Origin of the sequence: Bradyrhizobium sp. HKCCYLS3013 (genome assembly GCF_051167615.1) — a bacterium.
Taxonomy (GTDB): domain Bacteria; phylum Pseudomonadota; class Alphaproteobacteria; order Rhizobiales; family Xanthobacteraceae; genus Bradyrhizobium.
The window spans coordinates 52,229-109,899 of the sequence record NZ_JBNPTK010000004.1; the positions used below are offsets into that span (position 1 = coordinate 52,229).

At 62.9% G+C, this 57,671-nt stretch carries 34 protein-coding genes, 1 tRNA gene and 3 pseudogenes (2 of these 38 running past the window's edge); 8 read left to right on the forward strand and 30 right to left on the reverse strand.

Annotated elements, in window-relative coordinates; translation table 11 throughout:
• From rplC to rpsL, 6 genes are all read right to left on the reverse strand, one after another.
• On the reverse strand, nucleotides 1-81 hold the 5' end (the start) of the coding sequence (gene rplC, locus ACQR1F_RS09320) for a 50S ribosomal protein L3 (protein ID WP_006611838.1). It extends 639 nt beyond the left edge of the window; the window shows 81 of its 720 coding nt (coding positions 1-81); it begins with the start codon at nucleotides 79-81; the stop codon falls past the left edge of the window.
• Nucleotides 82-138: 57 nt separating this feature from the next.
• The gene (gene rpsJ, locus ACQR1F_RS09325; RefSeq protein ID WP_002712302.1) at nucleotides 139-447 is read right to left on the reverse strand and encodes a 30S ribosomal protein S10; all 309 of its coding nucleotides are present in this window, start codon (nucleotides 445-447) and stop codon (nucleotides 139-141) included.
• 90 nt (nucleotides 448-537) lie between these two features.
• Nucleotides 538-1,728, reverse strand: coding sequence for an elongation factor Tu (tuf, locus tag ACQR1F_RS09330; RefSeq protein WP_006611837.1), 1,191 nt, complete (start codon nucleotides 1,726-1,728; stop codon nucleotides 538-540).
• A 39-nt stretch (nucleotides 1,729-1,767) separates the two neighbouring features.
• Complete coding sequence (fusA, locus tag ACQR1F_RS09335) at nucleotides 1,768-3,840, reverse strand: elongation factor G (protein ID WP_316177107.1); 2,073 nt, start codon at nucleotides 3,838-3,840, stop codon at nucleotides 1,768-1,770.
• A 33-nt stretch (nucleotides 3,841-3,873) separates the two neighbouring features.
• Nucleotides 3,874-4,344 carry a 30S ribosomal protein S7 gene (gene rpsG / locus ACQR1F_RS09340; protein ID WP_006611835.1) on the reverse strand — a complete coding sequence of 157 codons (471 nt, stop codon included), beginning with the start codon at nucleotides 4,342-4,344 and terminating at the stop codon, nucleotides 3,874-3,876.
• A gap of 30 nt (nucleotides 4,345-4,374) precedes the next feature.
• Nucleotides 4,375-4,746: a 30S ribosomal protein S12 gene (rpsL, locus tag ACQR1F_RS09345; protein WP_006611834.1), complete on the reverse strand. Its 372-nt coding sequence runs from the start codon at nucleotides 4,744-4,746 to the stop codon at nucleotides 4,375-4,377.
• 649 nt (nucleotides 4,747-5,395) lie between these two features.
• Here rpsL and ACQR1F_RS09350 point away from each other — a divergent pair.
• Entirely contained in the window at nucleotides 5,396-6,628 is a 1,233-nt protein-coding gene (locus ACQR1F_RS09350) for an FAD-dependent oxidoreductase (RefSeq protein ID WP_434912899.1), read from the forward strand.
• Here ACQR1F_RS09350 and ACQR1F_RS09355 read toward each other — a convergent pair.
• From ACQR1F_RS09355 to ACQR1F_RS09425, 15 genes are all read right to left on the reverse strand, one after another.
• Nucleotides 6,556-8,880 carry an ABC transporter ATP-binding protein gene (locus ACQR1F_RS09355; RefSeq protein WP_434912900.1) on the reverse strand — a complete coding sequence of 775 codons (2,325 nt, stop codon included), beginning with the start codon at nucleotides 8,878-8,880 and terminating at the stop codon, nucleotides 6,556-6,558. The genes ACQR1F_RS09350 and ACQR1F_RS09355 overlap by 73 nt on opposite strands.
• Nucleotides 8,881-8,966: 86 nt before the next feature.
• A complete protein-coding gene (locus ACQR1F_RS09360) occupies nucleotides 8,967-11,030 on the reverse strand; it encodes an FAD-dependent oxidoreductase (protein WP_315800975.1) in 2,064 nt (687 codons plus the stop codon).
• A 338-nt stretch (nucleotides 11,031-11,368) separates the two neighbouring features.
• Nucleotides 11,369-15,568 (reverse strand): DNA-directed RNA polymerase subunit beta', encoded by a 4,200-nt coding sequence (gene rpoC, locus ACQR1F_RS09365; RefSeq protein WP_315800976.1) that lies wholly within the window; start codon nucleotides 15,566-15,568, stop codon nucleotides 11,369-11,371.
• 131 nt (nucleotides 15,569-15,699) lie between these two features.
• The gene (gene rpoB / locus ACQR1F_RS09370; protein WP_315800977.1) at nucleotides 15,700-19,818 is read right to left on the reverse strand and encodes a DNA-directed RNA polymerase subunit beta; all 4,119 of its coding nucleotides are present in this window, start codon (nucleotides 19,816-19,818) and stop codon (nucleotides 15,700-15,702) included.
• Between the two features lie 548 nt (nucleotides 19,819-20,366).
• Entirely contained in the window at nucleotides 20,367-20,744 is a 378-nt protein-coding gene (gene rplL, locus ACQR1F_RS09375; protein ID WP_172108050.1) for a 50S ribosomal protein L7/L12, read from the reverse strand.
• 60 nt (nucleotides 20,745-20,804) lie between these two features.
• A complete protein-coding gene (gene rplJ, locus ACQR1F_RS09380) occupies nucleotides 20,805-21,323 on the reverse strand; it encodes a 50S ribosomal protein L10 (protein WP_434880768.1) in 519 nt (172 codons plus the stop codon).
• A 723-nt stretch (nucleotides 21,324-22,046) separates the two neighbouring features.
• Entirely contained in the window at nucleotides 22,047-22,694 is a 648-nt protein-coding gene (locus tag ACQR1F_RS09385) for an Isoquinoline 1-oxidoreductase subunit (RefSeq protein ID WP_434912901.1), read from the reverse strand.
• Nucleotides 22,691-24,874, reverse strand: coding sequence for a molybdopterin cofactor-binding domain-containing protein (locus tag ACQR1F_RS09390; protein ID WP_434912902.1), 2,184 nt, complete (start codon nucleotides 24,872-24,874; stop codon nucleotides 22,691-22,693). The genes ACQR1F_RS09385 and ACQR1F_RS09390 overlap by 4 nt, the downstream gene beginning before the upstream one ends.
• 2 nt (nucleotides 24,875-24,876) lie before the next feature.
• On the reverse strand, nucleotides 24,877-25,341 hold the full coding sequence (locus ACQR1F_RS09395; RefSeq protein ID WP_172130827.1) for a (2Fe-2S)-binding protein: 465 nt from the start codon (nucleotides 25,339-25,341) through the stop codon (nucleotides 24,877-24,879).
• A 214-nt stretch (nucleotides 25,342-25,555) separates the two neighbouring features.
• Nucleotides 25,556-26,506 (reverse strand): NAD(P)-dependent oxidoreductase, encoded by a 951-nt coding sequence (locus ACQR1F_RS09400; protein ID WP_434912903.1) that lies wholly within the window; start codon nucleotides 26,504-26,506, stop codon nucleotides 25,556-25,558.
• A gap of 76 nt (nucleotides 26,507-26,582) precedes the next feature.
• Nucleotides 26,583-27,275: a 50S ribosomal protein L1 gene (gene rplA, locus ACQR1F_RS09405; protein ID WP_316216035.1), complete on the reverse strand. Its 693-nt coding sequence runs from the start codon at nucleotides 27,273-27,275 to the stop codon at nucleotides 26,583-26,585.
• A 6-nt stretch (nucleotides 27,276-27,281) separates the two neighbouring features.
• Nucleotides 27,282-27,710 carry a 50S ribosomal protein L11 gene (gene rplK / locus ACQR1F_RS09410; RefSeq protein ID WP_012045056.1) on the reverse strand — a complete coding sequence of 143 codons (429 nt, stop codon included), beginning with the start codon at nucleotides 27,708-27,710 and terminating at the stop codon, nucleotides 27,282-27,284.
• 383 nt (nucleotides 27,711-28,093) lie between these two features.
• Nucleotides 28,094-28,651 (reverse strand): transcription termination/antitermination protein NusG, encoded by a 558-nt coding sequence (gene nusG, locus ACQR1F_RS09415; protein ID WP_009031827.1) that lies wholly within the window; start codon nucleotides 28,649-28,651, stop codon nucleotides 28,094-28,096.
• Nucleotides 28,651-28,842: a preprotein translocase subunit SecE gene (gene secE, locus ACQR1F_RS09420; RefSeq protein ID WP_315800982.1), complete on the reverse strand. Its 192-nt coding sequence runs from the start codon at nucleotides 28,840-28,842 to the stop codon at nucleotides 28,651-28,653. The genes nusG and secE overlap by 1 nt, the downstream gene beginning before the upstream one ends.
• Nucleotides 28,843-29,130: 288 nt before the next feature.
• Nucleotides 29,131-31,059, reverse strand: coding sequence for an invasion associated locus B family protein (locus ACQR1F_RS09425; protein WP_434912904.1), 1,929 nt, complete (start codon nucleotides 31,057-31,059; stop codon nucleotides 29,131-29,133).
• A 296-nt stretch (nucleotides 31,060-31,355) separates the two neighbouring features.
• Here ACQR1F_RS09425 and ACQR1F_RS09430 point away from each other — a divergent pair.
• A pseudogene (locus tag ACQR1F_RS09430) lies at nucleotides 31,356-32,575 on the forward strand (ABC transporter substrate-binding protein).
• 1,167 nt (nucleotides 32,576-33,742) lie between these two features.
• Here the strand turns inward: ACQR1F_RS09430 and ACQR1F_RS09435 are convergent.
• Together ACQR1F_RS09435 and ACQR1F_RS09440 are read right to left on the reverse strand one after the other, a co-directional pair.
• Entirely contained in the window at nucleotides 33,743-41,575 is a 7,833-nt protein-coding gene (locus tag ACQR1F_RS09435; protein WP_434912905.1) for a beta strand repeat-containing protein, read from the reverse strand.
• Nucleotides 41,576-41,872: 297 nt separating this feature from the next.
• A complete protein-coding gene (locus ACQR1F_RS09440) occupies nucleotides 41,873-42,100 on the reverse strand; it encodes a hypothetical protein (protein ID WP_434912906.1) in 228 nt (75 codons plus the stop codon).
• 569 nt (nucleotides 42,101-42,669) lie between these two features.
• Between ACQR1F_RS09440 and ACQR1F_RS09445 the strand changes: the two genes are divergently transcribed.
• Complete coding sequence (locus tag ACQR1F_RS09445; RefSeq protein ID WP_434912907.1) at nucleotides 42,670-43,284, forward strand: aspartyl/asparaginyl beta-hydroxylase domain-containing protein; 615 nt, start codon at nucleotides 42,670-42,672, stop codon at nucleotides 43,282-43,284.
• Here the strand turns inward: ACQR1F_RS09445 and ACQR1F_RS09450 are convergent.
• The 3 genes from ACQR1F_RS09450 to ACQR1F_RS09460 are packed head-to-tail and all read right to left on the reverse strand — an operon-like array spanning nucleotide 43,220 to nucleotide 48,528.
• Nucleotides 43,220-44,959 carry a PQQ-binding-like beta-propeller repeat protein gene (locus tag ACQR1F_RS09450; protein ID WP_434912908.1) on the reverse strand — a complete coding sequence of 580 codons (1,740 nt, stop codon included), beginning with the start codon at nucleotides 44,957-44,959 and terminating at the stop codon, nucleotides 43,220-43,222. The two genes, ACQR1F_RS09445 and ACQR1F_RS09450, sit on opposite strands and share 65 nt — an antisense overlap.
• 1 nt (nucleotide 44,960) lies before the next feature.
• Nucleotides 44,961-46,415: an HlyD family type I secretion periplasmic adaptor subunit gene (locus tag ACQR1F_RS09455; protein WP_434912909.1), complete on the reverse strand. Its 1,455-nt coding sequence runs from the start codon at nucleotides 46,413-46,415 to the stop codon at nucleotides 44,961-44,963.
• On the reverse strand, nucleotides 46,402-48,528 hold the full coding sequence (locus ACQR1F_RS09460) for a type I secretion system permease/ATPase (protein ID WP_434912910.1): 2,127 nt from the start codon (nucleotides 48,526-48,528) through the stop codon (nucleotides 46,402-46,404). Before ACQR1F_RS09460 ends, ACQR1F_RS09455 begins: the two co-directional genes overlap by 14 nt.
• Before the next feature lie 1,202 nt (nucleotides 48,529-49,730).
• Here ACQR1F_RS09460 and ACQR1F_RS09465 point away from each other — a divergent pair.
• The 3 genes and pseudogenes from ACQR1F_RS09465 to ACQR1F_RS09475 all read left to right on the forward strand — a co-directional run.
• A pseudogene (locus ACQR1F_RS09465) lies at nucleotides 49,731-50,186 on the forward strand (transposase); the annotation flags it as partial.
• A 117-nt stretch (nucleotides 50,187-50,303) separates the two neighbouring features.
• Nucleotides 50,304-51,803: an IS21 family transposase gene (gene istA, locus ACQR1F_RS09470; protein WP_434912911.1), complete on the forward strand. Its 1,500-nt coding sequence runs from the start codon at nucleotides 50,304-50,306 to the stop codon at nucleotides 51,801-51,803.
• Nucleotides 51,803-52,351, forward strand: a pseudogene (locus ACQR1F_RS09475) (ATP-binding protein); the annotation flags it as partial. The gene istA and the pseudogene ACQR1F_RS09475, both read left to right, overlap by 1 nt.
• Before the next feature lie 18 nt (nucleotides 52,352-52,369).
• On the opposite strand, the gene ACQR1F_RS09480 reads toward ACQR1F_RS09475, so the two are convergent.
• Entirely contained in the window at nucleotides 52,370-53,476 is a 1,107-nt protein-coding gene (locus ACQR1F_RS09480) for a phage integrase N-terminal SAM-like domain-containing protein (protein ID WP_434912912.1), read from the reverse strand.
• Nucleotides 53,477-53,551: 75 nt separating this feature from the next.
• Nucleotides 53,552-53,627 (reverse strand) — tRNA-Trp (locus ACQR1F_RS09485).
• A 150-nt stretch (nucleotides 53,628-53,777) separates the two neighbouring features.
• Here ACQR1F_RS09485 and ACQR1F_RS09490 point away from each other — a divergent pair.
• The gene (locus ACQR1F_RS09490) at nucleotides 53,778-55,013 is read left to right on the forward strand and encodes a serine hydrolase domain-containing protein (protein ID WP_315800984.1); all 1,236 of its coding nucleotides are present in this window, start codon (nucleotides 53,778-53,780) and stop codon (nucleotides 55,011-55,013) included.
• A gap of 294 nt (nucleotides 55,014-55,307) precedes the next feature.
• Here ACQR1F_RS09490 and ACQR1F_RS09495 read toward each other — a convergent pair whose 3' ends face one another.
• Nucleotides 55,308-56,075: an SDR family NAD(P)-dependent oxidoreductase gene (locus tag ACQR1F_RS09495; RefSeq protein ID WP_315800985.1), complete on the reverse strand. Its 768-nt coding sequence runs from the start codon at nucleotides 56,073-56,075 to the stop codon at nucleotides 55,308-55,310.
• Nucleotides 56,076-56,227: 152 nt separating this feature from the next.
• The gene (locus ACQR1F_RS09500) at nucleotides 56,228-56,935 is read right to left on the reverse strand and encodes a histidine phosphatase family protein (protein ID WP_316177093.1); all 708 of its coding nucleotides are present in this window, start codon (nucleotides 56,933-56,935) and stop codon (nucleotides 56,228-56,230) included.
• A gap of 145 nt (nucleotides 56,936-57,080) precedes the next feature.
• On the opposite strand from ACQR1F_RS09500, the gene ACQR1F_RS09505 reads away from it, so the two are divergent.
• A protein-coding gene (locus tag ACQR1F_RS09505; protein ID WP_316237726.1) for an SDR family NAD(P)-dependent oxidoreductase crosses the window boundary here: on the forward strand, nucleotides 57,081-57,671 show its 5' portion. Its footprint extends 195 nt past the window's final position; 591 of the gene's 786 nt are visible here — the first part of the coding sequence; the start codon lies at nucleotides 57,081-57,083; the stop codon falls past the right edge of the window.

Consider the following 57,671-nt stretch of genomic DNA (forward strand, 5'->3'; position numbering starts at 1 on the left):
CACGGTCACGGGGATATGTTCGCCGGTCTCCGTGAAGACCCGCGTCATCCCGACCTTTTGTGCGATCACTCCGGAGCGCATCGGCGTGCTTCCTGTTCTTCTCTATGTCCGCGATGGGGCGAACGTGAATCCAAAAACTTAGAGCTTGATCTCGACGTCGACGCCGGCGGCCAGGTCGAGCTTCATGAGAGCATCGACGGTCTGCGGGGTCGGATCGACGATGTCGAGCAGGCGCTTGTGGGTACGCATCTCGAACTGCTCGCGGCTCTTCTTGTCGACGTGCGGCGAACGGTTCACGGTGAACTTCTCGATGCGGGTCGGCAGCGGAATGGGTCCGCGAACCTGCGCGCCGGTCCGTTTCGCCGTGTTGACGATCTCGCGCGTCGACGTATCGAGGATACGATGGTCAAACGCCTTGAGACGGATGCGGATATTTTGGCCGTTCATTGCCGTATCTTTCTTTGAGTAGTGAGTGGCGAGTAGCGAACGGCGAATGGATATCTCCATTCGCCACCCGCCATTCCCTATTCGCTGTTGTTACTCGATGATCGAGGCGACGACGCCGGCGCCGACGGTGCGGCCGCCCTCGCGGATGGCGAAGCGCAGCTTCTCCTCCATCGCGATCGGCACGATCAGGTGCACTTCCATCGCGATGTTGTCGCCCGGCATCACCATCTCGGTGCCTTCCGGCAGGTGAACGACGCCGGTCACGTCGGTCGTGCGGAAGTAGAACTGCGGACGATAGTTGGTGAAGAACGGCGTGTGACGGCCGCCCTCTTCCTTGGTGAGGATGTACGCCTCAGCCTTGAACTTGGTGTGCGGCTTGACCGAACCCGGCTTGCACAGCACCTGGCCGCGCTCGACGTCCTCGCGCTTGGTGCCGCGGAGCAGCGCACCGATGTTGTCGCCCGCCTGGCCCTGATCGAGCAGCTTGCGGAACATTTCAACGCCGGTGACGGTGGTCTTCTGGGTCGGACGGATGCCGACGATCTCGATTTCCTCACCGACCTTGATGATGCCGCGCTCGACACGGCCGGTCACGACGGTGCCGCGGCCCGAGATCGAGAACACGTCTTCGACCGGCATCAGGAAGGGCTGATCGATCGGACGCTCCGGCTGCGGAATGTACTCGTCGACATTGCGCATCAGCTCGAGGATGGCGTCGTGGCCGAGCTTCTTGTCCGAATCTTCCAGAGCGGCGAGCGCCGAGCCCTTGATGATCGGGATCTTGTCGCCCGGGAACTCGTACTTCGAGAGCAGCTCGCGGACCTCGAGCTCGACGAGCTCGAGCAGCTCCGGATCGTCAACCATGTCGCACTTGTTGAGGAACACGACCAGCGCCGGCACGCCGACCTGGCGGGCGAGCAGGATGTGCTCGCGGGTCTGCGGCATCGGGCCGTCAGCGGCCGACACGACCAGGATCGCGCCGTCCATCTGCGCGGCGCCGGTGATCATGTTCTTCACGTAGTCGGCGTGGCCGGGGCAGTCGACGTGCGCGTAGTGGCGGTTCTTGGTCTCGTACTCGACGTGAGCGGTCGAGATGGTGATGCCGCGAGCCTTCTCTTCCGGCGCCTTGTCGATCTGGTCGTAGGCAGTGAACGTCGCACCGCCCGTCTCGGCCAGGATCTTGGTGATTGCAGCCGTCAGCGAGGTCTTGCCGTGGTCGACGTGACCGATGGTGCCGATGTTGCAGTGGGGCTTGTTACGTTCAAACTTAGCTTTGGCCATTTGACTCTCCGTTCAGTCGCTAACTTGAGCTAACGACAATCAGGCAAACTTCTTCTGGACTTCGGCCGACACGTTGGCCGGCGCTTCAGCGTAGTGCGAGAACTGCATCGTGAAGGTCGCGCGGCCCTGGCTCATGGAGCGCAGGTTGTTCACGTAACCGAACATGTTCATGAGCGGCACCATCGCGTTGATGACGTTGGCATTGCCGCGCATGTCCTGGCCCTGGATCTGGCCACGACGCGAGTTCAGGTCGCCGATGACCGAGCCGGTGTAGTCTTCCGGGGTCACCACCTCGACCTTCATGATCGGCTCGAGCAGAACCGACTTGCCCTTCTGCAGCGCCTCGCGGAAAGCCGCGCGAGAGGCGATTTCGAAGGCCAGCGCCGACGAGTCGACGTCGTGATACTTGCCGTCGACCAGCGCCACCTTGACGTCGACCACCGGGAAGCCGGCGACCACGCCCGCGCCGAGCACGCTCTCGATGCCCTTCTCGACGCCCGGGATGTATTCCTTCGGAACCGCACCGCCGACGATCTTGGACTCGAACACGTAGCCGCCACCCGGCTCGTTCGGCTCGACCACGAGGCTCACGGCCGCGAACTGGCCGGTGCCGCCGGTCTGCTTCTTGTGGGTGTAGTCCACATTGGCCGGCTTGGTGATGCGCTCACGGAACGCCACCTGCGGCGCGCCGATGTTCGCATCGACCTTGTAGGTACGCTTCAGAATGTCGACCTTGATGTCGAGATGGAGCTCGCCCATGCCCTTGAGGATGGTCTGGCCCGACTCGTGATCGGTCGAGACGCGGAAGGACGGATCTTCCGCGGCCAGCTTCGCCAAGGCGACGCCGAGCTTCTCCTGGTCGGCCTTCGACTTCGGCTCGATCGCGATCTCGATGACCGGCTCCGGGAATTCCATCTTTTCCAGGATCACCTGGTTGGACGGATCGCACAGCGTGTCACCGGTGCGGGCTTCCTTGAGGCCTGCGAGGGCGACGATGTCGCCGGCATAGGCTTCCTTGATGTCCTCGCGATTGTTCGCATGCATCAGCAGCATGCGGCCGATGCGCTCCTTCTTCTCGCGGGTCGAGTTCACGACGCCGGTACCCGAGGTCAGGATGCCCGAATAGATGCGGCAGAAGGTGATGGTGCCGACGAACGGGTCGTCCATGATCTTGAACGCGAGCAGCGCCAGCGGCTCCTTGTCGTCCGCCTTGCGCACGACCTCGTTGCCCTTGTCGTCGGTGCCCTTGATCGCGGGCACGTCGAGCGGCGACGGCAGATAGTCGACGACGGCGTCGAGCAGGGGCTGCACGCCCTTGTTCTTGAAGGCCGAGCCACACAGCACCGGATAGAACGCACCGGTCAGCACGGCCTTGCGGATCAGGCGCTTCAGGGTCGCCTCGTCCGGCTCCTTGCCGTCCAGGAACGCGGTGAGCGCGTCGTCATCGAGCTCGACGGCGGCTTCCACCAGCTTCTCGCGATATTCCTTGGCCTGATCGGCCAGATCAGCCGGGATCTCGGCGTAGTCGAACTTCGCGCCGAGCGCCTCGTCGTTCCAGACGATCGCCTTCATGGTCACGAGGTCGATGCAGCCCTTGAAGTTGTTCTCGGCACCGATCGGCAGCTGGATCGCAACCGGCTTCGCGCCCAGGCGGTCGACGATGTCGGCCAGGCACTTGAAGAAGTCGGCGCCGGTCTTGTCCATCTTGTTGGCGAAGACGATGCGCGGCACCTTGTACTTGTCGCCCTGGCGCCAGACGGTCTCGGTCTGCGGCTCGACGCCCTGGTTGGAGTCGAGCACGCACACGGCGCCGTCGAGCACGCGAAGCGAACGCTCGACCTCGATGGTGAAGTCGACGTGGCCGGGGGTGTCGATGATGTTCAGGCGCTTGCCGTTCCAGAACGCGGTGGTGGCAGCCGAGGTGATCGTGATGCCACGCTCCTGCTCCTGCTCCATCCAGTCCATCGTCGCGGCACCTTCGTGCACTTCGCCGATCTTGTGGCTCTTGCCGGTGTAATAGAGGATGCGCTCGGTCGTCGTGGTCTTACCGGCGTCGATATGCGCCATGATACCGAAGTTACGGTAGTCCTCGATGGCATGTTGGCGGGGCATGAAGGTGTTCCCTGATTTCCGTTCGGGCCGCTGTTACCAGCGGTAGTGCGAGAAGGCGCGGTTGGCTTCCGCCATCCGGTGCACGTCTTCCCGCTTCTTCACGGCGTTACCCCGATTGTTCGAGGCGTCGAGCAGCTCCGCCGAAAGCCGCTCGGTCATCGTCTTCTCGTTGCGGTCGCGCGCGGCCGAGATCAGCCAGCGGATGCCCAGCGCCTGCCGGCGGGTCGAACGAACCTCGACCGGCACCTGGTAGGTCGCGCCGCCGACGCGGCGGGAGCGGACCTCGATGGTCGGCATGACGTTTTCGAGGGCCTGCTCGAACACCGTCAGCGGGCTCTGCTTGGTCTTGGCCTCGATGATGCCGAACGCGCCGTAGACGATACCTTCGGCGACCGACTTCTTGCCGGCGTACATCACCGAGTTCATGAACTTGGTGACGATGATGTTCCCGAACTTCGGATCCGGAAGCACTTCACGCTTTTCGGCTGAATGGCGACGCGACATGTGATCTTGTTCCCGCTTCTCTCGAACGTCTTACTTCGGACGCTTCGCGCCGTACTTCGAACGGCGCTGCTTACGGTTCTTGACGCCCTGGGTATCCAGCACGCCGCGGAGGATGTGGTAGCGCACGCCCGGCAAGTCCTTGACGCGGCCGCCACGGATCATGACCACCGAGTGCTCCTGCAGGTTATGACCTTCACCCGGGATGTAGCCGATCACCTCGAAGCCGTTGGTCAGGCGCACCTTGGCGACCTTACGAAGCGCCGAGTTCGGCTTCTTCGGGGTCGTGGTGTAGACGCGCGTGCAAACGCCACGCTTCTGCGGCGACTGCTGCAGCGCCGGCACCTTCTTGCGCGACTTCTGCACTTCGCGCGGATTTGCGATCAGCTGGTTGATCGTCGGCATCTTGGCCTTCACCCTTCTCAACGTTCGAACGGAGACCGTCACCGGCTTCCGCAAATTCTGTTCGAGGTTCCCCGCCTCACCGGGCCGCCTCGCGCGACAAAAACCCGCGCAAAACGAAATTGCGCCAACCGTTCATCGCTGAACGGAAAGCGCTTGACGCCACAGAGGACCGCGATCACCACCAAACAGCTTGCGCTGGCGGGCGGCCTACCGAGGTCATGCATCCGAAATTGGTCTCCAGAGAACGAGCTCGAGAGATCTAATATCGTTTTGGCATTGCCTAGCTATGATCGACAGCGTTTGAGCGGCATTCGTCGAGGTTGGTGCCCGTCTTGCCCTGTTAAAGGCGGTCCGGGTGATCCGTACCGACGCTGGCGAAGCTCACCGCCTGTCGTTGAGTGCCGGCCTTTTATAAGCGGTAAATATCCAAGTCAAGCAAAACGACGCCGCAGGACGCGCAAAGAAGCGCTTCTGGCCGCTGCAGTTTCCGCTCCGACCGCGCCCCTACATCCTAAGGTATCTGTAGACCGCAGAGCCCTGCCCGCGCCGGCCCAGCCCCTCTCCAACCCAGGGACATATCCAGAGACATTGAAGATAAGGCTTTTTTTGGCTTTGGCCGACAAGGATGGCGCCCACGACGAGGCGCCCCGTGCCAGACTATACCGATATTGCGATCATTGGCGGCGGCTTGGCCGGCTCGATCACGGCCGCCATGCTCGGGCGTGCCGGCATCCCGGCGATTCTGGTCGATCCCCACGCGATCTCCCCGCCCGACTTTCGAATCGAGAAGATCTCCGGTGCCGGGCAGATCGGCCGATTCCGTCGCACCGGGATCGCCGACAAGGCGTTAACCCAAGCCACCCTGACCCCGGAGAACTGGATCGCCCGATTCGGCTACGTGCTCGAACGGGCTCCGGTCCCGCAATACGGCATCCTTTACGACACGCTGGTGACGGCCGTGCGCGACGAGATCCGCGGCCGCGTGACGCGAATCGTCGCCAAGGCCGTGGCGATCACGCCAGGCGAGGATCGCCAGTCGGTCGTGCTGTCCAACGGGCAGACGATCTCCGCCCGTCTCGTCGTGCTCGCCAACGGGCTGAACGTTGGGCTGCGGCACATGCTGGGAATCACCCGCAAGATCACCAGCCCCGCCCATTCGATCTCGATCGGGTTCGACCTGACGCCGGCCGGCCGCGCCGCCTTCCCGTTCCCGGCCATGACCTACTTCCAGGAGCGGGCCGACGCGCGGGTGCCCTACATCACCCTGTTCCCGATCGGCGAGCGCATGCGGGCGAACCTGTTCGCCTATCGCGAGGTGGACGACCCCTGGCTGCGGGCGATCCGGCGCGCCCCGGTCGAAACGCTGATGGCCGCCCTGCCCGGCCTGCGGCGGATCACCGGCCCGTACGCCGTGAGGGGGGAAGTGAAGGTCCGCCCCGCCGACCTCACCATCAACACTGGATACCGCATGCCGGGCGTCGTGCTCGTCGGCGATGCCTTCTGCACCACCTGCCCCGTCACCGGCACCGGCTCCGACAAGGTGTTCACCGACGTCGAGCGCCTCTGCAACGTCCACATTCCGCGCTGGCTGGCGACTGACGGCATGGGCGAGGCCAAGATCGCGGCCTTCTATGCCGACCCGGTCAAGATCGCCTGCGATGCGTGGTCGCTCGACAAGGCCTGGAATTTCCGATCGGTCTCGATCGGGGCCAGCCCCTATTGGCAGGCACAACGCTGGGCGCGCTTTGCGGTCTCGCTCGGCCGCGGGATTCAGCAGCGGCTGACGAAGACCAATGCGCCGCTCAACGTCTATTCCTCGTCATCGTCATCATCCTCCTCGTCGTCGTCATCCTCCTCATCATCGCTGTCGTCGTCGGCCTGATCGAGCCGGCTCGGCTGATGGCCCTGGTCGTCCCAGAGCTTGCGATAGGTCCCGTTCTTCGCCAGGAGCTCGGCGTGGCTACCGCGCTCGATCGCCCGGCCGCCGGAGATGACGATGATCTCGTCCATTTCGACCACCGAGGTCAGCCGGTGGGTCGACCAGATCATGGTGCGGCCCTTGGCCACCTTGAGCAGGGTACGATTGATCGCGGCTTCCGTGGTCTGGTCCAGCGCCGAGGTGGCCTCGTCGAGCAGCAGCACGGACGGATTGCGGATGATGGCGCGGGCGATCGCGATGCGCTGACGCTGGCCACCGGACAGCGTGTCGCCGCGCTCGCCGACGATGGTGTCGTATTTCTGCGGCAGGCTCATGATGTAGCGGTGGATCTCGGCCTTCTTGGCCGCCTCCTCCACCTCCGCGTCGGTGGCGCCCTCCTTGCCGAGCCGGATGTTTTCCCGCAGCGACATGTTGAACAGCATGTTCTCCTGGAACACCACGGCCATGCTGCCGCGCAACGAATCGCGCGTCACCTTGCGGATGTCGACGCCGTCGATGGTGACGCGGCCTTCATCGGGGACGTAGAGCCGCAGGATCAGGTTGAGCAGCGTGCTCTTGCCCGAGCCCGACGGACCGACGATCGCGATCCGCTTGCCGACGTCGAGCTTGAGGCTCAGATTGTCGAGCACCGGCGTCTGGCTGCCCTCGTACTGGAAGGTCACGCGCTCGAAGGTGATGTCGTGGCTGATGCGGGGCAGATCCGGCGCGCCGGGCCGGTCGGCACCGCGGGTCGGCTCGTCCAGCAGCTCCTGCATGTGCCGGATCGCGGCCGCCGAGGAGATCGACACCGGCACGAAGTGCATGACATGGGCGATGTTGTAGGACACCTCCCAGAATGCGCTCTCGAAGGTGACGAAGGTGCCGATCGTGATCTGGCCCTTGGTGGCGAGATAGGCGCCGAGAGCGAGCACGACGAGATGCAGCAGCAGCACCGAGATCGTGACGGTGCGCTCGACCATGGTCGACAGGAACATCGCATCGGCCATCTTGCGCCGCGCCGCGTCGTTGCGGAAGCTGAACCAGCCGAACACCTTGCGGTGCAGGCTGAAGGCCTTGATGACGGCTTGTGCCGCGATGTTCTCCTGGATCACGCCGAGCAGCGACGCTTCGTTCAGTTTCTGCTCGTAATTGGCCTGAACCGCCTTCGGAGTCAGGATGCGCGGGCCGATCAGGGTGATCGGAAACACCAGGAGCGCGATCGCAGCGAGCTGCCAGTTCAGGAACAGCATCAGAATGATGCCCGCAATCAGCTCGAGGAACGGCAGCACGGCGCTGTTGGCGAAGCTCTTCACGACGTTCTCGAACGCCGACATGTCGACCGAGAAGCGCGACAGGATCTCGCCGCGCTTGGTGCGCTGGAAATAGGCCGCCGGCAGGTTCTGCACGTGGTCGAACAGCCGGGTGCGGACATCCGAGATGACGCAGGCCGCCAGCCGCGCATCCCAGCGCTCGTAGAGCACGGCAATGATCGAGGTGACGATGCCTGCAACCGCCAGCACGCCGAGGATGCGATAGAGCGCCTCGAAATCCTCTTCGCCGAGCGCATCGTCGATCAGGAACTTGAGGCTGAGCGGCATGATGACGTTGAACAGGGTCTCGATCAGCACGCCGATCGACACGAAGGCCAGCATCTTCTTGTATTTCGCGAGCAGCGGCGAGACGAAGCCGTAGATGGTGGCGAGCGCGCCGGCGGCCTCGCGCGCGGTGTAGACGACGAGGTCTTCGTCGTCATCGTCGTCGTCGAGCTCGTCGTCCTCGTCCTCGCCGTCCTCGTCGTCATCATCGTCGGAAGGCGGCGGCGCAGGCTTGCTGGCTTGTGGCGGCTTTGAGGGCTGCGCCGGCTTTGAAGGCGGCGCCGGCTCTGGCGGCTGTGCCGGCTTGGTCGCCTCCGGCGGCGTGCCGGCCAGTAACGGCTCGGAGGGCTGCAGCGCTTCGGTGGTCGGCGGCAGGGCGGCGGCCGGTGCTTGAGTTGCCGGCGGCGATTCGGGTGTCGTTGGCGTCGCGGCGGTTCCGGAAAGCCGCTTTGCGATCTCGGCAGCGGCGCCGGCGGCAGCCGCAATTCGTTCGCCAGCGATCCGATCGTCTTCGGTCTGACCGGGCGCAGCCGAGGCCGAACCGGGTTTCGAGCCTCGCTTCGAGCCTGATTTGGAGGCCGGACCCGACCCTGACTTGGACTCTGGTTTCTTGGGCGCCATGCAACCAACCGAAGCAGCGTGGCCGACGACGCGCCAGCCTTGCGCGTCAGGCCTTTAACATCTGCACGGCGCCGCGGCCAGCGTCCTCAGTCTTCGTCCTCGACCTTGTCGAAGAACGAGTAACGCAGGCTGTCCGCGTCGGCGTACCATTGGCCCGGGCCTTTGTTGGCCGCGAGCGTCGCGGCCCACACCTCGTCGGTGCAGTCGCGGCGATGCATGGCAAGATCGAAGCCGTTGCCGAAGAACAGCTCCGACCACTCCCACCAGGTGCCGAGCTTCTTGACCCCGCGCAGCAGGTCGTAGCGGTCGACGAGCGCCGGAGCCATGTCCGAGGTGATCGAGCCGAACACGAGGCCGGTCTTGACGACGCGGTTCAGTTCGCGAATCGCGCGCGCAACCTGCTTGTCACCGAGGTGGCAGAGGCTGGTCTCGAACACGAAATCGAACTCGCCGGTCTTGAACGGCATGTCCGTGATCGAGCCGAGCTTGTTGTACTTCTTGAGCGCCTTCGGCGTCTTGCCGTGGATGTAGCGGTTGTTTTCGATGCCCCAGGCATCGATGCCGCGCTCGCGGAGCGCTCCCACCAGTTCACCGCTCGCGGAGCCGGCGACCAGGAGCTTGTAGCCTTTGCCCTTGCCGGCCCGGTTCCAGACGATCTTGATCAGGCTGGTCAGATAGTCCGGATCGGTGAACTGCGACCACGCTTCGCTGTACGGCCCCTGCCCGCGATAATTGTCGAAATAGTCTCGGTCGATCTTGTCCGACAGCGGCATCTCGGCCTGCGAGCGGACGCGGCGCAGCCGCATCATTTCGGTCAGGATGATGTCGGTGGCGGCGTCCGAGGAATCGAGCAGTCCGTTCAAGGTCGAATCGAACAGGTAGTCACCGACCACGACGATGCCGGGGTGCTCCTTCGGCTCAGGCCGGTGATTGGTCATGACGTCGCGTACCGGCAGACCGCCGGGCAGCGCGTTGACGGACGACAGCCAGCGATGGATCTTGCCTTCCATGAAGTGCGCGCGCGCGTCGCCGAGCGCCGCCGGGAGCGACTTCAGCGCGGCATCGATCAGTTCCTGGTCCGACAGGTTGGCGAAGGCGAGCGCATCCGAGCCTGCGATCAGCCAGTTGAGCACGCCGTGCTTGCCGACATCGTGGCGCGAGCCCTCGTTGTAGATGCAGCAGCCGCCGAACGCCTCAGACATGAACCAGGAGCCCGGAATCTTCTCGCCCCAGAACGGCTCGTCGAACAGGATCGAGACGCGCAGGTAGTGCGCGGGACGATCGAAATAGGCGATGTGCTTGATCATCGACTGGCGCAGCTTCTCGCCCTCCCAGCCGACCGTCGACAGCCAGGAATGCGGCAGGCACACCAGCACGAGATCGAACTCGCGCGTCTCCGGCCCCTTGCCGTTCATCATGTTGAGCCGGTAGCGGCCCGCCTCCGTCTTGCCGATGCGGAGCACGCGATGATTGAGCTGGATGTCGGCATCGACCTCGGAGCGCAGGCACTCGATCAGTTGCTCGTTGCCGTTCTGAATCGAGTACAGGCCGATATAGTCGTCGATATCCATCACGAAGTTCTTGAGCGCATTGAGGCCGTTGGTGTTGTGGGCCTCGGTCGCGAGGTCGGAGCGCGACATCACCTTGAAGAAGCGCTTGGCGGTGGGATCCTCGACCTCCTCATCGAGCAGCTCCTCGCAGGTCTTGTAGGCCCAGGGGTGCTCGTTGTCGTGGGCGCCGACGCCCTCGTAATATTCGACCGGCGACATCACGTCGGTGCAGCGCTTGCGGAACGCCTCGACCGCGGCAGCCGTCTTCGGCCCGTATTTGCGGCGCAGCCCCGGCACGTCGTCGAGCAGCTCGCCGTCGAGCTGGACCTGCAGCGCATCCATCGGAATCGTCTGCAGCCCGAAATGCTGGATCAGCTCGCGCAGCGGATCAGGGCCGGTCATCGAGTAGTCGTAGATTTCTGCGACACCAGCCTCGTACATCGCCGGAGCGGTATCGAACTTGCGCGTCACGATCTTGCCGCCGAGCCGGTCGGATGCCTCGTAGATCGTCACCTTGCAGAGATCGCCGAGTTTGCGCCTCAGATACCAGGCGCTCATCAGGCCACCCGGACCGCCACCAACAATCGCAAGGTCAAGCATCGAAGTTCCGCCATCTCCGGCTGTCAGCGACGTTGCCGGTCGTCCATATCAGGGGTCCTGCCACCCTCGGGGCTCGATCGGCCATAGCCTACCCGGCCCGCAGAAGGTTTGCGCCGGAGCAAATCGGCGCATCGCCACGGGAGTCGACGGAAATCAGCTCAGCGGATCTGATGCTTCCAAAAGCGCCTCTGTCCCTGAAGGGAAGATGAACAACGGGGCAGCAGCGCGGCAACAGGAGAAGAAAATGTCAAAAAAAGGCCGGCAAACGCCGGCCTTTTCTACGCGTGATGAACGCACGGCAGACCCCGACACCGTCAGGGTCATGCCGCAACCGTCCGTTACTCTGCCGGCGGCAGCGCGAGCGGCTGAGGCTCGGGCTGCGCCGGCACGATCGCCGCCTGCTTCTCGCGCTCGTCGAGAATCAGCTTGTCGCGCTTCAAGGCGACCTCGCGGATGCGGGCCATCGAGGCGCCGGTGCCGGCCGGGATCAGACGGCCGACGATGACGTTCTCCTTGAGACCCTCGAGCGGATCGATCTTGCCGTTGACCGCCGCCTCGGTGAGAACGCGGGTGGTCTCCTGGAACGAGGCCGCCGAGAAGAACGACCGGGTCTGCAGGCTCGCCTTGGTGATGCCGAGCAGAACCGGAGTGCCCGTGGCCGGCTTCTTCGCCTCCTCCACGGCCTTCGCGTTGAGCAGGTCGAACTCGATCTTGTCGACCTGTTCGCCCGAGATCATGTCGGTATCGCCCTGGTCGGTGATCTCCACCTTCTGCAGCATCTGACGGACAATCACCTCGATGTGCTTGTCGTTGATGAGCACGCCCTGCAGCCGGTAGACCTCCTGGATCTCGTTGACCAGATAGGCCGCGAGCTCCTCGATGCCCTTGATCGCCAGGATGTCGTGCGGCGCCGGGTTGCCTTCGACGATGAAGTCGCCCTTCTCGACGATGTCGCCATCCTGCAGATGGATGTGCTTGCCCTTCGGGATCAGGTACTCGCGCGGCTCCTCGGTCTTGTCGACCGGCTCGATCGAGATGCGACGCTTGTTCTTGTAGTCGCGACCGAACCGGATGGTGCCGGCGATCTCGGCGATGATCGCGGCATCCTTCGGCTTGCGCGCTTCGAACAGCTCCGCCACCCGCGGCAGACCGCCGGTGATGTCGCGCGTCTTGGCGCTTTCCGTCGAGATACGCGCCAGGATGTCGCCCGGCTTCACCGTCGAACCGACGTCGACCGACAGAATCGCGTCGACCGACAGCATGTAGCGGGCATCGCCGCCGCGGGCGAGCTTGAGCACCTTGCCGTCCTTGCCCTTGATCACGATTGCCGGACGCAGATCCGCGCCACCGCGCGTTCCACGCCAGTCGATGACCACGCGCTTGGCGATACCGGTGGATTCGTCGAGCGTTTCCGAGATCGACAGACCCTCGGTCAGATCCTCGAACCCGATCGTACCCTCGGCTTCCGTGAGGATCGGACGGGTATAAGGATCCCACTCGGCGATGCGCTGGCCGCGCTTGATCATGTCGCCGTCGTCGACATGCATGCGCGCGCCGTACTGGATGCGGTGCGTCGCACGCTCGGTGCCGTCGGGGTCGACGATCGTCACGACCATGTTGCGGACCATCGCGATCAGGTGACCCTCGCTGTTGCGGGCGATCGCCTTGTTCTTGATGACCACCTTGCCTTCGAAGTTCGATTCCACGAAGGACTGCTCGTTCAGCTGCGCCGCACCACCGATGTGGAAAGTGCGCATCGTCAGCTGGGTGCCGGGCTCACCGATCGACTGCGCGGCGATGACGCCGACGGCCTCACCGTGGTTGACCGGCGTGCCGCGCGCCAGATCGCGGCCGTAGCACATCTTGCAGATGCCGTTGACCAGCTCGCAGGTCAGCGCCGAGCGGATCTTCACCTCCTGCACGCCAGCCTGCTGGATGGCGTCGATGTGGCTTTCCTCCATCAAGGTGCCGGCCTTGACCAGCACCGCGTTGGTCGCGGGATCGCGCACGTCGTCGCAGGGCACGCGGCCCAGGATGCGCGAGCCGAGCGAGGCCACGACCGTGCCGGCGTCGACGATGGCGCGCATCTTGATGCCGAGATGGGTGCCGCAATCGTCCTGCGTGATGATGCAGTCCTGCGCCACGTCGACCAGACGGCGGGTCAGGTAGCCCGAGTTCGCGGTCTTCAACGCGGTGTCCGCGAGGCCCTTGCGGGCGCCGTGGGTCGAGTTGAAGTACTCGAGAACCGAGAGACCTTCCTTGAAGTTCGAGATGATCGGCGTCTCGATGATCTCACCCGACGGCTTGGCCATCAGGCCGCGCATGCCGGCGAGCTGACGCATCTGGGCCGGCGAACCGCGGGCACCGGAATGCGACATCATGTAGATCGAGTTGATGTCGGCATCCGCCCCCGTCGCCGTCTTCTTGGTGACGGAGATCTCCTTCATCATCTCCTTGGCGATCTCTTCCGAGGCCTTCGACCAGGCGTCGACGACCTTGTTGTACTTCTCGCCATGGGTGATCAGACCGTCATTGTACTGCTGCTCGAAATCCTTCGCCAGCGTACGGGTGGTGTCGACGATCTTCCACTTGCCCGCCGGCACGACCATGTCGTCCTTGCCGAACGAGATGCCCGCCTTGAAGGCGTTGTAGAAGCCGAGCGCCATGATGCGGTCGCAGAAGATCACCGTCTCCTTCTGGCCGCAGTGACGATAGACCTGATCGATCACGCCCGAGATCTCGCGCTTGGTCATCAGCTTGTTGATGACCTCGAACGTCACGCGCGGATGCTTCGGCAGCAGGTTGCCGAGCATCACGCGGCCCGCGGTGGTCTCGATCCAGCGCTTGGCGATCTTGCCTTCCTCGTTCATCCCCTCCCAGCGGTACTTGATCTTGCTGTGGAGATGGATGGCCTTGGCGTGCAGCGCATGCTCGAGCTCGGCCATGTTGCCGAACGCCATGCCCTGGCCGGGCATGCCTTCGCGCATGATCGAGACGTAGTAGAGACCGAGCACGATGTCCTGCGACGGCACGATGATCGGCTGACCATTGGCCGGATGCAGGATGTTGTTGGTCGACATCATCAGGACGCGCGCTTCCAGCTGCGCTTCGAGCGACAGCGGAACGTGCACGGCCATCTGGTCGCCGTCGAAGTCGGCGTTGAACGCCGAGCAGACCAGCGGATGCAGCTGGATCGCCTTGCCCTCGATCAGCACCGGCTCGAACGCCTGGATGCCGAGACGATGCAGGGTCGGGGCGCGGTTCAGCAGCACCGGATGCTCGCGGATGACCTCGTCCAGGATGTCCCAGACCTCGGGGCGCTCCTTCTCGACCAGCTTCTTGGCCTGCTTGACGGTCGTCGAGAGGCCCTTGGCGTCGAGCCGCGAGTAGATGAACGGCTTGAACAGCTCGAGCGCCATCTTCTTCGGCAGGCCGCACTGGTGCAGGCGCAGCTCGGGACCGACCACGATGACCGAGCGGCCGGAATAGTCGACGCGCTTGCCGAGCAGGTTCTGACGGAAGCGGCCCTGCTTGCCCTTCAGCATGTCGGCGAGCGACTTCAGCGGACGCTTGTTGGCGCCGGTGATGACGCGGCCGCGGCGGCCGTTGTCGAACAGCGCATCCACCGCCTCCTGAAGCATGCGCTTCTCGTTGCGGATGATGATGTCCGGCGCGCGCAGCTCCATCAGCCGCTTCAGGCGGTTGTTGCGGTTGATGACGCGACGGTAGAGGTCGTTGAGGTCCGAGGTCGCGAAGCGGCCGCCGTCGAGCGGCACCAGCGGCCGCAGATCCGGCGGGATCACCGGAACGACGGTCATGATCATCCATTCCGGCTTGTTGCCGGAGTGGCGGAACGCCTCGACGATCTTCAGGCGCTTGGCGAGCTTCTTGTGCTTGATGTCGGAGTCGGTCTCCTGCATCTCGGCCCGCAGCGTCTGCTCGAGCTTCTCAAGCTCGAGGCCGCGCAGCAGCTCACGGATGGCCTCGGCGCCGATCATGGCGGTGAAGCTGTCCTGGCCGTATTCGTCCTGCGCCTTGAGGTACTCGTCTTCCGACAGCAGCTGACGGTCCTTGAGCGCGGTCAGACCCGGCTCGAGGACGACGTAGTATTCGAAGTACAGGATCCGCTCGAGATCCTTCAGCGTCATGTCGAGCAGCAGGCCGATGCGCGACGGTAGCGACTTCAGGAACCAGATGTGCGCGACCGGAGCGGCGAGCTCGATATGGCCCATGCGCTCGCGCCGGACACGCGACAAGGTCACCTCGACCGAGCACTTCTCGCAGATGATGCCCTTGTACTTCATCCGCTTGTACTTGCCGCACAAGCACTCGTAGTCCTTGATCGGCCCGAAGATGCGGGCGCAGAACAGGCCGTCGCGCTCGGGCTTGAAGGTACGGTAGTTGATCGTTTCCGGCTTCTTGATCTCGCCGTAGGACCAGGACAGAATCTTCTCCGGAGACGCAATCGAGATCCGGATCTGGTCGAAGACCTGAGCCGGCGTCGTCGGATTGAAGAGATTCATAATTTCTTGGTTCATCGTATTCTCCTCGCGGGCCGATCGGGGGTCGGCCGCAAATTCGAAAATCTCTCAACGGGCGCCTTGTCCTGACCCGCGGGGGAAGGCGCCGGCACCCGGCCGTCCGAGACGGCCGGGCCTGATCTCTTGACCTACTCGGCGGCTTCCGACGTCGGCGCCGGTCCGAGCTTGGAGTTGTGCAGGTCGACGTTGAGGCCGAGCGAGCGCATTTCCTTGACCAGCACGTTGAACGATTCCGGAATACCGGCCTCGAACGTGTCGTCGCCGCGCACGATCGCCTCGTAGACCTTGGTGCGGCCGGCGACGTCGTCCGACTTCACCGTCAGCATCTCCTGCAGCGTGTAGGCCGCGCCGTAGGCTTCGAGCGCCCACACCTCCATTTCGCCGAAACGCTGGCCGCCGAACTGGGCCTTGCCGCCCAGCGGCTGCTGGGTGACCAGCGAGTACGGGCCGATCGAACGCGCATGGATCTTGTCGTCGACCAGATGGTGCAGCTTCAGCATGTAGATGTAGCCGACCGTCACCTTGCGATCGAATGCATCGCCGGTGCGGCCGTCATAGACCGTCGACTGACCGGATGCGTCGAGGCCGGCGAGCTTCAACATCTCCTCGATGTCGGCCTCCTTGGCGCCGTCGAACACCGGCGTGGCGATCGGCACGCCGCGGCTCAGATTGTGACCAAGCTCGATCAACTCGTTGTCGTTGAGCGACTTGATGGTCTCGTCGTCGCCGTAGATCCGCTTCAAGGTCTCCTTCAGCGGCTTGACGTCCTGCTTCGACAGGTAGGCATCGACCGTCTGGGCGATACGCTTGCCGAGGCCGGCGCAAGCCCAGCCCAGATGGGTCTCGAGGATCTGCCCGACGTTCATGCGCGAGGGCACGCCCAGCGGGTTCAGCACGATGTCCGCATGGGTGCCGTCCTCGAGGAACGGCATGTCCTCGATCGGCACGATCTTGGACACGACGCCCTTGTTGCCGTGACGGCCGGCCATCTTGTCGCCCGGCTGGATCTTGCGCTTCACGGCGACGAAGACCTTGACCATCTTCATCACGCCGGGCGGCAGCTCGTCGCCACGCTGCAGCTTCTCGACCTTGTCGAGGAAGCGCTGTTCCAGCCCCTTCTTCGACTCGTCGTACTGCTTCCGCATGGCCTCGATCTCGGCCATCAGCTTGTCGTTCGGCGATGCGAACAGCCACCACTGCGACTTCGGATACTCGTCGAGCACCGCGCGGGTGATCTTGGTGTCCTTCTTGAAGCCCTTCGGACCGGAAATGCCCTGGCGGCCATCCAGCATGTCGGCGAGACGGCTGTAGACGTTGCGGTCCAGGATCGCCTGCTCGTCGTCGCGGTCCTTGGCCAGACGCTCGATCTCTTCCCGCTCGATCGCCAGCGCACGCTCGTCCTTGTCGACGCCGTGACGGTTGAACACGCGGACCTCGACGATCGTGCCCTGCACACCGGGTGGAACACGAAGAGAGGTGTCGCGAACGTCGGAGGCCTTCTCGCCGAAGATGGCGCGCAAGAGCTTCTCTTCCGGCGTCATCGGGCTCTCGCCCTTCGGCGTGATCTTGCCGACCAGGATGTCGCCGGCGCGCACTTCCGCGCCGATATAGACGATGCCGGCTTCGTCGAGATTCTTCAGCGCCTCTTCCGACACGTTCGGAATGTCGCGCGTGATTTCCTCCGGACCCAGCTTGGTATCGCGGGCCATCACCTCGAATTCCTCGATGTGGATCGAGGTGAAGACGTCCTCTTTCACGATCCGCTCGGAGAGCAGGATGGAGTCCTCGAAGTTGTAGCCGTTCCACGGCATGAACGCGACCAGCACGTTGCGGCCGAGCGCGAGCTCGCCGAGGTCGGTCGACGGACCGTCAGCGATGATGTCGCCCTTCTTGACGATGTCGCCGACCTTCACCAGCGGACGCTGGTTGATGCAGGTCGACTGGTTCGAGCGCTGGTACTTCATCAGCCGGTAGATATCGACGCCCGACTTGGTCGGATCGAGATCCTCGGTGGCGCGGATGACGACGCGGGTGGCGTCGATCTGGTCGATCACGCCCGAGCGGCGCGCCGCGATGGCGGCGCCCGAGTCACGGGCGACCACGCCTTCCATGCCGGTGCCGACGAACGGCGCCTCGGCGCGAACCAGCGGCACCGCCTGGCGCTGCATGTTCGAGCCCATCAGCGCGCGGTTGGCGTCGTCGTTCTCGAGGAACGGGATCAGCGCCGCGGCCACCGAAACGAGCTGCTTCGGCGACACGTCCATGTAGTCGACCTTGTCGGGCGTCATCGGCACGACTTCGCCGGCATGACGGCAGACCACGAGGTCCTCGGTGAAGCGGCCCTTGGCATCGAGCGGCACGTTGGCCTGCGCGACGCGGTAGCGCCCTTCCTCCATGGCGGACAGATACACCACCTCGTCGGTGACGCGGCCGTCCTTGACCTTGCGGTACGGCGTCTCGACGAAGCCATACTTGTTGACGCGGGCGAATGTCGCCAGCGAGTTGATCAGGCCGATGTTCGGACCTTCCGGCGTCTCGATCGGGCAGATGCGGCCGTAATGCGTCGGATGCACGTCGCGCACCTCGAAGCCGGCGCGCTCGCGGGTCAGACCGCCCGGTCCAAGCGCCGACAGGCGGCGCTTGTGGGTGATCTCCGACAGCGGATTGGTCTGGTCCATGAACTGCGACAGCTGCGACGATCCGAAGAACTCGCGCACCGCGGCCGCGGCCGGCTTGGCGTTGATCAGATCCTGCGGCATCACGGTGTCGATGTCGACGCTCGACATGCGCTCCTTGATGGCGCGCTCCATGCGCAAGAGACCGATGCGGTACTGGTTCTCCATCAGCTCGCCGACCGAGCGGACGCGGCGATTGCCGAGATGGTCGATGTCGTCGATCTCGCCCTTGCCGTCGCGCAGATCGACCAGGGTCTTGATGACCGCCAGGATGTCTTCCTTGCGCAGCGTGCGCTGGGTGTCCGGCGCATCGAGCTCGAGGCGCATGTTCATCTTGACGCGGCCGACCGCGGAGAGGTCGTAGCGCTCGGCATCGAAGAACAGCGACTGGAACATCGCCTGCGCGGAATCGAGCGTCGGCGGCTCGCCCGGACGCATCACGCGGTAGATGTCGAACAGCGCGTCCTCACGCGTCATGTTCTTGTCCGCCGAGAGCGTGTTGCGGATGTAGGGCCCGACATTGACGTGGTCGATGTCGAGCAGCGGCAGGTCCTTGTAGCCCTGCTCGTTCAGCACCTTGAACAGCTTGTCGGTGATCTCCTCGCCCGCCTCGGCGTAGATTTCGCCGGTCTTCGGGTTGACGAGATCCTCGGCGATGTAGTTGCCGAGCAGCTCCTCGTCCGACATGCGCAGCGCCTTCAGCCCCTTCTCCTGGAGCTGGCGGGCGGCGCGGACGGTGAGCTTCTTGCCGGCTTCGAGCACGACCTTGCCGGTGTCGGCGTCGATCAGGTCGTTGACGGTCGAATAGCCGCGGAAGCGGTTGGCGTCGAACGGAACGCGCCAGCCTTCCTTGATGCGCTTGTAGATCAGCTTCTTGTAGAAGGTCGACAGGATGGTCTCGCCGTCGAGGCCGAGCGCGAACATCAGCGACGTCACCGGCAGCTTGCGGCGACGGTCGATGCGCGCGAACACGATGTCCTTGGCGTCGAACTCGATGTCGAGCCAGGAGCCGCGATACGGGATGACGCGGGCGGCGAACAGCAGCTTGCCCGACGAATGGGTCTTGCCCTTGTCGTGGTCGAAGAACACGCCCGGCGAACGGTGCATCTGCGAGACGATGACGCGCTCGGTGCCGTTCACGATGAAGGTGCCGTTCATGGTCATGAGCGGGATGTCGCCCATGTACACGTCCTGCTCCTTGATGTCCTTGACCGACTTCGCGCCGGTCTCCTCGTCGATATCGAACACGATGAGGCGCAAGGTCACCTTGAGCGGCGCAGCGAAGGTCATGCCACGCTGACGGCACTCGTCGACGTCATATTTCGGCGGCTCGAACTCGTAGCGGACGAACTCCAGCATCGAGGTGCCGGAGAAGTCGGAGATCGGGAACACCGAGCGGAACACCGCCTGCAGGCCCTCATCCGGCCGCCCGCCCGTGGGCTCGTCCACCATCAGGAACTGGTCGTAGGACGCCTTCTGAACCTCGATGAGGTTCGGCATCTCCGCGACTTCCTTGATGTGTCCAAAGAACTTGCGAACGCGTTTGCGACCGGTGAATGTCTGCTGCGCCATCGTGGCCTCTCATTTCGTCGCCCGGAGGGGCGAACCTTCCGAAACAGCGGCTGCCACCGCCCCTTCGGGTTGAATTTCGATCCATTTCGAGGATCTGAGGCTCAAAGCCGGAACGGAAACGTCCCAGATCTGTTCTTCAGACCAGCAAAACGCAAAACGACGCGCGAGGCGCGAGGACGCACCCGCTCGTCACAACCATCTCGTCACGGACTGCAAAAGCCCGAAATTGCCTATCTCCCAGCGGCTTACGGACGGAGACGCCACTCCACCGATCAACCGGCTTTTCGTGCTGCCGACCCAATATGGGTTGACAATAATCGAGATTCGAGAGCGAAGCCCCCAAATCTCCACACTTTTCCGTGTTCAGTCCACAACAGACGGTTCCGTTGCACGCCTTTTGCAGTGATTCCGAGCCGCGCCCAATACCCCTGCAAAACTCCTTGTCCACATGATGACCGGGCGATGTTACCACCCGGCCATCATAATCTCTCGAAAGCCCCGGACCTGCCCATGGCAGCCCGGGGACTTCGTTCGCGTAATCGAAGCGATTACTTGAGCTCGATCTTGGCGCCAGCCTTCTCGAGCTGAGCCTTGATCTTCTCGGCCTCGTCCTTGTTGACGCCTTCCTTGACCGGCTTCGGAGCGCCCTCGACGAGGTCCTTGGCTTCCTTCAGGCCCAGGCCGGTGATGGCGCGGACTTCCTTGATGACCTCGATCTTCTTGTCGCCGGCCGAAGCCAGGACAACGGTGAACTCGGTCTTCTCTTCCGCCGGAGCGGCAGCGGCGCCACCGGCACCCGGAGCAGCGACGGCCACGGCGGCCGCGGCGGACACGCCCCACTTCTCTTCCAGGAGCTTGGCGAGCTCAGCGGCCTCAAGAACGGTGAGGGCCGAGAGGTCGTCGACGATCTTCTGCAGGTCAGCCATTGAAGTAGTTCCTTGATTTGGTTCGGTTCGAAACCAGGTTGTGAGTGTTTGCGAAGGGCGTCAGGCCGCTTCGCCCTTTGAGGCATGAGCCTGAATGACGCGCGCGACCTTGGCCGCGGGTGCATTGGCGAGCTGGGCGAGCTTGGTCGCCGGAGCCTGGATCAGGCCGACGAGCTTGCCGCGCAGTTCGTCCAGCGACGGCAGCGAGGCCAGAGCCTTGACGCTGTCGACATTCAGGACGGTTGAGCCCATCGAGCCGCCGAGGATGACGAACTTTTCGTTCGCCTTGGCGAATTCGATGGCAACCTTGGGCGCCGCGACAGGATCGCTCGAAGTTGCGATCACGGTCGGCCCCTTCAACAGGGAACCGATGCCGACGACGTCCGTGCCTTCAAGAGCAATTTTGGCGAGACGGTTCTTCGAGACCTTCACCGACGCGCCAGCCTGCTTCATCTGCATGCGCAGCTTCTGCATCTGGGCCACGGTGAGGCCGGAATAGTGAGCGACGACGGCAACGCCCGTGGTCTTGAAGACCTCGTGCAGCTGCTCGACCGCCTCTTTTTTTGCCGCTCGTTCCACAGCAAGCTCTCTCCGGTTGGCGGCCTTCGCCCGAAAGCGGGACCGCCGGGTTGCACCCGCCGTCCCACCAAACCTGACCTCCGGACGGAAGAACCCGAGGACACGCAAGGCAAAACGGCGATGAATAGCCTGCCCTTCCGAAAGCCCCAGGGATCCCTAGGAGGCTCGCGGAGTGTCGAGGTTCGAACCAAACCTGCATGCCACCACGACGAAGGCAGTGGACATGCCGAAATCCGGTCTTCACCCGTCTATGCAGGCTGGATGATTAAGCCATTGAGGAAATTGGATTCCACGCCGGCGCCTGCAGTCTCGGACAGGATCGGGGTGATCGGCAGACCGACCTCCCCTGCGGCATTTTCGAGAGCAGAAAGATCCTTCTTCCTTCCGAGAAATCCAAACGGATATCCTCAAAAGGAATGCTGGCTCCTCTCAACTTTCGGAATGCGCGCACAGGCGCGCCAGCAACAGCCGGCCCGCCTGGAAGCCGGTTCTTTAACCGCTCGATCGCGACTTGCCAAGACCCCAAGAGCAAAAATCGCACCAGTTGGGCCATGCCGTGGAGCCGGGTAGGAGCCCCGTCGCCCGGATGAGCGACAGCCGGCGCGCGGGACGCGCGTTCGGCGATAGCGACGTGCGGGGTCTCACGTGCCCTGCCGGAGAACCCGGATGTCGCTGCGCTCATCAGGGCCACCGGGCATTGCGCGCGCAGGGCGCAATCCCGCCTCAGCCCTTCGGACAGGCCTCTCCGGCGTCGGCCCAGGCCTTGATCAGCTCGCCGAACTGCTTCTGGGTTCCCGGGGCCGGGGTCCGCCCTGCTCCCGGATTCCAGCCCCAGCCGACCAGCTCATCCTCAGCCATATGGTGAATCAGCTGCGCCATGGTCTTGCCGCCGTTGCGATTTGGATCCTTGATCTGTGCGCAGATCTGGCCGAGCGACTTGCCCTGCCAAGCCATCTCGATCGGAGCCAGCTGCCATTTGGGATTACCCGGCACGCGCGCCGCGTCGAAATTGGCCTCGTGGTGGCAGGTCGTGCAGGCGAGCCCGCCGGGCGCACCCATGCCGGCCTCGCCGCGGACCACCAGCGGCTGATGCGGAATCATCCTGTCGGTCTGGGTCGGCCGGTCGCCGGCCGGATGGCAGTTCATGCATCGCGGCGACTGCAGCACCTTTCCGGCCTCTTCGAACAGCGCCACGGCGCGCTCGTCCTTGCTCTTGATCCTGGCGAAGTCCGCCACCGGCTTGAGCACGCCGGCGACGCGCGTCGCCTCGGGCGCCGCATCGGCGCGCCGCAGTGCCGGCAGGGCTACGATCGCAACCGCAGCCAGGCTGCCAGCGAGCAGCGCCATCGTCGCCGTTCTGAACAGGCTCATGCGGTGTCTCCCGGCCGGATCGGCAGTTGGGTCGGCCGCGGCAGACCTAGCCTGGCCATGGCGTTGGCGACGGCAGGTCCCAGCGGTGGCACGCCGGGCTCGCCGACTCCCGAGGGTTTCTCGGTCGACGGCACGATCGCAACCTCGATCTGCGGCATCTCGTGGATGCGCAGCGAGCGGTAGGTGTCGAAATTGCCCGACACCGGTCGTCCCTCGTCGAGCGGCTGCTGCGCATAGAGGATGTGGCCTAGCGCAAAGCCGATGCCGCCCTCCATCTGGGCGCGGATGATGTCGGGATTGACTGCGACGCCACAGTCGACAGCGCACCAGACCTTATGCACGACCGGTCCGTCGGCGCCCATCGACAGCTCGACCACCTGGGCGACGTAGGTGTTGAAGCTCTCGACCACGGCCACACCGCGGGCGCGGCCCGCTTCGAGCTTGGCGCCCTTCCAGTCCGCGAGCTCAGCGACCGCCTTGAGCACACCGGCGTGACGCGGCTTGTCGGCCATCATCGCCAGTCGTCCCTCCACAGGATCCTGGCCGGCGGCTTCGAGCAACTGATCGACAAACGCCTCGACGGCGTAGCCGGTATGGGTGTGGCCGACCGAGCGCCACCACAGCACGGGCACGCCGACATCGACCTGATGCAGGTCGCAGCGGAAATTCGGCACCTGGTAAGGGATCTCGTTGGAGCCCTCATAGGCCGTCGAATCGAGGCCGTTCTTCATGGTCATCGCCTCGAACGGCGAGCCCTTCATGATCGACTGCCCGACGATCGTATCCGACCACGCCACGATCTTGCCGTCGCGGACCACACCACGCATCCGGTGCAGGCTGAACGGTCGGTAGTAGCCGCCGCGCATATCATCCTCGCGGGACCACACCAGCTTGACCGGACGTCCCGGCCCGATCGCTTTGGCGACCTGCGCCAGCTCTGTGGCGACGTGGGTCGACTGCTGCGCCCGCCGGCCGAAGCTGCCACCAGCAAGAATCGTCTTGAGATCGACCTTGGCGATGTCGAGCCCAAGCACCTGCGCGATCACGGCGTGATCAGGCGTCGGAAACTGGCTGCCATAGCGCGCCGAGGCGGTGTCGCCTTTCCAGTGGATGAAGGCGTTGATCGGCTCCATCGGCGCATGGGCCAGATACGGGAAGACGAACTCGGTCTCGATCAGCCTGCCGCCTTTGGCGATCTCGGCGTCAACGTCGCCCTCCTGCTTCACCAGCGCGCCCTGCTTCTTTGCGCGCGCGCGAAACTCCTCCAGCAGTTGCGCCGTCCCGCGCGTCTCCGCCTTGCTGTCGTCCCAGGAGATCTCGAGCAGGTCGCGCGCGGTCTTGGCCGGCCAGAAGCCCTCGGCATAGACGGCGACACCATTTGGCACCTCCTTGACGTCGACGACGCCAGGCACGGCCTTCGCTGCTGATGCGTCGAACGAGGCCACCTTGCCGCCGAAGCGCGGCGAGCGCGCCACCAGCACGGTCAAGGTCCCCGGATCCTTGATGTCGAGCGTATACTCGGCCGAGCCGTTCGACTTCGCCACGCTGTCGAGCCGGGTCACGGCGCCTTCCTTGCCGATCAGCTTGAAGGCGGAGGGATCCTTGAGCTGCGGATTCGCCGGCACCGGCTGCTGCATCGCCTTCGCGGCCAGCGCGCCGAAACCGCTCTGCTTGCCCGAAGCGTGCTTGATGATGCCCTTCTCGACCGTGATCTCCTCAGCCGGCACCTTCCATTCGTCGGCGGCCGCAGCCACCAGCATCGCGCGCGCGGCGGCGCCGACCTTGCGCATCTGCTCGTAGGAATTGGCGATCGCGCTCGAGCCACCAGTGCCCTGCACCCCGAACAAGAGATTCTTGTAGAGCACCGGATTCGAGGGCGCGTGATCGGCGCGCATCAGCGACCAATCGGCATCGAGCTCCTCGGCCACCAGGGTGGCCATGCCGGTGAACGGGCCCTGTCCGAACTCGATGTGCTTGCAGAGAACGGTGACAGTGTCGTCCTGGCCGATCACCAGGAACGTGTTCGGCTCGATGTTGACGGACTTGGCCGCGGCGCCATCCTGCGCGTAAGCCACACCGTTGCGGGCGACATAGGTGGCGAGCACCAGGCCTGCGCCGGCTTTCAGGAGCGAACGCCGGGACAATGCGGTTGAGGCAGCGGGCTTCACATGTGCATTCATCGTCAGCCCTCCAGCGACTTGGCGGCGGAATGGATCGCGGCGCGGATGCGGACATAGGTCGCGCAGCGGCAGATGTTGCCATTCATCGCCAGGTCGATGTCCTGGTCGGTGGGCTTGGGATTGAGGCCCAGCAGCGCGGCCGCGCTCATGACCTGCCCCGATTGGCAGTAGCCGCATTGCGGCACATCGTGCGCGGCCCAGGCCTTCTGCACGGCGACGGCTTCCTTGGAGGTCAGCCCCTCGATCGTGGTCACCTCGCTCTTTCCGACCGCCGAGACGGGCAACGAGCAGGAGCGGACGGTCTGGCCATCGACATAGACGGTGCAGGCGCCGCACTGCGCGACGCCACAGCCATACTTCGTGCCGGTCAACCCGACATTGTCGCGGATGGCCCAGAGCAAGGGAGTTCCGGGATCGACATCGACCTGATGCTCGCGCCCGTTGATCTTCAATGTGAACGCCGCCATTGCCGCCCTCGCTGTCTTTCGTTCGACAACGCGAGTTAGATGCATTCGAGAATGGCTCGCAATTCACAGAGCCGTGCAGTGCATCAAAATATTTCTGCACCGGCGCGGAACGATCCGGCAGCGACGGAGCGAGATCCGTAGCCCGAATGAGCGGACGGCTGCGCCCGAAAGGGCGAAGGCGAAGCTCATCCGGGCTACGACACGCGTCCTGCGGCTACTTCACCGGATGCGGCATCGGCTCGCCGGCGAAGAACGCGGTAAGATTGGCGACCACGCAGGCCTGCATGGCGACGTGCGCCTCCCTGGTGTTGCCGCCGATATGCGGGGTCACCACCACGTTCGGCAGCATGGTCAGCTCATCCGGCGCATGCGGCTCGGTTTCGAACACGTCGAGGCCGGCGCCGGCGATGGTGCCGTCCTGTAGCGCCGCCAGCAGCGCGTGCTCGTCGATGACGGAGCCGCGCGAGATGTTGACGACATGGCCGTCGGGCCCCAGCCGCTTCAGGAGCCCGGCGTTGACGACGTGAGTGGTCTCGGTGCTGGCACGGACCGCGATCATCAGCACGGTGCACCATTCGGCGAGCGCCTCGAGGCTCGGAAAATATTGATACGGCAGGTCGTCGTAGCGCGTGCGGCTGAAATAGCCGATTTCGGTCTCGAACGCCGCGACCCGGGCCGCGATCTTGCGGCCGATCTCGCCCATGCCGTAGACGCCGACCTTGCAGCCGGCGAGGCTCGGCGGCGGCTTCATCAGCGGCGATGGTTTTGCGGACACCCAGCCGCCGTCGCGGACGTAAGCGTCTGCCACCATCAGCCGCCGCGTGCTCGCCAGCATCAGCATCACAGCGACGTCCGCGACCGCCGCGGCATTGGCGCCCGGGCTGTGTGCGACGGCGATGTTACGGGCCGCGGCCGCCTTCAGGTCGACCCCGTCATAGCCGGTGCCATAGCAGACGATCGCCCCGAGCGCCGGGAGCCTGTCCATGTCGACTGCGCCGAGCGGCGTGCCGCCGGCCGTGATCAGCGCCCGGATCCGCGCGACCTCGTCCGCCGGAAAAACCTCGTGCGCCGGCTTGCCGCCGCTGTCGAGCAGTTCGAAGCGGTCGGCAAAGCGCTGGGTCAGCGACTTCGGCAGGCGGGAATAGATCAGGACCTTGTCGGGCATGGCGGCAGGCACTCCAAATGCGAAGGGCGGGATCGATGAACGATCCCGCCCTTCTAACTAACCTATGCCCGGCCGCTTACGCGAGCACGGTGCCCGGCTCGACCTTGACGCCGGGGCCCATCGTCGAGGACACAGCGACGCGCTGGACGTAGGTGCCCTTGGCGCCGGCCGGCTTGGCCTTCACCACCGCATCCGCCAGCGCCTTGATGTTCTCGACCAGCTTGTCCTCGGCGAACGAGGCCTTGCCGACGCCGGCCTGGATGATGCCGGCCTTCTCGACGCGGAACTCGACCGAGCCGCCCTTGGCGCCCTTGACGGCACCGGCGACGTCCATGGTCACGGTGCCGATCTTCGGGTTCGGCATCATGCCGCGCGGACCGAGCACCTTACCGAGACGGCCGACCAGCGGCATCATGTCGGGGGTGGCGATGCAGCGGTCGAAGTCGATATTGCCGTTCTGCACCTTCTCAACCAGGTCCTCCGCGCCGACCACGTCGGCACCGGCGGCCTTGGCTTCCTCGGCCTTGGCGCCGCGGGCGAACACGCCCACGCGCAGCGTACGGCCGGTGCCGTTCGGCAGCATGACGACGCCGCGGACCATCTGGTCGGCGTGGCGCGGATCGACGCCGAGGTTGATCGAGACCTCGATGGTCTCGTCGAACTTCGACACGGCCCGTTCCTTGATCATCTTGATCGCGTCAGCAAGCGGGTAGAGCTTGGTGCGGTCGATGCCCTCGCGGGCCTTCTTCAGACGCTTTCCGATAGCCATGGCCGCTTACCCCGCAACTTCCAGACCCATCGAGCGGGCGGAGCCCTCGACCATCTTCATGGCCGACTCGATCGAGTCGCAATTCAGGTCCTTCATCTTCTTCTCGGCGATCTCGCGCACCTGCGCCTTGGTCACCTTGCCGGCCTTGTCGCGACCCGGGGCCTTGGAGCCCGACTGGATCTTGGCGGCCTGCTTGAGGAAGTAGGACATCGGGGGGGTCTTCATCTCGAAGGTGAAGGACCGGTCCGCGTAAATGGTGATGACCACCGGGATCGGGGTGTTCTTCTCTTCCTTCTGGGTCTGCGCGTTGAACGCCTTGCAGAACTCCATGATGTTGAGACCGCGCTGACCGAGCGCCGGGCCGATCGGCGGCGACGGGTTGGCCGCGCCGGCCGGCACCTGAAGCTTCAGGTAACCGGTTACTTTCTTTGCCATTGGGATTCTCCAATGCGCTCGCGACCTTGCCTGATGCGAACGCAACGCCTTGGGGCGACAAAACCCGTCGGGCGAGGTTTGGGACCGTGGTCCGGCGCGCTTGGCCCGGCTGGCAAAGCCGGTCACGCCTCCCACGAACGAAATCGCCCCCCGTCCGGGGAGCGAAGCGCGCCCGATACACGAGATCGGACGAAAAGGAAAGGGTTGAGGGCAAAGCTCCCTCCTCCCGTCATTCCGGGGCGCCCGCAGGGCGAGCCCGGACTCCATAGCCACAGGGTGCCGCGTGAGGCACGCTGGAGCTGGCACTTCGCCGTCCCATTCCCGATCGAGGCTATGGATTCAGGGCTCAGCTCTGACGGCGGAGAAAGCGTGGATCGCCGGCCTCAGCCGACGACCTTCTCGACCTGGTTGAACTCGAGTTCGACCGGGGTGGCGCGGCCGAAGATCGACACCGCGACCTTGAGGCGCGAGCGGGCCTCATCGATTTCCTCGACCACGCCGGAGAACGAGGCGAACGGGCCGTCGGCGACGCGGACGTTCTCGCCGATCTCGAACGACACCGACGATTTCGGCCGCTCCACGCCTTCCTGCATCTGGTTCAGGATGCGCATCGCCTCGCCTTCGGAGATCGGCATCGGCTTGTTCTCGGCACCGAGGAAGCCGGTCACCTTGGGCGTGTTCTTGATCAGGTGGAACGCCTCGTCGGTCAGCTTCATCTTCACCAGCACGTAGCCGGGGAAGAACTTGCGCTCGGCGTTGATCTTTCGGCCGCGGCGCACCTCGGTGACGTTCTCGATCGGCACCAGCACCTGCTCGAACAGATCCTCGAGATTGCGCTGCTTGGCCTGCTCGCGGATCGACTCCGCGACCTTCTTCTCGAAGTTCGAATAGGCGTGGACGATGTACCAGCGCTTGTCGGAGCTTTGCGTTGCGATTGCCATCAGTGGATGCCCAGCACGAGGGTGATGAGATAACGGATGATCTGATCGGCGGCGAAGAAGAAGATCGAGGCCAGCGCCACCATCACGAACACCATGATCGTGGTGATGGTGACCTCGCGACGGCTCGGCCACGAGACCTTGGCGGTCTCCGAGCGCACTTCCTGCAGGAATTTGAACGGGCTGGTAGCCATCGTCAGGGGTCCTCGTCCGTCATCGGACGATTGAAGAGTTGACTGGGAAAACCGAACAGCCGACCGTGGCCCACCCTCTTGTCGGAGAGATGAGCCGAATCCACGGGCTCGCTTGTTCGGGGAGTGAAAAGCCGCGCCGGATATCCGCGTGTAGCGGGCCGGCTGCAGGTCCTCGATATCTACTGTCGACCCGGCCGAAGGTCAAGGTACCGAGGTGAACGACGCTCCTACGGCCCTCCGGCCCGGTCGGTTGGTGGATCTGCCCCAGGCGCGTGCGGCCGACGCGTTTCACTTCGGCGTCGCAAAATAGAAGTCGACCCGCCCCGGCACCGAGCCATAGGTATACGGCTGCTGCCGGCGTTCGGTCATGTCCATCACGTCGTCGCGCACGTTGTCGAACAGGCGGCGAACCTCGAGACCTGGAACCTGCATGTTCTTGACGAAGGCCGTGGCGAACGGCGAGTTCGCTGTATCGCCGTCGAGAGCGGTCTCGCCATGCTTTGCGGCGAACACGACCAGCGTCCCGGGATCGGGCTCCATCTGCGCCAGACCGCGGCTGACGGACCTGGACGCCACCGTCATGGTTCGCTTCATCTGACTGGCGAAGGGATTGTCGCGACATGCATCCAGCAGCACCAGGCGCAGTTGCTTGGCCCGCTCCGCAGAGTTGAGCACCTGATCGATCGAGACCGCTTCGAGGCTGATGTCGCGATCGCTTGCGATCCTGGCATCGACCGGGATGAGATAGTTGACTCCTGCGACCTCCATGCCATGTCCGGCGTAATAGACGACGGCCCAGTCGGCGGACTCGGCCTGCCGTGCAAACTCGCGCAGCGCACCGACGAGTTGATCTCTGCCCAGGTCGTTCTCCAGCATCACGGTCTGAAAATTCGCCCGACGTAGCGCGTCCGCCACCAGAGCGGCGTCCCGGCCAGGATTGGGGAGCGCCGGAACGTTCTGATAGGCCGAATTGCCGATCACCAGAGCGATCCGTTTGCCGGGTGAGTGGCCGGAAGCAAGAACGGCACCGAGGGCAGCCGGCTTGGTCTGGGCGGGCGGCGCAGCGTCGGCGCCGATGGCGTCGGCGATGTTGGCCTGCTGCCCCGTCTTGGATCCCTTCGCGCGCTGCGCCAGCTCCTGCTGCAGCTTCTTCTGCTGGGCTTCGAACGCTTTTGGGTCCGTCGGAGGCCCGTCATAGGCCTTGTTGAAGTCACGCAAGGGCAGGCTCATCGAAACCACCTGCCCGGTATTCATCGTGGCCTGAACGTTGATGGTCTGACCGCGGCGCAGGCTGCCCAACAGTTCCGGGGTGAGCTCGTAGTCCGACATACAACCGTTCTTGAAGCAGATGATGAACGGCTTCTGCAGACTCCGCTCGCTGTCGATCATCAACCGGGTGCCTTCGGCGAAATCCATGCCCAACGGCAGCGTGATCCGCAGCAGCCTCTTCGGGTCGGCTTCCGGCTCGATGACCACGGCCGCGAGCAAGGGTTGGCCCGTTTCGATCCGGCCGTCCTTGCCCGTGAAGCAGACCAACTTGGCATCGGCGTCCTTGCCCTTCAGGCAGAACTTGGTCCAGGGCGCCATGACAGAGAGATTCGGTTTCAAAATCGGGAGGCTCTTGTTGTTCCTGATCTTGAACAGAGCCACGAACATCTTTCTTTGCTGCTCGTCGACAGCATTCCAGTTGCCTGCCTTGGCACCGAGCGCCTGGGCCAAATCGGCGAGCGGAAGCGGAAGCGACAGCGGTGCGCCATTCGCATTGATGGCTTGAACGACCAGGCTCTTGCCGTTCTTCAGCATTTCGATCAGCTCAGGCGTCGCATTGTAGTCCGAGACGCAGCCGTCTGCGCCGCAGAACAAATAGGTGCTCTGGATCGGCTTCTCCGCGTCGACGATGATCCGCGTTCCGTGAACGGTTTGCAGACCGAGCGGGAGAACCACCCTTAAGACCTTACGGGCCTCCCCGTCTCTCTCGACGAGCACGGCCACGACAACTCGCTCGTTCTCGGCGGACCGCGCTGTCTTGGTGGTGAAACAGATCTGCTTGCCGTCAACATCTGCTTCGCGCGTACAGGCCTTCGCCCATGGGGAATACGACAGCTTGATCTCCTGCGCGGGCTTGGTCTGCGCTATCGCGGGTGAGGCCAGCACCGACAACAAGCCGAGCGCCAGTGCGATGCCGCTCCCGACCGCCAGCGCAGCAAAACTCCTCATGCTCCCAACCTCTTTCGCGCCTTCAATGCAGGGTTGAACGGCAGCCTACCGTGTTGCCGGGTTCGCGGCACGGAAAAAACAGCGCCTGCCCGACCGACATCGAGCATTCGCTCAACGGCCGCGCGGGCCTCGAAGACTGGCCACGGATTACCGCTGCCGACCCTGTCTTTCCGCGCGATGGGAGAACGGCGGAGCACCGCAACGAAATGCCGTGGTTCATGCGCAGCCCGCGCTTGCTCATGATGATTCGGGCCCGCATGCTGCAGCCCATAAGAACAATGATCCGGAGGAAATCCATGATGTCTGCCCCGCGGAAGGGCGTGATGAGCCTTGCGGCCATCGGCCTTGCCACTCTCGTCCTCACCGCCGTCCCCGCCCGCGCCCAGGCGCCGCTCAAGATCGGCGTGCTCAGCGACTTCTCGTCGGTCTATTCGGACATTGGCGGCCAGGGCAATCTCGAGGCGACCAAGCTCGCCATCGAGGAATTCGGCGGCACGATGTTCGGCAAGCCGATCGAGGTGATCAGCGCCGATCCGCAGAACAAGGCCGACATCGCCGCCGCGATCGTGCGCAAATGGTATGAGAACGAGGCCGTCGACATGGTCATCGACATGCCGACCTCGGCCACCGCGCTCGCCGGCATGGAGATGTCGAAGCAGTTCGAGAAGCTGATGATCGTGACGGATGCCGCGAGCTCCGACATCACCGGCAAGTCCTGCTCGCCCTACACCGTGCACTGGACCTACGACACCTACGGCAATGCGCACACGGTCGGCAGCGCCATCGTCAAGAACGGCGGCAACACCTGGTTCTTCATCACCGCCGACTATCTGTTCGGCCATTCGATCGAGCGCGACACCGGCGACGTCGTGCGCGCCGCCGGCGGCACAGTGGTCGGCAGCGCCCGCCATCCCTCAACAACCAGGACTTTTCGTCCTTCCTGCTGCAGGCCCAGGCCTCCAAGGCCAAGATCATCGGCATGGCCAATGGCGGTGGCGACACCATCAACACCATCAAGCAGGCCGCCGAGTTCGGCATCGTCGCTGGCGGCCAGAACCTCGCCGGCATCGTGATGTTCATCTCCGACATCCACAGCCTCGGCCTGAAGCTGGCGCAGGGCCTGATCATCACCGAGGCCTATTACTGGGACCTCAACGACCGCACCCGCGCCTTCGGCAAGAAGTTCTTCGACAAGATGAAGCGGATGCCGACCATGAACCAGGCCGCGACCTACAGCGCCACCCTGCACTATCTCAATGCCGTCAAGGCCGCCGGCACCCGCGACACCAGGCCGGTGCTCGCCAAGATGCGCGAGACCCCGGTGCGCGACGCCTTCACCGACAACGGCGTGCTGCGCGAGGACGGCCGCATGGTGCACTCGATGTTCCTGTTCGAGATGAAGAAGCCGGAGGAATCGAGGGGCCCGTGGGACTATTACAAGGTGCTGGCGGAGGTGCCCGGCGACCAGGTGTTCCGGCCGCTGAAGGACGGCAACTGTCCCTATGTGAAGCAATAAGAGGTCGCCGAAACGCATTCGGGGCTCGCGCATCGCGGGCCCCGGCCTCACCTGTCTCGTCGATTTTTGGCTTAAGTGCTTGATCTCGCTGGCAGGAGTGGAGAGGCTCGAACTCTGCTGCTAGGGCGTGAAAAGCTTGAATTTACAGGCGTTTCTGATCCGACCGGCGACTTAATGTACACCGGTTTTGTGCACCGAAACAAGGCGTCAATGTACTGACCGCGCGCTTCTGTCGTCGGTGACCCAGGCGGGGCGTCCGCCTTGCGTCGTCGAAGCTGAAGAACAGGGGTCTCGTTCAAAGGCTCCTCGCTCATCCGGCCGTCGAAGCTCTCGATGTCGCGTTCTGGACCGGCTTGCCGGCTCATTGAAGCGCAGTCGATGAGTCCGTCCTTGCACCAGGCCAGCGTCGCCTCGCAGGTGAACCGACGATCGAATCCGGCTTGCCGCGCCGGTTGAGGGGGATTCCACACGCCTTGCGGGCGCAACGCTTACACACCAAGACCTTCTTCTCGATAGAGCCGGTGGATGCGGTTAATGCCGCACGGCTCACCCTCCCGCCCCCAGCAGGCGAACAGTCGACGGTGGCCGGCCCCCCGGCGCTCGCTTGCCAGCTCACGTAAGTGAGCCCGAAGCTCACTGGTAAGTGGCTGGCGAGACCAGTAGCGGACCGTTGACTGGTCCGCGCTGCAACGCGCTTGGCGGCAGACTTATCTCTTCTTGACAGCAGCTTGCGCAGCGCGCTGCGTCCAGCATCTCCGCCACCAAGAGCTCCTTCAGCTGGGCGCTCTCGTCCTCAAGCCTTGAGCCGCTTTCGCCTTAAGACCTCCATCCATCGAACTCGGCCTTTCAATCGTAGAACGTCGCCTCCGATATCTCGCGCTTGCGAGCCAGGTCTGCCGTTTTCTACCCAGCCTTCTGCTCCTTCAGGATCGCCATGATCTTCTCTCCGTGAACCGGAACTTCTTAGGGGCAGGTCAGTCCTCCTTTGTCCAGGTACTTCACCAGCTTGGCGCAGACCTGCAATCATTGCGCGCAGCGCCCCGTTCTATCGAAACGGCTCCCCAAGAAGGGGGAATCGCTCCTCCACATTTGCTAAGAAAGTAACTCTCCGAACTACTTCTATCCGGCCTCCTCTACCGCACTCAGCCTAAAGTGCATCACGGATAATTACGTATGCCAAGCAGCAGCAATAGCCGCCTGCAGAGTAGAATCGCCTGGGGCTTGTGATGCCGTCACCGGGTTGAAGCTCGGGTTGTTCGCCGAGTAGGTTGCCATGGCCTGCACGAGCTGATTGACCTGATTGTCAAGCACCTGGCAATCGGAGGTTACAATCCGCGCAAGCCGCGCATCCGGACTAGCTCCGAACCAGTTCGCTATGGTTGCCTGATCGTGGGTACCGAGGATATCCACTACAAGGTCGTTGCCCGAACGCACGAACCAGAGCTGCTCGTTCGACACGCCCCCCGCCAGATCGAGTTCGCCCTGCGGACTGGCCCCATTGCCCGTTCCATTAACAATGCGATCCTGGCCGCTGCCGCGTCCGAATTGGTATTTATCGTAGCCACCACCGCCGGACAGGACGGCAGGCCCCGTTCCAGCGCTTAGGACATTGTTGCCGGTGTTACCGGCGAGAGCGTATGTCGCGACAGTGCCGTCAGCATTGTAGGTGTACCGGAAGGTGTCACCGGCAAGAGCCCCGCTGTCGTAAATGCCACTGCGCGACAGAAGCAGTCCGGAGCTGTTGTAGGTGTCGCTATAAGAACTGCCGTACTGCCCCGTGATATCGTTCAGCGTGTAGCTGGCTAGGCTGCCGTTCGCATTGAACGTCATCGAGTAAGTGTCACCGGCCAGTGCGCTACCGCTGCCGATGTCGTATGTACCGAATTCCGAAATCAGCATGCCCGCGGCATTCAAATACAGGGTGTAGGATGCCCCGAGCAGATGATTATTGTCGAATACCTGCTGCGAAACCAGGCCTCCGCTCGAGTTGTAGGTGTTGATCCAAGTGTCCCCATTGTTCTGGCCGCTCGTCCATTGGCCGGACTGCCAGTTGAGAACACTGCCGTTGTAATAATTGGTGTATTTGTAACCCGACGCAACGATAAGCCCGCTGCTCGAGCTAGGATGAGCTAGGCGAGTTCCTGTATTGATGATGTTAGCTGCCGCTGTTCCATCATAGACGTTGACCTGTACGTCGCCTGCGTCTGCGGTTAGGATTCCGACCGCCTGATTGCCATTGCCATAGTAGCTAACATCGTAAGTGCTCCACCAGAACAAGTTCTTGAAATCGGTTTCGATCCAGTTTGCATAAGCCCCCGTCGGCCCAAACGTCGCGGTGTAGGTATTGCCCGCAGTCGCGCCGCTGGTGATCGTAGCGCTCTGGCTTGCTGCAACGCCGTGATTGAACTTCTCCGTATACGATGTCGACGTCGCGCCTGTCGGGTCATAATACGCAGAAGAAGCCAGGGTCCCATCGGCATTGAAGAGCTTCAGCCAACTGTCTCCAGCAGCGGCTCCGCTCGCTATAATTCCCGCCTGCGCTGTCAGCACAGCTCCCGTATCGGAGACGGCAATGTCAAAACTCCCGTTGGTGATCTTGCTCAATGCGAACGTATCCTCCGCAACCTGTGCGGATGTGAGCGTTAGCGTCGGCTTTCCGCTATCAGTTAGCGTGATCGATGCCAGTTGACTGTTGGAATTCAAAGCCGAGATGTCAGCAACGGCCTGCGACGCGCTGAGTGCGATCGTGTACGACGCAACAGTACCATTGGCATTGAACTTATAGCCGTAAGTCGCGCCAGCTAGCACGCCGCTATCGTAGACGCCATTTCGGGACAGCAGCACGCCAGAACTATCATAGGCTTCCGTATACGAGCTGCCGTACTGCCCCGTGATATCGTTCAGCGCGTAGCTGGCTAGGCTTCCGTTCGCATTGAACGTCATCGAGTACGTGTCACCGGCGTGTGCGCTATCGCTGCCGCTGTCGTATGTCCCGAATTCCGAAATTAGCATGCCCGCGGCATTCAAGTACAGCGTGTAGGACGCGCCAAGCAGATGATTATTGTCGAATACCTGCTGGGCGACCAGACCTCCGCTCGAATTGTAGGTGTTGATCCAAGTGTCCCCATTGTTCTGACCGCTCGTCCATTGGCCAGACTGCCAGTTGAGCACATTACCGTTGTAATAGTTGGTATACTTAGACCCTGAAACAACGATCAATCCGCTGCTTGAGCTAGGATGAGCTAGGCGCGTTCCTGTATTGATAATGTTAGCTGCCGCTGTTCCATCGTAGACATTGACCTGCACGTCGCCCGTGTCTGCGGTCAGGATTCCGACCGCCTGATTGCCATTGCTGTAGTACTTAACGCTGTAGGTGTTCCACCAGTACAAGTTCTTGACGTCGGTTTCGATCCAGCTCGCGTAAGCTCCCGTCGGCCCAAACGTCGCGTTGTATGTGTTACCTTTACTTTCGCCACTAGTGTATGTGGCGCTCTGGGTCGCCAGAACTCCATGGTTGTAAGTATTCGTGTAAGACGTTCCGGTGGTGTTGGTCAGATCGTCGAGGGCATAAAGCGCCAGAGTGCCATCGACGTTGGTGCCGATCGTGGTCGTGACGTTGCCGTCCGCAGTTGTCGTCGCGACAATTACCTCCTTGGTCGATCCGTCAGCATTCAGCTCAACGGTCGTCGCCACCTTGCTGCCATCCACCCTCGAAACCTTCGTCTCGACGCTATCGAACCAGCCCGCATTTGTGCTGTCCGTCTGAGTTACGATCCGCAGACCGTCCGCGCTGACGTTCGTAACAACCCGCTTGATCGTCTGTCCGTTTTCATTCAAGTAGACAGAACTAGAGGTCGCACTTCCATCAATGTTCTGACGAACGGTCGTAATATGGTCGTACCGTCCAGTGCCCTGGGTATCCTCATTAACGGTCGCAACCCCGCCATCAGCGCTCGTTTGAGTCACCGATAGGCCGGTAATGCTACCGTTGGTAGCGAAATTCTTGACGACCTTTGATGAACTACCATCCAAAGCAATCGTTGTAACCTCGGTGTGATCAACATAGCCGTCGCCGTCACTGTCCTCTTGGAGAGTCTTGATCGCACCATCGGCACTGGTCGTCCGTATCTTCCTTCGGTACAGCGACCCGTCAGCATTCAGATCAGTTACTGTCTCGGTCGAGCTTCCATCGATATTCTTGACGGTTACATCCGTCCGCGTGCGATCAATAGTTCCGTTTGCGCCGAAATCCCACTGCGTCGTCTTCGTCAAGCCATCGGCGCTGCTCGTCATCACTCTCCGCTCAGCCCCTCCCAGGAACCCAGCGAGATCAGTGATCGTCTTGACCTCGCTGCCGTCAATGGCAGTCAAATCGGTCTCGACTTGATCGACCGTTCCATCACCGTCAGCATCACGTGTGATACTAACGGTCTGGCCGTCCGCGCTGGTCGCCGTCACTACCTGCGCCCGCAGCGTCCCGCCCGCGCCATATTCGAGCACGGTCTGCGTCTTGCTGCCGTCCGCGTTCTTCGCCGTGAAGGTCGACCGGCTCTGGTCGACCACGCCGTCACCGTTGATGTCGGATTGCACGGTCTTCGTACGCCCATCGGCGCTCTCTGTCGTGACCATCCTCGATGTCAGCGCGCCATTGGCTCCGAAGTCTGCAATCGTCTCCGTCCGGCTTCCATCGGGATTGAGGACCGTGACGTCGGTCTGGGTCTGGTCGAAGCCGCTGCCAAGGCCGGTAGAGTTCCATTGGAGAGTCTTGGACAATCCGTTGGCGCTCGTCGTCTCCACCGTGACGAAAGTCGGGTAAAATTGGTTGGAGTACACGATCGTCTCGGTCTGGCTACCGTCGGCGTTGAGAACCGTTACATCCGTCCGGGCCGAAGACGGCGGATCCACAGGGATCGGGGAGCCGATCGTCGCTGTGATCGGGCCCAGTGACGCAGCACCCGCTTGCCACATGGTCGCCTTCCACAGGCCATCGGCGCCCACAGTCTTGCTGATCTGCTCCTTGATGGTTCCATCCGCATTCAGGTCGACGATCGTCTCGGTTCGACTGCCATCGGCGTGGAGAACCGTCACATCCGTCCTGGTCTGATTGAAAATACCAGTTCCCGCGGTGTCTCGTTGTGTTGTCGTCGACAGGCCATTCGCACTCGTGGTTATAACCGCTCTATCCTTCAACGTTCCGTTGGAATTGAAGTCGGATGATGTCACGGTCACGCTGCCATCAGCGTTCACGACTCGGCTCTGGACCTGATCGAAAACACCGTCCCCGTTGGTGTCGAGCTGAACCGTCCCGCTCGCGCGGTCAGAATTGACAACGGTCACTGTCCCGCGCTTCAGAGACCCGTCCGGGTTGATGTCAGTCACCGTTTCGGTGGTGCTGCCGTCACCGTTCAATACTATAACGTCTGTTTGCGTCTGGTTGAACGTTCCGGCACCTGTCGTATCCCGTTGCGTTGTCTTGGACAGGCCGTTGGCACTGGTCGTCACCACCGTCCGGTCGAGCAACATGCCGTTTGACTTCAGATCACTGATCGTCTCAGTGCTGCTGCCGTCCGCATTCAGAACCGTCACATCGGTCCGTGTCTGCGTGAAGCTTCCAGCTCCCGTCGGATCCCACTGCGTGGTCGCCGACTGACCGCTCGCGCTCGTGGTCGTGACAACCCGATCCTTGAGTACGCCACCTGACGCAAGGTCGGATACCGTAACGACCTTACTGCCGTTAGCCGTCACGGCGTCCGTCTCAGTCTGGTCGACGACCCCATCTCCGTTGATATCCACAGCAATCGAGACCGTGACGCCATCCGCACTCGTGGTAGTGGTCTTCCGGTCTTTCAGCGACCCATCGGCATTGACGTCGCTGATCGTCTCGGTACGGCTACCGTCGGCGTTGAGCAGTACGATGTCCGTTCGCACCTGATTGAACGTGCCCGTCCCGGTGCTATCCCATCGCGTCGTCGTGGACAGTCCGTCGTCACTCGTGATCGTGACCGTTTGTCCTCGCGTTGCACCGTTTCTCGCTAAATCGGTAACGGTCTCGGTCCGACTACCATCCGCGTTCAGCACCACGATGTCGGTTCGGGTGAGATCGACCAGACCGTCGCCGTTGGTGTCCCACTGCGTCGACTTGCTCAAGCCGTTGGCACTGCTGGTCGTAGTGACCCTGTCCCGGAGAGAGCCATTGGCATTGATGTCGGTGACAGTTTCCGTGCTGCTGCCGTCGACATTCAACACCGTTACGTCGGTGCGAGTTAGGTTATACGTGCCGGAGCCCGCCGTGTCCCACTGTGTCGTCGACGAGAGGCCGTCGGCGCTGGTGGTCGTGACCTTTCGATCTCGCAGGGACTGATTGGGGTTGAGGTCCGAGGTGCTCACAATCACGCTGCCGTCCGCGTTCAAGACGCGGCTCTGCACCTGATCGAAGACGCCGTCGCCGTTTGAATCGATCTGCGTCGTCTTGCTCTTGCGATCAGAACTGACGGTGGCCACCGTTCGCCACTTCAGTGATCCGATAGCATTGATGTTGGTCACTGTCTCGGTGCTACTGCCGTCAGCATTCACAGTCGTGACGTCAGTCTGAGTCTGATTGAATACACCAGCCCCCGTCGTATCCCACTGCGTGGTCGTCGACAGGCCGTTCGCACTCGTCGTCACCACCGTTCGATCCAGCAGCGCGCCGCTCGCGCTGACGTCGGTGTGAGTGCTGACAGAGCTGCCATCGGTACCAATCACGGTGGCGTCGTAGCTCCGGCGGTCGACCACCCCGTCGCCGTTGACGTCCAACTCGGTTGTCTTTGACAGACCGTTGGCGCTGGTCGTCGTTATCGTTCGCGACCGCAACGAGCCGTCGTTGTTGAACAACGAGACTGTATCGACATTCGCTCCGTTCGATGAAGCGACGACCGTCTCGAGAAAATTGACGCCGTGATCCCCATTGGAGTCGAGCTGTACCGTTCGCTGTCTTTGATCAGCCGACAGGCTGATGACCGTCTGCGCCCGTAGAGACCCGTCGGCATTCCGGTCGGTCACGGTTTCGGTTGTGCTGCCGTCCGCGTTCCGCACCGCGACATCGGTTGTCGTCAGATCGAACGTGCCGTTGCCATCGAGGTCGACTTGGGTTGTTTTCGACAGACCATCCGCGCTGAGGGTCGTCACCGACCTATCGCGCAGCGAACCATTGCTGTTGAGATCCTGCACGGTGGTCAACGTGCTTCCGTCAGCATTGACGACGATCGACGCGACATGCGTGGTATCGACAATGCCGTCACCGTTGCCATCCACCGCGACGGTCTTGGTGCGATGGTCGGCGCTGGTCAGAGTCACTTCTCGGCCGCGCAAGGATCCGTCACTATTAAGATTCGTGACGGTCTCGGTCGTGCTGCCGTCGGCATTGACAACGATCGCGTCGGTCTGGGTAAGGTCGACGACCCCGTCGCCATTCTGGTCAATCTGCGTTGTCCTAGAATGACCATCAATGCTAGTCGTCGTGACCCCGCGGTCCTTGAGCGACCCGCTGGCATTGAGATCAGAGATCGACACGGTGAGATTGCCCTGAGCATCGCGGGCGTCAATCTCGACCTGATTGAAGGTACCACCACCACTCGAGTCGCGCTGAATCGTGGTCGTTTTCAGGTCTGCGTTGGTCGTGGTGACCGTCCGATTGAGGACGTGACTTCCGGTACCATCGAAATTGGTGACGCTGAGCGATGTGCTTCCATCCGCGTTCAGCACCGTGACGTCGGCCTGGATGCTGTCGATCACGCCGTCGCCGTTACTGTCCCTCGAGAGCGTGACGGTCCTGCCGTCGGCGCTTGTGGTGCTGATCGTCTCGTTCGCGAGCCTACCGTCGATACTGAACGCCTTGTTATCGATCGTCGTTGAACCGTTCCCGTTGTGGGTCGTCGTGCTTCGGACGAGATAGCCGTTACGGTCATAGGCAAAGGACGCGTCACCAGCGGCACCGGTGGTGCCATCTGCCTTCGTGTATGTGGTCACGCCCTGGATCGATGATCTATCCGGCAGAAGGATCTTCTGGTTGTTGGACGTCAGGTTGATCGACGTGATCCCCAACTGAGACATCGTCTCAAGCTGGGTCGTGCCGTCCTCGTTTGTGACAAGGACCTTGAATTTGCTCCAGTCGGCGTCGCCAGAATCGAGCTTGCCGTCGTGATTCGTATCGAAAACATCCAGCAGCGCCTGCATGTCCGAGGTCGCCGTCGGGTCCCACAATTTAAAGTTGAATTCCTTTGCCTGATTGATCACGCCATCGTCGTTGAGATCCAGGACCAGAACGCCGTTGCCGGCGGCAGCCCACGCCGTTCTATGCTGCAAGCCATCGCTTGAGACCGTTGGCATGAACTGATTGGAAGAGCCGAGCTGCGTGACTTTCAGCCCGTGCCCCGAGATATCCAGAACAACGGGAACGCCAGCGCCGCCACCATCACCTCCGCCGCCATCACCGCCTGCGCCGCCGTCACCGCCGCCGCCATCACCGTCGCCGCCATCACCGTCACCGCCGCCGCCATCACCGTCGCCGCCGCCGCCATCACCGTCGCCGCCGCCGCCATCACCGTCGCCGCCATCACCATCACCGCCGCCGCCATCACCGTCGCCGCCGCCGCCATCACCGTCGCCGCCATCACCATCACCGTCGCCGCCATCACCGTCGCCGCCGCCGCCATCACCATCGCCATCGCCGTCGCCGTCGCCGTCGCCGTCGCCGTCGCCGTCGCCGTCGCCCTCTCCCTCACCATCATCACCCTCATCACCAGGATCGTCAGCCTCAGCCTGAGACTCAGCAATCCCCATGGCAACTGCCGTAGCCGATATCCCATCAGTTTCATCAGGCGCATTAGGATCGCCAATATCATTCACATTGCTGAGACTTGCTTCGGTGGTCGATGGGGCCGACGGAGGCGATGAGGGCGGCCCGTAGCCGAAAGGGGCCACTCCACCAAACCCATCTATGCCGGTTCCATCCGTATCCATCCCCGTCTGATTGGCTCCGTGGGCAATGCCCACCGCGATGCCAGCGCCAATTGCGCCTCCCGCGAGCCCACCGAGGTTGCCTCCAATGGTCGTTCCAAGTCCTGGTCCTGCTACGGCTGATCCAACTACGCCTCCAAGTGCCTGGCCAATCGGAGCTCCGATGGCAAGGCCAATGGCTGCTGCCGTCGCATCCGCCGTAGTCTGGTCAACCATCACCTTCTCCCGTTAATTTGAAGCGCAAAACAATTCTTCGCTTGGCTTGAACGTACCAAGCGAGCCCTCTTCGATTCGAGGCCGTCAGCTCGAACGATCGGCATTTCCTTTGATGATACGTTGAGAAGCAAGACTCCCGATGAGTCCCGCGCATCCAGCCATTGCGAGCAGAACGATGAGCGAATGCGACAATTCAAACTGGGTCGACAAGAAAAAGAACACCCAAAACAGCGCGAAGGCGATAGTGCCCGTCAGAATTCGGCCCTTCCACTTTCCGCCAAACAATTCCCAGTTATTCCTGTTGATAGACATCTGACGTCCATAAGCGCGCTCAGAACAAAGGACAATCGCGATCGAAATCAATAACCCAATTCATCGTAGCGATCTGCGGGTTCGATGCGTCGTGCAAGCGTCAAGGATGCCCCCCTGATCACAAGCCAACCTTTTGCGACGATATGGAGATGCCACTGTAGTTAAACGCATGCCGAACTTCGGTACGGTCAATTCGCCCCCCCCCTCGTCAGGCAACTTCAACCGTTTAGTACTCTCATTCAGAGAAGTGCATCGATACATCTAAGGTTGAGTAGTGACGTGATGGTTGAAGAATGGCATGACTGTCACCCGATGTGCAATCAGCAAATGGCGCGATCTAATGAAAATTTTTGGATCAACGAGTAACTGATGCCTAGCACGGCTCTTGATTGCACAGCGGGATCCAGTCCGCCCCCCCGTCTCCCTGGACACGCTAGCACTTTCAGATCGAGTGGATATACATCCAAGCCAGTAAGGTCCTATATGAGAGCTAGCGCAACATTTGCGAAGAGCGTTGCAAAAGCGATAGGTTCCGTCACCAACGAGCACATTCAGACTGCGAGCATCCAATGAAATATTTCCGTCTCGTTCAAAAGGAAATCAACGTCGCTCCGCTACTCGCGGAGATTGACGGTCAGGAGACTGTCTGGCTAGCCAACACGAGCCGGCAGGACAAGATTCGCGTCCAGCGCGACACCAACACGATTTTCCTGCGCAATGCGGTTGTCAGGCCGGATCTGCTCATCAACGAAAATCAGGAGAGCGTCGCAACAGGCATGTCCGCGCACTTTCCCCTGGCGATGGGCTTTCTGGCCAAAGCCGCGGAGCTGTTCAACTCTTCGCTCTCGAGAGCAACGATCGTCCGCCTGAAGCCAAGGTCGTCGGTCGGCGTTCACATTGATGTCGGCTCCTACTATCTGATCCGTAATCGTTTTCATCTCGTATTGAAGAGCCCGTCCGGGAGCGTCTTGCGAAGCGGAAACGAAGAGGTCAGGATGCGCGAAGGCGAGTTATGGTGGTTCGACAACAAGCAGCACCATTCAGCGTTCAACGAGTCGAACGAGTGGCGTATTCACTACATCTTCGATCTGCTACCGGCGGCCTATGCCAGACTTGCGGTCAATCCCCTGCCGCTAGAAGACTCCTTGCCTGCGTATTCTGAGTCCGTCGGCGCCGAGCGGTGACCGAGACCCGCCGTCCGGCGGTTATCGTTCCATTGTCGTCTGGCAACCGTTCGAATGCGTAAAGATGGTTCATGTAGGTCGACACGAAGATCCTGCTCCCGTCCGGTGTCGCCGCGACGGCGTTGGTGATAGCGTCCGGGAGTTGTAGCCGTCCCAGGATCTCGAGGGTAACCGGATCGATCTCCATCACCACGCCGCCGTTGGTGCCGATGACCACCCGGCCGTCGACCAATCTCGGCGAGGAATAGACGCGCGCACCAGCCGAGATCTTCTTTGCCAAGGTCATCGTCGCGAGGTCGATCACATAGATGCTGCGGTCTCCGGAACCGCAGAACATCCGATCCCCGACGATGAGCGGAGTGGTGTAGCAGATCTCACCGGTTTCCCACTCGCCAAGCTTCCTTCCTGTCGCGGCCTCCAGAACATAGATGGATTTGTCGAACGATGCGAAAGCCACCAGCCCGCGTCGCTCGCAGATTGCGGGGGAATATTTGACCGACCGCCTGGTCTTGAATGCCCAGACCAGCTTGCCGCTCTTGGCTTCGAGGCCGGCCATGACATGGTCAGCAATTCCCCAGATGATGATGTCTCCTCCCCGCCAATAGGCAGGGGACCCATGCTGGTATTTGCCGACAGGATGTTCCCAGACCTTTTCACCTGATTGAATATCCAACGCGGCGATCCCACCGCGCGCCCAGGGCCGCTCGTACTCGAGTCCAAAATAGACCAGACCATGTTGTGCCACGACGAGCGGCGATGCGCCGATCCATTCGCCGTGGGCGCGCACCCAGGCGGGTCGACCGTTCGAAGCGTCGAGGCAATAGGCGACGCCGTTATAGGCACCGAAATAGAGACGGCCATCGTGATAGCAAGGCGACGACCAAATTCCTTTGCCTGGCGCCGCACCCGTGACCTGATATTCCCAGAGCACCGTGCCGGTCTCTGTATCAAACGCCTGCATTTTCGCCGCGTCGCAACCGCGAAACAGGACCGCGCCGACGAGCAGCGGAGCGGACTTCGGAACGATGTGAAACGGAACGCCTCCGGGCACGGCTGTATGCCAGAGCTGCCGATAGCGTTGACGTGGCGGTGCCGGATTTAGCTCCAGGCTCAGACCGAAATCGTGGAGCTTGAAGAGCGATTGAACCTCGATGCCATGTCGGGTTCTCCATTGCCGTCCAGCCTTGGATTCATAGTCGATCACGACGAAGAGAGTCTGAATGCTCGCCCCCGCGGCTTCAGCCACCGCGCGCGCCTTCTCTGCGCTCTTTGCCGAGTTGATGAGATCGTCCACCAGAACCACCGGCGCCTTGGTGACCTCGCCCTCGATGATTCGACCGAGCCCCGTGGCCTTTCGTTCCTTGCGGATGATGAAGCCGTTAACGCCCCGATGCCGCTCCGGCGCCCGCAGCAGGATTGCGGTCAGCAGCGGAATGGCAGCAGTTTCCATGCCGCCGATCTGGAACTGATCCCGGTCACCGTTCAAGGACCAGAACTCATCAGCAATAGCCGCCAGTAGATCGGGGCGCATGAAAGCTGCACGGAGATCGATCATCCAGCTCTGGAAGCGACCGCGCGTTGAAATCGGCCTAGCGTCTGACCGATAAATGCTCTTCTTGTCGATCTCTGAAAAGATATCAGCTCGCTTCATGCTCTGCACGTTGATGACTCGCACTTCATCTCTCTCGTAGACTCTCGTGCCGATAGCGGAGCAGCGGCGACATCACATATTCAATGATCCGCCTTGTCCCCGTCTTGATCTCCACTGTCACCGCCATCCCAGGCGCGAGCGCAACCATCTTGTCCTCGACCTGCATCTGTTTCTCGTCCAGCGACACCCGCGCCGAATAGATGAACTCCTGCCCTGCCGGCTCGCTGGTCTCGGCCAATGCACCAGCGGGCTTGGCGCCGGCTTGCTTGTCGGCGGGCTTCTCACGGACGATCGAATCCTGCGAGACGTTGATGACCCTCCCGTGGACGAGGCCGTAGCGGGTGAAGTTGAAGGTGTCGATCTTGATCTCGGCCGGGTGGCCGACATTGACGAAGCCGATGTCGCGGTTGGAGATCATGGCTTCGGCCTCGAGCTGGCTGTCAGCGGGCACAATGAGCATGAGTTGTTGCGCCGGTGTGACGACCCCACCCACAGTGTGAAGCGCGAGCTGCTGCACTGTGCCGTCGATCGGCGCGCGCAGGACCTGCTCGGCAATCTTGCGCTCAGCCTTGACGAGGTCCTGAGTGAGCTCATCCGCCTTTTTTTCGGCATCTCCCAGGTCGGAGAGCACCTGGCGCTCGAAGCCAGAGCGCGTCTGTGCCAGCTGCTGCTCCAGCGCAAGCCGCGCCGCCTCGATTTCGACAAGGCGCCGGGTCTGCACGATGCGCTCGTTCTGCTGGTCGATCAACCGCGACTGCGCATCGAGATAAGCGATCTGGTTGCCATATTGGATCTCCTTGGCATTGCGGCGGATGTCGGCAGTCTCCTGCAGGAATGGCAAGGTCGCGTCGATCTTGCCTATGGCCGCCCCTACCGACTGCGCCTCGGCTCTCTTCTGCGCAATCTGCTGCGCGGTCGATGAGAGTTTCGACAGCTGCTCGGCAGCCTGGGCCTGCAACGCAGCGCGCGTGTGTGCAACGTCAGCCGGAGCCGCGCCTCTCGGTACCGACAGCGGTCGTAAGTCGGAAAGATTGTCGAAACTATCTCTGATGACAGCAAGCCTTGCGACATCGAGCTTCGCCGACATCAGATCCTGGGCCACGCGCCGACGCTCTGCCTCAGTTACGGTGTGGTCGAGCTCAACCAGCACGTCGCCGGCACGGACCTTGTCGCCGTCCTGGACATGGATCGCAGCGACCACGCCCGCGTCCAGCGGCTGGATCGTCTTGGTGCGGCCGGTCGGCACAATCTTGCCTTGCGCCGAGGCGATGATGTCGACATGGCCCAGGATCGACCAGCCGATCGCGATTGCGAAGAACAACATGATCGTAGCAGCGATGGCGCGCCCCGCGGGCGACGCCGGCGTCTCCACGATCTCCAGCGCCGCGGGCAGGAACTCGCGCGCGTCGTTGCGGCGCTTGCGCCGTGCGTCCAGCGAGATGGGAGCGTTGTCTTGCCGGTGCGCCTCAGCCGACGACATGGAGCCCCGCCTGGATCTGGTGCAGGATCGCGTAGCGCCCCGCGCGCTTGATCAGCTCGTCATGGGTGCCGTCCTCAACCAGGCGCCCATTCTCGACGGTGATGATGCGGTCGGCATTGCGCACGGCCGACAGCCGGTGCGCGATGATGAAGACGGTGCGCCCGGCACAGATCTTGCGCATGTTGCGCTGGATGATGTTCTCGCTCTCATAGTCGAGCGCCGAGGTTGCCTCGTCGAAAATGAGGATACGCGGATTGGTGACCAGCGCACGGGCGATCGCGATGCGCTGCCGCTGCCCGCCTGAGAGACTCGCGCCGCGCTCGCCGACAACAGTGTCGTAGCCGTCGGGCAGCCCGAGGATGAAGTCGTGGGCGCCGCCGAGCTCGGCTGCCTGGATCACCCGCTCCATCGCCATGCCGGGGTCGGCGAGCGCGATGTTGTCGCGGATCGAGCGGTTGAACAGCACGTTCTCCTGCAGCACGGCGCCGATCTGCCGCCGCAGCCAGGTGACATCGGCGACCGTGAGATCGACGCCGTCGATCAGGATGCGGCCGCTCTCCGGCAAATAGAGCCGCTGGATCAGCTTGGTCAGGGTCGACTTGCCCGAGCCGGAGGGGCCGACGATCCCAACCACCTGCCCGACCGGCACCTTCAGGCTGACATCGTGCAGCGCCAGCGGGCCATCGACGCGATAGCGGAAGTGGACGTGGTCGAACACGACCTCGCCGCGCACCGGCGGCAGCGCGGCGCGGCCCGGATTGAAGGCCGGCTCCGGCGTGGTGTTGAGGATGTCGCCGAGGCGGGCGATCGACAGCCGCGCCTGGTGGAAATCCTGCCACAGCTGCGCCAGCCGCAGCACCGGCTGCGCCACCCGCCCGGCCAGCATGTTGAAGGCGATGAGCTCTCCGACGCTGAGACTGCCCTCGATCACCAGATGCGCACCGAAGTATAGCGTCAGCGCGGTGACGATCTTGCTGATGAACTGCACCGACTGGCTCGCCCAGTTGCCGAGCGACAGCACGTCGAAGCTGGCGCCGACATAACCGGCGAGCTGCTCCTCCCAGCGCCGCTGCATCTGCGGCTCGATCGCCATCGCCTTCAGGGTCTGGATCGCGGTGACGCTCTCGACCAGGAAGGCCTGGTTCTCGGCGCCGCGGTCGAACTTGACATCGAGCCGCTTGCGGAAGATGGGCGTCACGCCTGCCGACAGCGCGATGTAGAACGGGAAGGAACCGACCACGATCCAGGAGAGGAACGGCGAGTAGTAGAACATCACTCCCAGGAAGACGAAGGTGAAGGCGAGGTCGATGACCAGCGTCAGCGCCGAGCTGGTGATGAAGTTCCTGATGTTCTCGAGCTCACGCACCCGCGCCACGGAGTCGCCGGCCCGCCGCGCTTCGAAATAGGCGATCGGCAGCGCGATCAGATGGCGGAACAGCCGCGCGCCGAGCTCGACGTCGATGCGGTTGGTGGTGTGCGAGAACACGTATGTTCGAAGACCGCCCAGCGCCGTCTCGAATATGGTGACGGTGACGAGGCCGAACACGAGCACGTCGAGCGTGGTGTAGCCGCGGTGGGTCAGCACCTTGTCGGTGACGACCTGGAAGAACAGCGGCGTGACGAGACCGAACAGCTGCAGAAAGAACGAGGCGAGCAGCACCTCGCCGAGCAGCCGGCGATATTTGTGCATCGCCTGCAGAAACCATGTGATGTCGAAGCGCCGCGCCAGATCGGAGAGCGAGGCGCGGCGCGCCAACAGCACCACCGTGCCGGTCCAATTGGCTTCGAACTCGGCCCGCTTGAGGCTCTGCGGCCGATTCACCAGGGGATCCTGGATCAACGCCGCCTCGGCCGTGACCTGCCCCAGGATGACGAACGAACCATCCGGCCGCGCCACGATGGCCGGCAGCGGCAGCTTCGCCAGCCCCTCCCACGTCTGCCTGACCGCACGCGCCTTCAGCTTCAGCTGCTTGGCGCAGCGAAGCATCTCGGTCACGCCGACCGGCTGTCCCGCAAGCTGATGTGCAATCTGCGCCGGATCGACGGCGACCTGATGGAACCGCAGCAGCAATGTCAGGCAGTCAAGCCCCGTATCCCTCTGCCCCGCGTCCATGGCCCCGCACTACCCTAAGTCGTGGGTGCATATTGTACCACCGACAACAATTCGACAAGATCTGACACTGCTTGTTGCGAAGATATTTTTTTCGATGGACGGGACGCGAGCTCGCGCGTCAATCGTGGTTCCTGCAGCGAACACGACAAACACTTGCAGAGAGACAGAGCCTGCCAACCATAGCCATAACGACAGATGAACCCGGCTGCAGATCACCTCTGCGGCCTGCTACACGTCAGTTTTGTGTAAGCTGCTCGCGCTTTCCTCCGTTCTGTACGTAAGACGCATCTGCGCCTACAGAATACGGCATCTGCGGCGTCAAAAGTCCCTATGGGTGCCGCTTGCGAATCGTTCGCCAACTGCACATTGCCCCTATTAAGTCCCAGCTCTGGCCCAGCCAAAACTGAGCATGCAACTCCAGGCGCGGGGTCTACTCAAAATCAAGCGCTCCTACTACGAAGCTGCCTCCGGAGAAATGAGTGCAAACGCGAATTGCGGTGCTCGCACGCCCGCGAGAATCAACTCCAGGACCGAGGCTTGGCTCGGTGCGGCAAGAAACCATTAAGCATCTGAGCGGTACTGAGATGAAATACCCGCTAAGGTTGCTCTATTGTGCCTCTTTGGGCACGGGTCTGGATGTGACTCGATTGCTCAAACGACCGGCATTAGCGATGTCAACAGCGCCCATTGGAAACCCTGACTGGCGGCTACGACTCGCTGCCTCATGACATTCACGTCTCGGCGAGTACGACATCATCGACGGCAAGAAGGTGCCGGTCTGGTTTGCCACGGGCGAGAACCGCCCCTGCTCTGCTTCGCTGGGGTCTGGACCAACTTGACCTGCGTGCGCAAGATCAAAGACGGCGAGGTGTCGTGCGACCTCTACGGATTCATGATCACCGAGCCGAACTCGATCGTCGCACCGGTCCATCCTAAGCGATGCCGGTCATCCTGACCACGACCGAGGAGCATGACGTTTGGCTGCGCGCCGTGGGATGACGCAAGGTGCTGCTGCCGACGCTGCCGACAACTTGGTCAAGACCGCTTTTCGCCCATCTCGGACCTTCATCGCCGCCAATGTCCGCTCTCGGGGATCGATCGTAGTCAACCGACGGAGCGGCTTTAGGGCAGCTTTTGACCCTGGCTGTGTGAAAACGCTGCGCGGCTGTTATGATTCTCCAGTGATTCTTTTGGGGGAATCGATGAGGCGCTTCGTTGAAGAGGCGGATCGTGGGCAATGGACGCTGTTGCCTGAATGTCTCGATGATTTCATTGACGAGAGCAACCCCGTTCGCGTGATCGACGCATTTGTCGAAGCGCTCGATTTGTCTGAGATGGGTTTTGAAGGGGTGGAGCCGGCAGCCACCGGTCGGCCGTCGTACCACCCCTCGGTTCTCCTGAAGCTTTACATCTACGGCTATCTGAACCGGGTGCAGTCGAGCCGGCGGCTCGAACGGGAGGCCGGCCGCAATCTCGAGGTGATGAGGCTGCTGGGTCGGCTCGCGCCTGATCACAAGACCATCGCCGACTTCCGTAAAGACAACGGCCTGGCGCTTCGCATGGTCTGTGCGCGCCTTGTCGAACTCTGCCGTGGGATGGGCCTTCTGGCGACGGCGAGCGTCGCCATCCATGGCAGCAAGTTCAAAGCCGTGAACAACTGTTATCCGGCGTGCAAATTTGACCCCCTAAGCTGGGGGATCGGCGTCCAAAATTGACCCCCCGATTGTTGGCCGTAGCAGGCTGCCCGCTTCGGGTTGAAGCGGGTGGTCAGGGGGATGCTGGTTGTGGAGACGATTGCGCGCATCAGGCGCGAGCACTTCGTCAAGGGCAGGACGATCAAGGAGATTGCGCGGGACCTCAAGGTCTCGCGGAACACCGTCCGCAAGGTGCTGCGGTCGGGCGAGACATCATTCGAGTACGAGCGGGTGGTGCAGCCCCGGCCGAAGCTTGGGCAATGGACGAACGAGCTCGAGCGATTGTTGTCGGCCAACGCGGCGAAGGCATCACGCGAACGGCTGACGCTGATCCGGATCTTCGAGGAGCTGCGCGGCCAAGGCTATGACGGCAGCTATGATGCGGTGCGGCGCTACGCCAGGCGCTGGGCCAATGAACACGGTGAGGCCACGGCGGCGGCCTATGTGCCGTTGAGCTTCGCGCCGGGCGAGGCCTACCAGTTCGACTGGAGCCACGAGATCGTCCTGTTGAACGGGGTGACGGTGACCGTGAAGGTCGCCCATGTCCGGCTCTGTCACAGCCGGATGCTGTTCGTCCGCGCCTATCCGCGCGAGACGCAGGAGATGGTGTTCGACGCTCACGACCGGGCGTTTGCCTTGTTCAAGGGCGCCTGCCGTCGCGGCATCTACGACAACATGAAGACCGCGGTCGAGACCGTGTTCGTCGGCAAGGACCGGCAATACAATCGCCGCTTCCTTCAGATGTGCAGCCATCATCTGGTCGAGCCGGTCGCCTGCACGCCCGCCTCGGGCTGGGAGAAGGGCCAGGTCGAGAACCAGGTCGGCCTGGTCCGCGAGCGCTTCTTCACGCCCCGGCTGCGCTTCAGGAGCTACGAGGAGCTGAACGCCTGGCTCCTCGACAAGTGCATCGCCTATGCCAAGGCGCATCGCCATCCCGAGTTGGCGGAGCAGACGATCTGGGAGGTGTTCGAGGCCGAACGCCCCAAGCTCGTCCCCTATGCCGGACAGTTCGATGGCTTCCATGCGGTGCCGGCCTCGGTCTCGAAGACGTGCCTGGTCCGCTTCGACAACAACAAGTACTCGGTGGCGGCGAGCGCCGTCGGCCGCCCGGTCGAGGTGCATGCCTATGCGGACCGCATCGTCATCCGCCAGGACGGCAGGATCGTCGCTGAGCACAGCCGCGCGTTCGGCCGAGGCGAGACGCTCTACGACCCCTGGTACTACGTCCCGGTGCTTGCCCGCAAGCCCGGGGCTTTGCGCAACGGTGCGCCCTTCAAGGACTGGGTGCTGCCGGCTGCGATGGAGCGCGTGCGGCGAAGGCTTGCCAGTGTCGACGATGGCGGCCGGCAGATGGTCGATATCCTCACCGCCGTGCTGACCGATGGCCTGCCGGCGGTCGAGGCCGCCTGCACCGAGGCGATCGCCGAAGGCGTCCACTCCGCCGACGTCATCCTCAACATCCTGGCGCGCCGGCGCAACCCGGAACCGCCTCCCACCATCTTCACGCCCGCCGCACTGACCCTTCGCCACGCCCCGGTCGCCGATTGCGCCCGTTACGACAACCTCAGGAGAACCGTCTGATGGAACGATCCGAACTCTTCGATCTCATGGGTGAGCTCGAGCTCCATGGCATGAAGGCTGCCTTCGACGAGATCATGGCCAACGCCGTCAAGCGCCAGCATGAGCCCCAGCGCATCATCGGCGATCTGCTGACCGCCGAGATCAGCGAGAAGCAGGCCCGCTCGATCAAGTACCAGCTCACCATCGCCAAGCTGCCGCTGGCCAAGGATCTCGGCGACTTCCAGTTCGAGGGCACGCCGATTAATGCTGCTCTGGTGCGCGATCTCGCCGGTGGGAGCTTCCTTGCTCAGCAGCGTAACGCCGTCCTGATCGGCGGCACCGGGACCGGAAAGACGCATCTGGCCATCGCGATTGCCCGCAGCTGCATCCGTGCCGGTGCCCGTGGCCGCTTCTTCAACGTCGTCGACCTCGTCAACCGGCTGGAATCCGAGGCCCGCAATGGCCGGCAGGGCCGGCTCGCCGACCACCTGACCCGCATGAACTTCGTCGTGCTCGACGAGCTCGGCTATCTGCCATTTGCCCAGTCCGGCGGCCAGCTGCTGTTCCACTGACCTGCCACTGAAGTTTCATCCAGCAGCTTTTAGAGTCCGAGCGGGTTTTGCAGTGAAGCCCGGCGAACGTGTGCGGCGCCGTTTTCCGCGGAGTACCGTGACGTTTTCAACCGGGTTGGATGTCAGCTTACGATTCGAGACACCCCACCGGAACAGGCTCTTGAGCCCGGCGAGGTCCTTGTCTCTCACCGTCTTGGGGCTCACTTCTGTGAGGCGGTGTGTCTTGAACCTCAGGATATCGGCCTCGGTGATCCGGCGAGCGTCATCGTGCTTGAGGAACGCAGACAACGTTTCGATCGTGCCGGAATAGGCCTCGTACGTCGATTGCTTCCGCCCTACGGCAGCAGCTTCCGTCCACCAGCCTTCCAGCAACGATTGCAGGGTCACGGAGGCGTCCTTCGTCTCGAAGGAGGGAAAGCGAGCCGCCCTCGGATCAGGCGTGTAATCGCCCGCAGCAGCACGCTTGAGGCGCCATCCGGCGTCGATCGACGCAGACGCGACCTGAACCATGAACTTGCGCCGGGTTTCCGGATCAAGCTCGATCCCTCGTTGAGCCAGCACCCAGTCAGCCAGGAGACCGAAACGCGATTCGAGCGCCTCGTGCGCTTCACCGGGCGGCAAAGCATTCACGCCTGCGGTGAGATCATCGCCGAACGCTGCGGCGGCTTGATCAATCTCACCAACTCCGATTTGGCCGGGAAGAACCGCTGCCCCCTTGAATCGCCCCTCCATCGCGGCACGGTGGAACGCCTTTTGCGCCGCCCACTGGAACGTGGTTCCGGGGTCTCGTTCATAGATCTCGACATAAAGTCTGTAAGCATCACCGGAGAGCGCCACGAGCTGCCGATGATCGAGACGCTGTGGCCCCTGCTCTGCCGCATCGAAGATGTTCTGGAGCGCCTCCCGTGCGGCCCGCTCGCGGCGCTGGGTGAGTTTCTGGTCGTCCGTCCGGAGAGAGAAGCTGACGACGTTGCTGAGGGTCGTGGTGACCGTCAGGTCGCCCAGCGGCAGGATGACGCGCCGGCCCCGCACCCGGTCCAAAACCCTGGTCGGTACCCGCATGCGGAATTGAGATTTCTTGGAATCGGCGCGCTTCGCCACGTAGGTCTTTCTGAGGCTCATGATGGATGTACACCGGTTTTGTGCACCGGTTTATCGATCAAATGGCCCAGAATTTAAGGATTTCAAGTACTTAGCTGGCAGGAGTGGAGAGGCTCGAACTCCCAACCCCCGGTTTTGGAGACCGGTGCTCTACCAATTGAGCTACACTCCTAGCGAGCCGGGACAGTGTCGCCGGTTCGCGCGCTTTGAAGCATAGACCTCCCCCCGAATGCAAGGGTGCAATGGGGCAAATCGACTGGTCAGACCACAACTTCCGCGCCAGACTTGATGCAAACCGACAACAGGACTTCAGGGAGAGCCCATGACCCCGCCGACTGCCGCATCCAGCGTGCCCCTTTCCGCGCTCCGCTCGCTGACGCCGCCGCTGCCGGATGACCGCCCCGAGGCGCTGGGCCTGTCCCAGGCTCGGCTGCAGCGGGCCTCCGATGCATTCAAGCGCGAGGCCGACAAGGGAACCATCCCCGGCGCCACCCTGCTGGTCGGCCGCCGCGGCCGGATCGGCTGGTTCGACGCCATCGGCCGGCAAACGCCCGACGCCGACACGCCGATGCGGCCGGATTCGATCTTCCGCATCTTCTCGATGACCAAGCCGATCGTCTCGCTCGGGATCATGATGCTGGTCGAGGACGGCGAGCTGCTGCTGTCCGATCCGGTCGCCAAGTTCATCCCGGAATTCGGCGAGCAGAAAGTGGGCGTCGAGACCGGCGGCCAGCTGGAGCTGGTGCCGGTCGCCCAGCCGATGACGGTCCAGGACCTGCTGCGCCACACCTCGGGCCTCGCGTATGAGCACACCGGCACCGGGCCGGTGCACCAGCTCTACCAGCAGTCGCGGGTGCGCAGCCGCAAGATCACCAATGCCGAGCATGCGACAATCGTCGCCGGCCTGCCGCTGATCTGCCAACCGGGCGCCGAGTTCAACTACAGCCGCTCGACCGACATTCTCGGGCGCATCATCGAGGTCGTCTCGGGCCAATCGCTCGGCGCCTTCCTCGCCGCGCGCATCCTCAAGCCGCTCGGCATGAACGAGACCGCCTTCTTCACCGCGGAGGTCAATGCCGGCCGGCTCGCCGAGCCGTTCGCCAAGGACCCGTGGACCGGCGAGGCGGTCAACCTGTTCAAGATGACCGAGCAGCCTCTGATGGAATCCGGCGGCGGCGGCCTTGTCGCGACCACCATGGACTACGCGCGGTTCTGCGCCATGCTGCTCAACCGCGGCAGCCTCGATGGCATCAGGCTGGTCGGCCGAAAGACGCTGGAGCTGATGGCCTCCGACCATCTCGGGCCTCATGTGAAGACGCAGGGCACCCTGCTGTCGCCCGGTCACGGTTTCGGCCTCGGCTTCGCCGTGCGCCGCGAGGCCGGCATCGCCCCCTTCCCCGGCTCGCCCGGCACCTTCTTCTGGAGCGGCATCGCCGGCACGTTCTTCTGGATCGATCCGAAGGAGGAGCTGTTCTGCGTGTTCATGGCCCAGGCTCCTGGACAGCGCGACTACCTGCGCACGCTGGTGCGCGACGTGGTGTATGCCGCGGTGGAGTGAGGGGGCGCTTGTAGCCCGGATGAGCGCAGCGACATCCGGGATCTCCCGTACTCTTCGTGTGAACCCGCATGTCGCTTCCGCTCATGCGGGCTACGGGGCCTATGACGTTTGCCCGGATGCAGCGACAATCACAACTGTCGTCCCGGCGAACGCCGGGACCCATACCGTGTGATCTGTCGTGGGATGTCACTGCCAGTTGCCTGCCTCATGACGGCCGGTGGTTGTGGGTCCCGGCGTTCGCCGGGACGACACTGTTGGGTGAGGCCGCAACGCCGGCCACGCGAATAGTTCCCCTCAACTGATCGTCGCGCCGCCGTCGATCACCATGGTCTGGCCCGTCATGAAATTGCCGGCGGCGGAGCCGAGGAAAACCGCCGCGCCGGCGATCTCGTCGGGGATGCCGATGCGGAGCAGCGGCGAGCGCGCGGTGGAGGCCTTGAGGTTGTCCGGATTGTCCCACAGCGCTTTGGCAAAATCGGTCTTGATCAGGCCGGGCGCGATGCAGTTCACGCGCACATTGTGCGGGCCGTATTCGCAGGCGAGGTTGCGCGCGAGCTGCATGTCGGCAGCCTTGGAGATCGCGTAGGCACCGAGGATGGTCGAGCCCTTCAGGCCGCCGATCGACGACACGATGATGATCGAGCCGTCCTTGCGCGCGATCATCTGCGGCACGACCATGCTGATCAGCCAGTTGTTGGCGACGATGTTGTTGTCGAGGATCTTCCGGAACTGATCGTCGGAGATGCCGGCGAGCGGCCCGTAATAGGGATTGGAGGCGGCGTTGCAGACCAGCACGTCGATCTTGCCGTAGATGCGGTTGGCCTCGTCGACCAGGTTCTGCAGGTTCTCCTTGCTGGAGATATTGGCGGCGACGGCCGCCGCCGTGCCTGCACCGAAGCGGTCATTGAGCTCCTTGGCGACGGCATCGCAGACATCGGCCTTGCGCGACGAGATCACCACCTTAGCGCCATGCTCGGCCATGCGCTCGGCAATGGCGAGCCCGATGCCGCGGGTCGATCCGGTGATGACGGCGACCTTGCCGGTCATGTCGAACAGGGTCATGGGGAGTCCTCCTGGGTTGAGTTGTTATGAGTTGCGGGATGGCAGCCGCGAGCTCGGTCGCGTAGCCCGGATGAGCGCAGCGACATCCGGGGTCTCACGCGCTGCAACGGTGAACCCGGATGTCGCTGCGCTCGTCCGGGCTACGAAGTTCACTACGCCAGCTTGCTCGTCGTCACCTCCGGCCCGGCCGGCTGGTGCATCGCGCGGTGCGCGGCATCGGCGATCCATGGCTGCTGGTTGACCATCGGCAACCGCCAAGTGCTGATGTCGCCAGCCACGATGTGGTCGAGCCGGGTCACCGAGCAGTTGTCGATGTCGAAAGCCAGCCCCTTCTCGACCAGGCCGCCGAGCGCGAGGCCCACCGCAGCCTTGATGGTGCCGCCATGGCCGACGGCGATGACGTCGCGGCCGGCTTCCGAAACGGTGATACGAGCAATCGCCGCGGTGACGCGGGTGTACAGATCCATGTAGCTCTCGCCGCCCGGCGCCGGCTCATCGATGGCGGCGAACCAGTGGCTGCCCGCGGGACGGCTGGCCAGGAACGCGGCGCGGTTCATGCCCTGCCATTGTCCGAGATGCTGCTCGGCAAAAGCGGCCTCCCTGACCATCGCTGCGGGACGCGGGAAGCCGGCGGCCCAGATCGCCTCGGCGGTCTGATGCGTGCGCATCAGATTGCTCGCATACCACGCCGCGCTGCGCGGCAGGATTTTTGCGACCGCCTCGAACACCTCGCGATCGGAGGTATCGCAGGCGATGTCAGACTGGCCGTAGATATTGCCGCCGTCGCTGCGCACCGGCGCGTGACGCACCCACCACCAGCGCGTGGTGACGACAGAAGGTTTCGTTGCATCAACCGACATCGCTCAACCCTTCCCTCCGCTCGTCTCTCGCTGTACGTGAAGGCCCAGATCGTCTCAAGCCGCTTGGCGATCTCAGCACGTTTGAAACGGCGTTTGAATTCCGTTGCGCGGCACGCAACTGACCACAATTGAAGCAGGAGGAAACATGGGCCGCCTCGAAGGCAAATCCGTCATCATCACCGGCGCCGGCAGCGGCATCGGCCGCGCCGCATCCTTGATGTTCACGAAAGAAGGAGCGCGGCTGATCGCGGTCGATCGCAGCGAAGGCGTCAAGGAGACGGTCGAGCTCGTCAAGCAGCAGGGCGGCATCGCGGAGGCCGTGATGGCCGACGCCGGTTCGGAAGCCGACGTGAGCGGCTTCATCGATCGCGCCGTTGCGACCTACGGCAAGCTCGACGTCATCTGGGCCAATGCCGGCATCTCCGGCGGCTTGATCCCGATCGCCGAACAGACCGTCGAGCACTGGCAGGAGATCCTGCGCATCAATCTGATCGGCCCGTTCCTCGCGGTGAAATACGCGATGCCGCACATGGTGCGGCAACAGCGCGGCGCCATCGTCTGCACGGCCTCCGTTGCGGGCCTGAAGTCCGGCGCCTCGGGTCATCCCTATGCGGCGAGCAAGGCCGGCGTCATCAGCCTGGTGCAGACCACGGCCTATTCGCTGTCCGGCACCGGCGTGCGCATCAATGCGGTCTGTCCCGGCCTGATCGAGACCGGCATGACCAAGCCGATCTTC

Excerpts from the sequence above, each read along its gene's own strand:
- rpsJ (WP_002712302.1), bottom strand. The coding sequence starts at position 447 with ATGAACGGCCAAAATATCCGCATCCGTCTCAAGGCGTTTGACCATCGT.
- tuf (WP_006611837.1), bottom strand. The coding sequence starts at position 1,728 with ATGGCCAAAGCTAAGTTTGAACGTAACAAGCCCCACTGCAACATCGGC.
- fusA (WP_316177107.1), bottom strand. The coding sequence starts at position 3,840 with ATGCCCCGCCAACATGCCATCGAGGACTACCGTAACTTCGGTATCATG.
- rpsG (WP_006611835.1), bottom strand. The coding sequence starts at position 4,344 with ATGTCGCGTCGCCATTCAGCCGAAAAGCGTGAAGTGCTTCCGGATCCG.
- rpsL (WP_006611834.1), bottom strand. The coding sequence starts at position 4,746 with ATGCCGACGATCAACCAGCTGATCGCAAATCCGCGCGAAGTGCAGAAG.
- ACQR1F_RS09355 (WP_434912900.1), bottom strand. The coding sequence starts at position 8,880 with ATGGCGCCCAAGAAACCAGAGTCCAAGTCAGGGTCGGGTCCGGCCTCC.
- ACQR1F_RS09360 (WP_315800975.1), bottom strand. The coding sequence starts at position 11,030 with ATGCTTGACCTTGCGATTGTTGGTGGCGGTCCGGGTGGCCTGATGAGC.
- rpoC (WP_315800976.1), bottom strand. The coding sequence starts at position 15,568 with ATGAACCAAGAAATTATGAATCTCTTCAATCCGACGACGCCGGCTCAG.
- rpoB (WP_315800977.1), bottom strand. The coding sequence starts at position 19,818 with ATGGCGCAGCAGACATTCACCGGTCGCAAACGCGTTCGCAAGTTCTTT.
- rplL (WP_172108050.1), bottom strand. The coding sequence starts at position 20,744 with ATGGCTGACCTGCAGAAGATCGTCGACGACCTCTCGGCCCTCACCGTT.
- ACQR1F_RS09385 (WP_434912901.1), bottom strand. The coding sequence starts at position 22,694 with ATGAGCCTGTTCAGAACGGCGACGATGGCGCTGCTCGCTGGCAGCCTG.
- ACQR1F_RS09390 (WP_434912902.1), bottom strand. The coding sequence starts at position 24,874 with ATGAATGCACATGTGAAGCCCGCTGCCTCAACCGCATTGTCCCGGCGT.
- ACQR1F_RS09395 (WP_172130827.1), bottom strand. The coding sequence starts at position 25,341 with ATGGCGGCGTTCACATTGAAGATCAACGGGCGCGAGCATCAGGTCGAT.
- ACQR1F_RS09400 (WP_434912903.1), bottom strand. The coding sequence starts at position 26,506 with ATGCCCGACAAGGTCCTGATCTATTCCCGCCTGCCGAAGTCGCTGACC.
- rplA (WP_316216035.1), bottom strand. The coding sequence starts at position 27,275 with ATGGCTATCGGAAAGCGTCTGAAGAAGGCCCGCGAGGGCATCGACCGC.
- rplK (WP_012045056.1), bottom strand. The coding sequence starts at position 27,710 with ATGGCAAAGAAAGTAACCGGTTACCTGAAGCTTCAGGTGCCGGCCGGC.
- nusG (WP_009031827.1), bottom strand. The coding sequence starts at position 28,651 with ATGGCAATCGCAACGCAAAGCTCCGACAAGCGCTGGTACATCGTCCAC.
- secE (WP_315800982.1), bottom strand. The coding sequence starts at position 28,842 with ATGGCTACCAGCCCGTTCAAATTCCTGCAGGAAGTGCGCTCGGAGACC.
- ACQR1F_RS09425 (WP_434912904.1), bottom strand. The coding sequence starts at position 31,059 with ATGAGGAGTTTTGCTGCGCTGGCGGTCGGGAGCGGCATCGCACTGGCG.
- ACQR1F_RS09435 (WP_434912905.1), bottom strand. The coding sequence starts at position 41,575 with ATGGATACGGATGGAACCGGCATAGATGGGTTTGGTGGAGTGGCCCCT.
- ACQR1F_RS09440 (WP_434912906.1), bottom strand. The coding sequence starts at position 42,100 with ATGTCTATCAACAGGAATAACTGGGAATTGTTTGGCGGAAAGTGGAAG.
- ACQR1F_RS09445 (WP_434912907.1), top strand. The coding sequence starts at position 42,670 with ATGAAATATTTCCGTCTCGTTCAAAAGGAAATCAACGTCGCTCCGCTA.
- ACQR1F_RS09455 (WP_434912909.1), bottom strand. The coding sequence starts at position 46,415 with ATGTCGTCGGCTGAGGCGCACCGGCAAGACAACGCTCCCATCTCGCTG.
- ACQR1F_RS09460 (WP_434912910.1), bottom strand. The coding sequence starts at position 48,528 with ATGGACGCGGGGCAGAGGGATACGGGGCTTGACTGCCTGACATTGCTG.
- istA (WP_434912911.1), top strand. The coding sequence starts at position 50,304 with ATGCTGGTTGTGGAGACGATTGCGCGCATCAGGCGCGAGCACTTCGTC.
- ACQR1F_RS09480 (WP_434912912.1), bottom strand. The coding sequence starts at position 53,476 with ATGAGCCTCAGAAAGACCTACGTGGCGAAGCGCGCCGATTCCAAGAAA.
- ACQR1F_RS09490 (WP_315800984.1), top strand. The coding sequence starts at position 53,778 with ATGACCCCGCCGACTGCCGCATCCAGCGTGCCCCTTTCCGCGCTCCGC.
- ACQR1F_RS09495 (WP_315800985.1), bottom strand. The coding sequence starts at position 56,075 with ATGACCCTGTTCGACATGACCGGCAAGGTCGCCGTCATCACCGGATCG.
- ACQR1F_RS09500 (WP_316177093.1), bottom strand. The coding sequence starts at position 56,935 with ATGTCGGTTGATGCAACGAAACCTTCTGTCGTCACCACGCGCTGGTGG.